This is a genomic window from Micromonospora sp. NPDC047738, assembly GCF_040642675.1.
Taxonomy (GTDB): domain Bacteria; phylum Actinomycetota; class Actinomycetes; order Mycobacteriales; family Micromonosporaceae; genus Micromonospora.
The window spans coordinates 57,672-112,646 of record NZ_JBEYSO010000011.1; the positions used below are offsets into that span (position 1 = coordinate 57,672).

Here is a 54,975-nt window from a genome sequence, read left to right on the forward strand (position 1 = left end):
CCCTGAAGGCGCTGGACGAGGCGATGACGGCGTTCCAGGAGGCGCAGGTGGCGGCCAACCCGTCGCCCGCCCCGTCGGCCAGCGGCAGCCCGTCCGCGTCGCCGCCGGCCGCACCCTCGTCCTCACCGTCAGCGAACGGCTGACGCCGGCCCGACCAGCGAGCCCGTGGTCTGGAGATCCCTAGTGGTCTCCGGCCACGGGCTTTGTCGCATACCGGACGGAACGCTCGCAACCCGGCACCCGCTTCGCCCGTCATCAATGCAGGTGGACCGAGGGGAGGCGGGATCTCCAGATGAGGGACACGAACGGTTTCGACGACTTCTACCGGAGCACGTCGGCACGGGCGCTGCGGTACGGCTACGCCGTGGCGCACGATCCCGGCGAGGCCCAGGACCTCGTGCAGGAGGCGTACGCCCGGGCCTGGCGGCAGTGGACGACGCTGGCCGCCCATCCGGCCCCCGAGGCCTGGCTGCGGTTGGTGATCAGCCGGCTGGCCACCGACCGGTGGCGCCGCCTGCGCGGCTGGCGGCTGGCGGCCAGCCGGACCGGCCCGCCGGACGACGTCGGGCCTCCGGGGGAGGACAGCGTGCTGCTGGTCGGCGCACTCCGGCAGCTGCCGGTCCGGCACCGGCAGGCCCTCGCGCTGCACTACCTGTTCGACATGTCGGTGGCGGAGATCGCCGGGGAGGCGGGGGTCCCCGTCGGCACGGTGAAGTCCTGGCTGTCCCGCGGCCGGGCCCGCCTCGCCGAGCTGCTGCCCGGCCTCACCACCGCGGAGCTGGAGGTCGACGATGTCGCGTGAACTGACCCGCCTCTACCGGGCGCTGGCCGCCGACTCCGACCCGCGGGCGCTGCCGGACCCGGACCAGGTGCGCCGCCGGGCCGATCGCCGGGCGCGCTACCAGGCCACGCTGGGCGCGTTGGCCGTCGCCGTGCTGGTCGCCGGCACGGCCGTCGGCGCGCAGCTCGTGCTCGCCGCCGGGCCGGACACCCCGCCCGGGCCACCCGCCGCCACCCCCACCCCCGGGCCGTCGACGCCGGCCAGCTCCGGCCCGCCGTCGCCGAGTCAGAGCGCGCCCACCCCGTCCGGTACGCCCGCAGCCCCGACGACCAGTGCCCGACCTCCGGCCACCACCCCGACCAGCATCCCGGGCCGGGCCTTCTTCACCCTGCCGGCCGCCAACGACGCCGGCACGGGCAGTCAGTTCGTCCCCGGCCCGGTGCTGCCGGACCTCTGCGGCGCAACGCCCGGCGAGGCGCAGATCGCCACCCGCCGGGCGCGGACGCTGGCGTTCAAGCTCGCGGGGGCGCCGGCCGAAGCGGTGCCGGACGGCAGCTACCGGCAGAGCGTCACGGTCTACCGGGCCGGCCGGGCCGACGACGCGCTGCGCGAGCTGCGGCAGGCGGTCCGGGACTGCCCTGAGCAGCCGCTCCCGGACGCGCCGGGCGGGACCGTCACCCAGCGGCTGCTCGCCGGCACCGGGTACGGCGACGAGTCGGTGCTGTTCGAGACCCGTACGCCGTACCGGGACGTCAACGGCGACCCGACCGGCGGCGACGAGGTGCACCTGGTCCGGGCGGTACGGATCGGCGACGTGGTCACCGTGCTCTGGGAGCAGGGCTGGGAGGGCACGTCGACGGATCGGCCGCAGTTCGAGGCAGACAGCCGCCGGGCGACCGAGGCGGTCCGGAGGTGGCTGGGCTGACCCCGTTTTGCGCCTCCTGGGGTCGGTGCGCTACGGTTTACGGACCGACGCGGGGTGGAGCAGCTCGGTAGCTCGCTGGGCTCATAACCCAGAGGTCGCAGGTTCAAATCCTGTCCCCGCTACCACGCCAGAACGGCCCCGAGGATCCGATCCTCGGGGCCGTTCTCTTTCTGCCGCCCAACGGGCGAAACTTCTGCCGCCGGGCGAAACTTCTGCCGTCAACGGGCGAAACGCCGCGATCGGGGACCGGGCTGATCTCCACGGCGGGGATGCGATAGGCTGTACGAGCCGACGCGGGGTGGAGCAGCTCGGTAGCTCGCTGGGCTCATAACCCAGAGGTCGCAGGTTCAAATCCTGTCCCCGCTACTCGTCACGAAAGGCCCCGGAGTCCGCTCCGGGGCCTTTCGTCGTTCTCGGCCCCGCCGTCCTGCCCGGTTGCGCTGCTGGGCGAGGATGGGGGCATGTCTGCTTGGAACAGGTGGTGGGGCCGGCTGGGCGCGGTCCTCGGTGGGGTCGTGCTCGCGGTGTTCGTACCGGTCGCGGCCTGGGCGTCGACGGGTACCGGCGAGCTCGTGGTGGAGGCCGCCCGGCGGCGGTCCCGGGGCGGCTTCGGCTTTCTCGGGCTGCTCTGCTGCCTCGTGGTGGTCGGCGGGATCGTGCTGCTGGTGCTGTTGCTGACGCGCGGCCGGCGGAACCGCCCGCCGCGCTGACCGCCGGCCGCACGCCCCCGGCCCGCTTGCTCGGCCCGCCGTGCCTTGGGGGCGCGCGTCACGCGGCCCGGGCCGGGCGGTCACCCGGCCAGCGCCGCGTTCGCCTGCGCCATGAACCGGGAGGTCGCGGCCCGGGCCCCGGACCGCTTGCCGCGGATGCTCCCCGCCGCGGCGACGAGCAGGGTACGCACCCGCGCGTGACCCCGGGGTGGCGGCGCCGGCGCCGGTCCGGTGACGCTGTCCAGGTCGACGCCGAGGCTCGCCAACTGCTTCGCGGCCGGGTCGGTCAGTCCGTCCACGACCGACTGCCGGACCGGGACGCTCGGGTTCAGCCCGCGTTCGGTGCCGAGGATGCGGCCCGCCTCCGTGTCGGTGGTCAGGAAGTTGATCACGTCGGCCACCACCGCCGGGTGCCGGGTGCCCCGGAACGCGGCCCAGTACATCGACGCCCGGGGCCACTGCGCGGCCGGGCTGCCGGGGAAACTGGTGAGGCCCAGCTCGTCGCGGGTGCGGCTCTGGAGCTCCGGGAACTCGTGTGCCCAGGCGAAGGAGGCGGCCGCCTGCCCGGTCACCACGAGCTGCCGGTCGAGGTCGCCGGTGTCCGCCAGCTCGGTCAACGCGGTGCCCGCGGTGGCGCGGGAGTTGCGCGCCACCTCCCAGAACTCGAACCAGCGGAGCAGCTCGCCGGAGTCGAAGCCGAGCTGCCGTCCCTGGTAGAGCTCGCCGCCCCGGCCACGCAGCCAGAGCCAGAGGGCCCGGTAGTCGCCGGAGGGATCGGTGGTGCCCGCCACCCGGTTGCCCGAGGCGCGGGTGAGCCGGGCGGCCCACTGCACGTACTCCGGCCACGGCATGCCGAGACGCGGCTCGGGCAACCCCAGGCGGCGCAGCAGGTCGCGGTTGTAGACCAGCGCGGCGTAGGTCTGCGCGGCGGGGACGGCCACGGTGTCGCCGTCCACCTGCCCGTACCGGGCCAGGTTCTCCGGCAGGCCGCGCAGGTCGAGCCGCCGCTCCGCGACGTACCCGCTGAGGTCGAGGACGATCTCCCGCCGGGCGTACTCGGTGAGCACGGTGTCGTCGATCTGGAACAGGTCGGGCACGTTTCCCCCGGTGGCCTGGGTGGCCAGCCGGTCGTAGTAGCCGGTGAGACCCTGCCAGGTGCCCCGGAACTGCACCTTCGGATGCCGGGCCGAGTAGAGCCGTAGCGCCCGCTCGGTGGCCTCGGTCCGCGCGGTCCCACCCCACCAGAAGACCGACAGCTCGACCGGCCCGTCGTCGACCGGGTGCTGCTCCTCCGGGCCGCAGCCGACCAGCCCGCCGGCGAGCAGCGGCACCCCCGCCAGCGCGCCGAGGAGCCGCCGCCGGTCGACGCCGCGGCGGGGTACGGACTGCGGAGCGCGCACGGGTTCTCCCTGGGGGACGGGCGGCTGCTGCGGACGGATCATTTACACAGGCCCCACGCGGGAGTGTCAACGCCGGGGCCGTACGCCGTACCGGCGGGGTGGCCGGTGGCCGCGCCGGGCGGGGAATCCGGCGCGTGGTGTACTAGGCGCCGTGGAACTTCTGCACTCGGGCAAGGTCCGGGATGTCTACGCCGACGGCGACGACCTGATCCTGGTCGCCTCCGACCGCATCTCGATCTACGACGTGCCGCTGCCGACCCCGATCCCGGACAAGGGTCGCCTGCTCACGGCCCTGTCGCTGTGGTGGTTCGAGCAGCTCGCCGATCTGGTGCCGAACCACGTGATCTCCGCCACCGACGTGCCCGAGGAGTTCGCCGGCCGGGCGATCCGCTGCCGCCGGCTGGACATGGTCCCGGTCGAGTGCGTGGCCCGCGGCTACCTCACCGGCGGGGGCTTCGCCGAGTATCAGCGCACCGGTGCGGTCTCCGGGGTGGAGCTGCCCCGGGGACTGGTGGAGGCGTCCATCCTGCCCGAGCCGATCTTCACCCCGTCGACCAAGGCCCCGAAGGGCGAGCACGACGAGCCGATCACGTACGCGCAGGTGGTCGACAAGGTCGGCGCGGAGACCGCCGAGCGGCTGCGGCAGATCACCATCGACGTCTACCGGCGTGGCGCGGAGATCGCCGCCGAGCAGGGCGTGCTGATCGCGGACACCAAGATCGAGCTGGGCTGGACGCCGGACGGCACCCTGCTCCTCGCCGACGAGGTGCTCACCTCCGACTCGTCCCGGTTCTGGCCGGCCGAGTCCTACCAGCCGGGCCGTGCCCAGTTCTCCTACGACAAGCAGTACGTCCGGGACTGGGCCACCGAGAGCGGCTGGGACCGGCAGCCGCCGGCGCCGGAGGTGCCGGCCGAGGTGGTCGAGGCGACCCGGGCCCGCTATGTCGAGGTGTACGAGCGGCTGACCGGCAACACCTGGAGCTGACCCGGAAGGTTGATGCGCTCGTCTGCCGGCTGCACCGCCGGCCCATCGGATCGCCGACCCTGAGCCGGCCAGCCCGTACGATCGGCAGTCGTGCGTGACATTGCCGTGTTCAGTGGGACCGCCCACCCCGAGCTCGCCGCCGAGATCTGCGCCCACCTGGGCGTCCCGCTGCATCCGGTGCGGGTGTCCCGATTCGCCAACGACTGCCTCGAGGTGCAGTTGCAGGCGAACTGCCGGGAACGGGACGTCTTCCTGATCCAGCCGCTGGTGCCGCCGGTGCAGGAGCACCTGGTCGAGTTGTTGCTCATGACCGATGCGGCCCGGGGCGCGTCGGCCGGCCGGATCACCGTGGTGCTGCCGCACTACGCGTACGCCCGGTCGGACAAGAAGGACGCCCCGCGCATCTCCATCGGCGGGCGGCTGGTCGCCGACCTGCTCACCTCGGCCGGCGCGGACCGGGTGCTGGCGATGACCCTGCACTCGCCGCAGGTGCACGGCTTCTTCAGCGTCCCGGTGGATCACCTGCACGCGCTGCGCGAACTGGCCGCCCACTTCCGGGGCCACGACCTGAGCAACGCCGTGGTGGTCTCGCCGGACCTGGCAACGCCAAGGAGGCGGCGGCGTTCGCCCGGATGCTCGGCACCCCGGTCGCGGCCGGCGCGAAGCAGCGGTTCAGCGACGACCGGGTCAAGATCAGTACGGTGATCGGCGACGTGGCGGACCGGGACGTCATCGTGCTGGACGACGAGATCGCCAAGGGCAGCACGGTGATCGAGTTGATGGCCCACCTGCGCGAGCGGAACGTCCGCTCGATCCGGCTGGCCTGCACCCACGGTCTCTTCTCCAGCGGGGCGCTCGACCGGCTGAGCGAGCAGGACGGAGTGCTGGAGATCGTCTGCACCAACACCGTGCCGATCCCGGCGGAGAAGCGGGTGCCGAAGCTGGCGGTGCTCTCGGTGGCGCCGGCCCTGGCCGAGGCGATGCGGCGGATCCACAACGGCGAGTCGGTGAGCGCCCTGTTCGCCTGACCGCTGCGTCCGGGTGCGGGCCGTCGGGGCGGCCGCACGTTCCTCCCCGGTCGAGGCGGGCTCAGCCGACGGCGGCGGTGATCCGGACGACGGTGCCGGCCTCGCCGGTCTCGACCGCCATGGTGTCGCTCAGCTCCCGGGCCAGCCACAGACCCCAGCCGCCGGCGATGTCCGGGGCGGGCCGGTTCCGGTCGCTGAGCCGCTGGGAGCTGATCCCATGGCCGTGGTCGGCCACCTCGCAGACCAGCTCCCCGTCCTGGCACCACAGCCGCAGCCGGCCCTGGCCGCCGCCGTGCCGGACGGCGTTGGTGATCAGCTCGTTGACCGCCAGCACGAAGTCGTCCAGCCGCTGGCCGCTCAGTCCCGAGGCGTGCGCGCAGGAGGTGACCGAGTGCCGTAGCTGGGTCACCCGGGCCTGGTCGAAGACCTCGGCGATGAGGAGGGTGGGTTCGATGGGCACAACCGTACGCGGTGCGGGGGTTTCTGCGTTTGTCATGGCCCCGTCCCGGCGGTCGATCTCGGCGATTTTCGCGGCATTTCCACCGTACGTCAGGGTTTCCGGGACCGCACCCGTCACCCTGCCCGCGCCGGACTGTGGCATGGTGTCGCGCATGCCGTCGTCCCCGGGTGGCCTGGAGGTCCCGCTCTGGCGGTCCATCGCGGTGTTCCGGTTCGCCTCGCTGGCGTACGTCGGGTTGCTGGTGCTCCGCGATGCCCACCGGTATGCCCACCCGATCGCCGCGGGTGGCGTACTCCTCGGGATGCTGGCCTGGACCGGGGTGACCGCGGCTGGCTACGCGCGTCCGGCCGGGCGGCGCTGGCCGCTGCTCCTGGCCGACCTCGGGGTGGTGCTGGCGCTCATGCTGGCCACCCCGTGGGTGGTGGGCCGGGCGGCGCTCGCCGCCGGCGTGCCCACCCTGACCGTCGCCTGGCTGGCCGGGCCGGTCCTGGCCTGGGCGGTCTCCGGCGGCCGGCGACGCGGCGCGATAGCCGCGCTGGCGCTCGGCGGGGTCGACCTGGCCACCCGGACCCGGATCAGCCAGTCCTCGCTGACCGGGGTGATCCTGTTGCTGCTCGCCGGGGTGGTGGTCGGGCACGTGGCCCGCCTGGCCGTCACCGCCGAGGAGCGGCTGCAACGGGCGGTGGAGCTGGAGGCCGCCACCCGGGAGCGGGAGCGGCTGGCCCGGGACATCCACGACTCGGTGCTCCAGGTGCTGGCGCTGGTGCAGCGGCGCGGCGCGCACCTGGACGGCGAGGCGGGCGAACTGGCCCGGCTCGCCGGTGAGCAGGAGGCCGCCCTGCGCGCCCTGATCGGCCGCGCCGGGACCCCGCCGGCCGACGAGGGGGACACCCGCGACCTGCGCGATCTGCTCAACGGGTACGCCTCGGCGACGGTCGAGGTCGCCGCGCCGGCCACCCCGGTGCCGCTGCCCGCCAGGATGGCCGCCGAACTGGCCGCCGCGGTCGGGGCGGCACTGGACAACGTGGCCCGGCACGCCGGCGGGCGGGCCTGGTTGCTGATCGAGGACGAAGGGGAGACGGTGACCGTCTCGGTACGTGACGGGGGGCCGGGGATCCCGGAGGGGCGGCTCGCCGAGGCCGCGGCGCAGGGCCGGCTCGGGGTGGCGCAGTCCATCCGCGGCCGGGTGGCCGACCTGGGCGGCGAGGTACGCATCGTGTCCGCCCCCGGGACCGGCACGGAGATCGAGTTGAGCGTGCCGAGGAGCGGCCGATGAGCACCGGCGTACGGGTCATGGTGGTGGACGACCACCCGATGTGGCGGGAGGGGGTGGCCCGCGACCTCACCGAGGCCGGGCACCTGGTGGTGGCGACCAGCGGGGAGGGGCGGCAGGCGGTCCGGGTGGCTGCGGCGGTCCGCCCCGACGTGGTGGTGCTCGACCTGCAACTGCCGGACGTCTCCGGCGTCGAGGTGATCCGCGGGCTGCGCGCCGTGCTGCCGGAGGTACGGGTGCTGATGCTGTCGGCCAGCGGCGAGCCGCAGAGCGTGCTGGACGCGGTCAAGGCGGGTGCCACCGGTTACCTGGTCAAGTCGGCCGCGCCGGCCGAGTTCCTGGACGCGGTGCGCCGCACGGCGGCCGGCGAGCCGGTCTTCACGCCGGGCCTGGCCGGGCTGGTGCTGGGGGAGTACCGGCGGCTGGCCGCCGCCCCGCACGACCCGGCACCCCGGCTCACCGAGCGGGAGACCGAGGTGTTGCGGCTGGTGGCCAAGGGCCTGTCGTACAAGCAGATCGCCGAGCGGCTCGGGCTGTCCCACCGGACGGTGCAGAACCACGTGCAGAACACGCTCGGCAAGCTCCAGCTGCACAACCGGGTCGAGCTGACCCGCTACGCCATCGAGCGGGGCCTGGACGCCTGAGCGGTCGGCCCGGTCACGGGGTCGCCTCGGGCGGGCGCGTCTCGTGCACGGCCAGCTCCTCGGCGGTCGCCCCGCCACCGGCCGCGCCCGCGTCGTACCCGATGTTGTCGGTCTCCTGGTCGGTGTGCGCGCCCTCGTCCGGTTCGACCAGCCGGCCCACCTGGTGGTCGGCGACCGCGCCGAGCTGGCCGTGGTCGTAGATCGAGACCGCCGAGTGCGGGTCGGAGGTCGGGCCCGGGTCGATCACGTCGGCGTCGAACTGGGCCTGCGCGGCCGCCTCGTCGCTGTCCGCCTCCGCGGCGATGTCCGGGTCGACCGGGCCGGCGAGTGGGTCGTCGGCGGGCCGCTCGTACACCTCCCGCTGGAGCTTGTAATCCAGCGACTCGCCGTCGAGCTGTTCCTCGGCGGTGGTCCCGTACCGGTCCACGGCCACCGGGTCGCGGTCGCCCGGGAGCTGGGCGGGCTCGGGGCCGTCCGCCTCCCGCCCGGTCAGCACGTCGTCCTTGGCCGTCGAGTCGTCGTCGGCGGTGTCGGGCAGACCCTCCGCCTCCGGGTCGGACACGGGGGTGGGGTACTCGTCGTCGCGCATGACCGGTCACTACCCGCCGAGCTGACCGCACTAACCGGGTCCGGCGGCGTGGATCGGGAGGAACGGGGAGAAAAGGGCCGACGGCCGGGGTGTCCGGCCCGATCGCCGGTCAACCGCGGAAGGCGGCCTCGTCCTCGGCGCGCAGGACGCACCAGACGACCTTGCCGTCCGGCAGCGGTGTGCTGCCCCAGCGCCGGGCGACCGTGTCGATGAGCAGCAACCCGCGGCCACCGGTCGAGGTGAGCGGGGCCAGCCCGGCGTACGCGGGCAACCGGGCCGAATGGTCGCGGACCGCCAGGTGCAGGGCGCTGACTTGCGGGGCCAACCGGACGGTCATCGGCGTCCCGGCGTGGGCGACCACGTTGTTCACCAGCTCGGTGACCGCGATGCACCCGGGCTCGGCCAGCTCCGGCACACCCCACCGGGCACAGCCGTCGGTGAGCAGCGCCCGGACCTCGCGGGCCGCCCCCACCGCCGGGGGCAGGTCCGTGGCCAGCACGGCCGCGAGCGGCGCGCCGGCCAGCGCCGCCCGCGCCTCGTCCAGGGACGGATAGACCGGGGCGGCCTCACCGGCGCGGCCCGCCGGGTCGAGCACCAGCACGTCGGCGGCCGGCCAGTCGGCCACCGTGCGGTGCACGTCGTCGATGGCGGCGCGGGCCCCAGGGTGGGCGATCCGGACCTCGGACAGGTCGACGATCACCGGCCCCGGCCGCTGCCAGAGCCGGGCGAGCAGCGCCTCCCGGACGGCGTCGACGCCGGCCAGGTCGAGCACGCCGCTCAGCCTGACGACTGCGGAGGATTCGTCCGTCTCCACCAGGCAGCGCACGTCCATCGGCATGATCGTCCCATTGTGCATGCCCGGCCCGGCCCACGCATCCGACCGGTCGGCGCGGTCCATCAGCGGTCCGCCCGTCCGCGCCGGGTCAGGGCGGCCAGGGTGCCCACGGCGGTGCCCGCCGCGGCCAGCCCGAAAGCCGCGGTGATCCGGACCAGCTGCCGGCGCCGGCCGTGCCAGCCGCCGGTCCGCTCGGCCTCCGCGTGCGGGTTGAACAGGTTGCCGGTGCTGTTCAGGCGGAGGCCGGGGCCGAACTGGGTGCGCGCGGTGTACCAGCCGAGCGCGCGCTCGGCCAGCGCCGGCGCGAGCCGCCACTGCAGCCCGACGAGCCTTGCGGCGCCCCCGGCGTACGCCTCGCGGCGCGGCCGGCGCAGCAGTCGCACGATCGTCTCGGCGACCATCTCCGGCGGGTAGACCGGCGGTGGCGGGGTCAGCTCGTGCCGGCTGTGGTTGGCGGCGTGCCGGAAGATCGGGGTGTCGATGCTGGCGGGCAGCACGGTGCAGATGGAGATGTTGGCCCGGCCGGTGACCCGCAGCTCCTGCCGGACCGTGTCGGCCAGCCCGCGGATGCCGTGCTTCGTCGCGTTGTAGGCCGACTGGTAGGGCATCGCCACCTCGGCCAGCACCGACGCGTTGTTGACCAGGACCCCGCCGCCCGCCGCCTCCAGCCAGGGCAGCGCCGCCTTCGTCCCGTACACCGTGCCGAGGAGGTTCACCGCCACCACCCGGCGGAACTCCTCCACCGGGATCTCGTCGAACAGCCCCGCCACGCCCACCGCCGCGTTGTTGATCCAGGCGTCGATCCGGCCGAACTCCGCCGCCGCCCGCGCGGCGAGCCGCTCCACGGCCACCGGATCGGTGACGTCGGTGGGCACGACCAGCGCCTGTCCGCCCAGTCCGCGGCAACGGTCGGCGACCCGGCGCAACGCCTCCTCGGTCCGGGCCGCCAGCACCACGTCGGCGCCCCGCCGGGCCAGCTCGTACGCGGTGGCCGCGCCGATGCCGCTGGACGCGCCGGTGATCACCACCGTGGCGTCGCCGAGGTCGCGGGTGAGCGGCATTCCTCGCCGGTACCCCCGGTCGGGGGCGATCATGCCGCCGGGATCGCCCGGATCACGGGCCGGCCCACCTCGCGCCGGTCCGTCGGTCCGCTCCCGATCTGCCAGGTTTCGGCGCACCAGGGCCGGGTTAATGGGACCCTCTGACCGGAGGACCCACCGTAGAACGCATGGAGGTGCACCATGCGCGTCGGCCTTGTGTGTGCGCACGCCGGCCCGTCCGTCGACGGTCCCACCGTCGGCACCCACCAGCACATCGCGCGGGTGGCGGCCGAGCTCGCCGCACGGGGTCACGACGTCCGGGTCTACGAGCGCCGCGACGAGTCCGGGCAGCCCGAGTGCGTCGAGGTGGACGGCTACCGGCTGGAGCGGGTGCCGGTCGGTCCGCCCAGCCCGCTGCCCACCGTCGAGCTGGTGCCGCACGTGTCCGACTTCGGTCGCTGGCTGGCGCAGCGGTGGCACGGTGACTGGACGCCCGAGGTGGTGCACGGTCACTACTGGGTCGGTGGCCTGGCCGCCGCGCACGCCGTACGGGAGACCGACATACCGGTCGTGCAGACCTTCCATTCGCTCGGCGTCGAGCAGCTGCGCCATCTCGGCCGGCGGTACGACGGGCCGGGGGAGCGGATCCCGCTGGAACGGGCGCTGACCCGGGCGGTGGACATCGCGGTCGCGCAGTGCAACGACGAGGTCGACGAGTTGACCCGGATGGGGCTGCAGCGCACCTCCGTGGCGATGGTGCCGACCGGGGTGGACACCGAGCAGTTCCACCCGGACGGCGAGGCGGCGCCCCGGGACCAGCGCTCCCGCATCCTCTCCGTCGGTGGGCTCTCGCCGGCGCACGGCCACGAGGACCTGATCCGGGCGATGCGGCTGGTCGGCGACGCCGAGCTGGTGATCGCCGGCGGCCCGCCCGCCGAGCGGCTCACCGACCACGCGGAGGCGCGCCGGCTGCGCGAGCTGGCCGAGCAGACCGGGGTGGCCGAGCAGGTGAAGCTGGTGGGCGCGGTACCGCACGACCAGATGGCCACCTGGTACCGCTCCGCCGACGTGGTCGCCTGCACCCCGCACTACTCGTCCGCCGGGCGGGTGTCGCTGGAGGCGATGGCCTGCGGGGTGCCGGTGGTCGGTTACGCGATGGGCGGCATCGCCGACGCGGTGGTCGACGAGGTGACCGGACGGCTCGTCCCGCCCGGCGACGTCCGCGTCCTCGGGGTCACCCTGCGCCGGCTGCTCGCCGACAACGCCGGGCGGTTCGCGTACGGGCACGCCGCCGTGGACCGGGTCCGGTGCAGCTACACCTGGGAGCGGACGGCCGGCGCGCTGGAGCGGCTCTACGAACGGGTGGTGGGCCGGCGCAAGCCGGTGGAGGCGGCCTAGCGGCCTGACTCGGCGGCGGCGCCGGCGCCGATCATCGGGCGCTCCCGGTCGCGGGCGACCGCGTGGTGGTGCTGCGGCTCGGCGTACCGGGTCAGGCCGACCACCGACACCAGCGTGGCCAGGAAGCCGATCCCGGCCAGCCACTCCCGCCCGGGCCAGATCCGGTCGTTGAGCAGCAGCAGGCCGATGATCGCCGCGGGCACCGCCCCGGCGGCGTCCATCGCGGCCACCGCGGCGGTGGTGGAGCCGCGCTGCATCGCCAGGCCGAGCAGCAGCTGCCCGACCACCGAGTGGGCGACCAGCAGATACAGCAGCGGGTCGCGGACGAACGCCTCCGCGGTGTCGGCCGAGGCGAGCGGCCGGGCGGCCACCGCTGCGGCGGAGAACGCCATCCCGGCCAGCGAGCCGAGCGCCACCGAGCCGGGTGCGCCGTGCAGCCGGGCGGCGAAGAAGCCGAGCACGCCGATCAGCCCGAGCGCCCCGGCCAGGCCGATCAGCCCGGCGGTGCCGAGCTGCCGCGACGGCGCCGGCTGGGCGGCCAGCACCAGCGCGGTGATCCCGCCGAAGAGCAGCCCGAGCAGCGCGATCTCGGCGGCCGGCAGGCGCCACTTGAGCACCAGCACGCCGAGCAGGGCGGTCACCCCGAGCCCGGCCGCCACGCTGGCCTGGACCAGGAACAGCGGCAGGTCGCGGCGGGCCAGGAAGGCGAACACGAAGCCGGTGACCTGGCACAGCAGGCCGACCAGGTAGGTGCGGTGGCTGGCCAGCCGGAGCAGCAGCCCGGGGTCGAAGGTGTGGTGCACGGTGGTCCGCGCCGCGGCCACCGACTGGAGCAGGTTGGCGAAGCCGTACGCGACGATCATGGCCGCGAGGAAGCACCAACCGGAGGACACCACCTGGCGAGGATAGAGGCTACCGGCGGGTCAGCGCGCGGCCGGCCGTCCGAGCCGGGCCAGGATGTCGTCGTGCAGCGCGCCGTTCGTCGCGATCGCGCTGTTCTCGCCGCCCGCCGGCGCCGGCCGCCCGGACAGGTCGGTGAACGTCCCGCCCGCCTCGGTGACGATCGGGACCAGCGCCGCGATGTCCCAGAGCGACAGCTCCGGCTCCACCATCACGTCCAGCGCCCCCTCGGCCAGCAGCATGTAGCCGTAGAAGTCGCCGTACGCCCGGCTGCGCCAGACGTCCCGCATGAGCTGGAGCATGGCGTTCAGCCGGTCCGCCTCCTCCCAGCCGGTCAGCGACGAGTAGCAGAAGCTGGCGTCGGCGAGCTCACCGACGGCGGAGACCCGGATCGGCGTGCCGGCGGCCAGGTCGGGGCCGGCGTACGCGCCCGCCCCGAGCGCGGCCCACCAGCGCCGGCCCAGCGCCGGGGCAGAGACCAGGCCGAGGACCGGGCGGTCCCCCTCCAGCAGGGCGATTAGGGTGCCCCAGACCGGTACGCCCCGGACGAAGTTCTTGGTGCCATCGATCGGGTCGATCACCCAGCGTCGCCCGTCCGGGCCGGTGGCGGGCTGCTCGCCGTACTCCTCGCCGAGCAGGCCGTCGCCCGGCCGGTGCTCGGCCAGCAGGGCCCGGATGCTCCGCTCCACGGCGGTGTCCGCGTCGGAGACCGGGGTGAGGTCGGGCTTCGCCTCGACCCGCAGGTCGAGGGCGCGGAACCGGGCCGTGGAGACCGCGTCGGCGGCGTCCGCGAGCAGGTGGGCGAGGGTGAGGTCGTCGGCGTACCCGGTCATGCCGGACACGCTATCGGTCGCCGGACCGGCAGCCATAATTTGCCCGGCTCACTCCTCGGCGGGGCCCCGCCGGTTCGGCTCCCGGGGGTCGACCTCGCCGCTGCGGGAGGCCAGCAGGCGGCGGTACGAGGCCAGCCGGCGCGGGTCGGCCTTGCCGGCGGCCACCCAGGCGTCCAGCGCGCAGTCCGCCTCGTCGGCGGTGTGTGGGCAGTTCGCCGGGCAGTCGACAGTCGCCTCCACCAGGTCGGGGAAGCCGTGCAGCAGGCTCTCCGCGGAGACGTGCGCCAGCCCGAAGCTGCGTACCCCGGGGGTGTCGATGATCCAGCCCTCGGCGGCATCCGGCAGCCGCAACGCCACGGCGCTGGTCGAGGTGTGCCGGCCCCGGCCGATCGCGCTGACCGTGCCGACCGCCCGGTCGGCCTCCGGCACCAGGCGGTTGACCAGCGTCGACTTGCCCACCCCGGAGTGCCCGACCAGCACCGAGACCCGCCCGGCGAGCAGCGCGCGCAGCGCGTCCAGCGGGGAGTCCGGCCGGATCAGTACGTACGGCAGTTCCAGCTCGGTGTAGTAGTCGAGGACCGCCTCGGGTCCGGCCAGGTCGGCCTTGGTGAGGCAGAGCAGCGGCTCGATGTCGGCGTCGTACGCGGCCACCAGGCAGCGGTCGATGAACCCGGTACGCGGTGGCGGGTCGGCCAGCGCGCTGACGATCACGAGCTGGTCGGCGTTGGCCACCACGACCCGCTCCAGCCGCCCCTCGGCGGTGGTCGCGTCGTCCTCGGCGGTACGCCGCAGCACGGAGGTGCGCTCGGCGATCCGGACGATCCGGGCCAGCGCGCCGGGCGCGCCCGAGGTGTCGCCGACCAGCCCGACCCGGTCACCCACCACCACCGACTTGCGGCCCAGCTCGCGGGCGCGCATCGCGGTGACGGTCGGGGCGTCCGGCTCGGCGTCGGGGAGCACGCAGGTGTACCGCCCCCGGTCGACGGCGATCACGAACCCGTCGACCGCGTTCTCGTGCCGGGGCCGGGTCCGGGTACGCGGGCGCGAGGACTTCCCGGGCCGGACCCGGACGTCGTCCTCGTCGTACTCCCGTCGCCTGCTCGCCAGGACATCCCCCCGTCGGGTCAGCTCTTGCCGGTCACCATCCCTGACCATAGTGCCGGGAACTCGGGCATGGTCTTCGAGGTGCACGTCACGTCGTCCACCTCGATGCCGGGGACGGCCAGCCCGGCGACCGCCGCGGCGTGCGCCATCCGGTGGTCGGCGTACGTCCGGAAGGTCCCGCCACGCAGCGGGCGGGGCCGGATCTCCAGCCCGTCTACGGACTCGGTGATGTCCGCGCCCAGCGAGGCGAACTCCTTGGCCAAGGCGGCGATCCGGTCGGTCTCGTGCCCCCGGATGTGCCCGATCCCGGTCAGCCGGGACGGCGAGTCGGCGAGCATCGCCAGCGCGGTCAGCGCCGGGGTCAGCTCGCTGACGTCGGAGAGGTCGGCGTCCAGGCCGTGCACGCTGCCGGTGCCCCGGACGGTCAGCCCGGCGGTGGTCAACGTCACCTCGCCGCCCATCCGGGTCAGCAGCGTGCGGAGCTGCTCGACCGGCTGCATGCTGCTGCGCGGCCAGCCCTGGAGGGTCACCTCGCCACCGGTGACCAGCGCGGCGGCGAAGAACGGCACGGCACCGGACAGGTCCGGCTCGATCTCCCAGCCGCGCCCGGTCAGCGGGCCGGGCTCGACCACCCAGACGTCCGGGACGGCGTCGTCGACCGCGGCCCCGGCGGCCCGGAGCATCTGCACGGTCATCCGCAGGTGTGGCGCGGAGGGGACCGGCGGCCCCTCGTGCCGGACCACCACGCCCCGGTCGAAGCGGGGCGCGGCCAGCAGCAGCCCGGAGACGAGCTGGCTGGAGGCGGAGGCGTCGATGACCACCTCGCCACCGGCGACCCGGCCGGCGCCGAGGACCGCCAGCGGCAGGCTGCCCGCCGCCGGCGCGTCGATGCGTACGCCGAGCGTGCGCAGCGCCCCGATCAGCGGGCCGAGCGGGCGGACCCGGGCCTGCGGGTCGCCGTCGAAGGTGACCCGGCCCTCGGCGAGCCCGGCCACCGGGGGCAGGAAGCGCATCACCGTGCCGGCCAGGCCGACGTCGACGTGGGCCGGGCCGACCAGCCGGTGCGGCCGGACCAGCCAGCTCTCGTCGTCGGAGGTCGACACGTGCGCGCCCAGCTCGCGCAGCGCGCCGGCCATCAGCTCGGTGTCCCGGGCGCGTAGCGGCCGGTCGAGCGTCGACGGGCCGCTGGCCAGCGCGCTGAGCACCAGCGCCCGAGCGGTCATGGACTTGGAGCCCGGCAGGCGCAGCGTGGCGCCGACCGGGTCGGTGGCGGTCGGTGCGGTCCACGGCTGCGGCGGCCGGGTCGCGGTCAGGTTCCCCACGCTCACATTCTGCCAAGTCCCGGGACCGGTGGAGCCGCCCGTTCTGCCTGCTCCCGGTTGGCGGGACAGCCGGAACCCGGGCGGCGGGTTAGCGTGTGCGCCATGTGCGGGAGGTACGCGACGAGCCGGAGCGCGGGCGACCTGAGCGCGCTGTTCGAGTCGTCCGACGAGACCGGTGCCGGGGTCGGCCCGGACTTCAACGTCGCCCCCACCGACCCGGTGCCGCTGGTCCGGCTGACGCCGGAGGGGCACCGGGTGCTCTCCGTCGGCCGCTGGGGGCTGATCCCGCACTGGTCCCGCACCGCCGCCGGCGCCGCCCGCATGATCAACGCACGGGCGGAGACCGTCGCCACCAGCCGGGCGTACGCTCCGTCCTTCGCCCGCCGGCGCTGCCTGGTCCCGGCCGACGGCTGGTACGAGTGGGTGCGCGAGCCGGGTGGCCGCCGGCAGCCGTACTACATGACCCCGACCGACGGCTCGGTACTGGCCTTCGCCGGCATCTGGTCGGTCTGGGAGTCGGCGGGGCACGACCTGCTCACCTTCAGCGTGCTGACCACCGCGGCGGTCGGCGAGCTGGCCGAGGTGCACGACCGGATGCCGTTGCTGCTGGCCCGGGAGCGCTGGGCGTCCTGGCTCGCTCCGGGCGGCGAGACCGGGGCGCTGCTCGCCCCGCCCGCCCCGGAGTGGCTCGCCGGGCTGGAGGTCCGCCCGGTCTCGCCGGCGGTCGGCGACGTGCGCAACGACGGTCCCGAACTCACTGCCCGGGTGCCGCTGCGCCGAGAGGAGATCGGCTCGGAAATGACCTTGTTCTGATGATCGTCAGCACATTGTCGTGTGCTGATTTGCCGGGGTTGCGCCTGAAACGTCGCCCGGTTGTTTAGCCGTGTTTACGGCAGAGTCTTGTCCCCGTGTCCGAAAGTGCGATAAAACACAGCGCCGGTGTTGGGCGTCTGTTCGCACGGGGCGGATGACACCCATCGATCCACCATGATCATTTGCCGGTCCCACGGGGGAGGTGGGTGTATTGACACGGGCGCGTATGCCCCGCCCGCACGAAGTCGCCGCCGCACGACGAGATCCGCGACTGCTGCGGGCTCTGCACGAGCGGCGACAGGACGACGCGTGGCGGACCAGAGGAACCTGCCAGAGTGTGGACCCGGAAACCTTCTTTCCGGCACCCAACGAACCGGCCGACGCGGCCGTTGCGCTCTGCCGCAGTTGTGACGTCCAGGGGTCCTGCCTGGCCTGGGCGCTGGAGGTGGGCGACTGCCACGGCGTCTGGGGTGGCACGACCCCGCGCGAGCGGCGGGCGATGCTCGTCGCCTGGCGCAGCGAGGTGCAGCCGGATCCGGACGCGGCCGACGAGGCCGGCCCGCCGGTCCGGGATCAACTGCTCACCCTGGTGCCGTCCCGCTGACGCCGTGCACCGCCGCCCGCGCTCCCCGCATCGGGGCGCGGGCGGCGGCGTGAGCCGTGGCCCACGGCCACGGACCCGCCGGGCAGGGTGCTGCCGACCCGCTACACCCTCGACGGTGGTGACTGCCGGCGCGCGCGGGTAGAACGTGCCCGCGGTGCGGCGAAACCCGCTGCGGCGAACCGCCGCGGGTCGGACCGGACCGGCGAAGAACGCGCCGGGTGGGGCGGGCGGCGTCGGCCGCGCGGAGAATGGGCGGGTGCGGCACAGCGACGAGATCGAGACGCCCCGTGGGCCGGCCCGCGCCGACACCGACGTGCCGGCCGGCCCGGTGGACACCCTGCTGGTGCTCGGGCACGGCGCGGGCGGTGACGTCGACGCCCCCGACCTGGTGGCGGTCCGCGACGCGGTGACCGAGGCCGGGGTGGGCGTCATCCGGGTGACCCAGCCGTACCGGGTCGCCGGGCGGCGTGCTCCGGCCCCGGCCGGCCACCTCGACGAGGCGTGGACGGTCGTGCTGGCCGCCCTCCGGGCCCGGCATCCCGATGTGGCCCGCTGGGTGGTGGGTGGCCGTTCCAGCGGCGCCCGGGTCGCTTGCCGGACGGCCGGTGCCGTCGGGGCGGCCGGGATCGTCGCGCTGGCGTTTCCGCTGCACCCGCCGGGGCGCCCGGAGCGCTCGCGCGCCGACGAGCTGCGTACCGGTCTGCCCACCCTGGTGGTCAACGGCGACCGGGACCCGTTCGGCGTGCCCACCCCGGCGCGCGGCGTCGACGTGGTGGTCCGCCCAGGGGAGCGGCACGACCTGCGGGTCGATCCGGCGGGCACCGCCGCGGTGGTCCGCGACTGGCTGCGCGCCCGAGGCTGGACGCCCGCCTGACGTCGCCCGCCACCCGGATCCGGCCCGAGCATGGCCTCCCCGTCCGATTGGGGGACTACTTCCCGGATTGGCGGGGTCTGCGGGGGCGTGACCGTCGGTGGCAGCGGGTCGTTGCATCGGATGGTGTCGGACGCCCGCGGTTCGGGCGTCGGAGGCCATCCTCCCAGGCCCTTCCTGGTCCCAGCGTCGGTCGCGGTCGACGCCGGGGCCAGGAACGGCGGGTGGCGGAATGTGGCGACCCACGGCGCGCGTTACTACCCCCGGACGCCATTTCCAGCCGAGGGGGGTGACCGGTGCCGACCGAGACGCGGAGCCGGGAGCGGGACGAACGGGACGCGCGGCAGCTCAGGCAGCTGCTCGACGCGCCGGAGTGGCCCGCGGAAGTGCCGGCGGTGGTGAGTGCCAGCACACCGGCCGGAAGTGAATCTGTGGGCAGGCGGGTACGCGTATCCTCGGCGGGGAAGCATCCGACGCGAGGGGACGTGCGGTTGACCACCGAGAAGACGGACGAGCGCAGGGCCCGCTTCGAGCGGGACGCGATGCCCTTCGTCGATCAGCTCTACGCTGCCGGGCTGCGGATGACGCGGAACCCGGCGGATGCCGAAGATCTGGTTCAGGAGACGTACCTGAAGGCGTACGCCGCCTTCCACCAGTTCGAGCAGGGCACCAACCTGAAGGCCTGGCTCTACCGGATCCTGACCAACACCTACATCAACTCCTATCGGAAGCGGCAGCGCCAGCCCGTCCAGGCGCCCACCGACGAGATCACCGACTGGCAGCTCGCCGAGGCCGAGTCGCACACCTCCAGCGGGCTGCGCTCGGCGGAGACCGAGGCGCTCGACCGGCTGCCGGACAGCGACGTCAAGGAGGCCCTCCAGCAGCTGCCGGAGGAGTTCCGCCTGGCGGTCTACCTGACCGACGTCGAGGGCTTCTCCTACAAGGAGGTCGCCGACATCATGGGCACCCCGATCGGCACCGTGATGTCGCGGCTGCACCGCGGCCGTCGTAATCTGCGCAAGCTGCTCGAGCAGTACGCGGCGGAGCGTGGGTTCAGCGCAGCGCCGAAGGGTTCGACCGCCGCCGCCAGCCGGGAGGTGTGACCGTGAGCTGTGGAAATCCGCACGAGACGGACTGCCGGGAAGTGCTTGCGGAGGTCTACCTCTACCTGGACCTGGAGTGCGCCGAGGAGCGGCGCCTGCTGATCCGGCACCACCTGGACGAGTGCGGGCCGTGCCTGCGCGAGTACGGCATCGAGCAGGAGGTGAAGGCGCTGGTCGCCCGCTGCTGCGGCAACGAGACCGCGCCTGAGCAGTTGCGCGAGCGACTGCGGGTCCGCCTGACCGAGCTGGTGGTCTTCGAGACCACCGAGTCCCGCGAACTCGCCGACTGAGCGATCGCGACCAGCTGAAGACACCGGTGGCCCGGGTCCGATCGGACCCGGGCCTTCGGTCTGTCCGGCCACCGGCCGGCACGGTCGCTGATCCGGCGTACGCCGACGATCAGGAGTTGGGGCGCTTGCCGTGGTTCGCGCCGCTCTTCTTGCGGGCCTTCTTCTTGCGGGCCTTCTTCGCCATGCTCTGCCTCCTTGTGCTGGTCACGGTCCGGCCGCGGGGAGCGCGGCGGAGGTCGCGTACCGGTGCTCCGGGCGCCGGAGACCGACCCGCTGATGCTAGTGCCGGTGGCGGTCGCCAGGGTCCGGTGGGGGCGGAATCGACGGGTCGCCCCGCTCTCGGGCCCGGTCATGATTGGATACCGTTCGCAGAAGCCGGTGGAGAGGGAGGGCCTGGAGATGGCCGAGGAGATCCGCGCCGAGATGGTGGCGAACGTCTGGAAGGTCGTCGCGTCGGCCGGGGACACCGTGTCCGAAGGGGACACGCTGGTGATCCTGGAGTCGATGAAGATGGAGATCCCGGTGGTCGCCGAGTCCGACGGCGTCGTGCAGCAGATCGCGGTCAACGAGGGTGACGTGGTGCAGGACGGCGACCTGATCGCGGTGATCGGTTGAGCGGCCTCTTGGTCCGCCGGGCGGAGCCGGCCGACCATCCGGCGGTGGCGCGCCTGACGGTCGCCGCCTACGAGGCGGACGGCCAGCTCAAGGGCGAGAACGGCTACGGCGTGGTGCTCGCCGACGTGGCCACCCGGGCGGAGACCGGCGAGGTGCTGGTCGCCGTCGACGAGGCCACTGGTGAGGTGCTCGGCTCGGTGACGTTCGTGCTGCCCGGCTCCCCGTACGCGGAGCTCTCCGGGCCCGGTGAGGCCGAGTTCCGGATGCTCGCGGTCGATCCGGCCGCGCAGGGGCGCGGGGCCGGGGCGGCCCTGGTCCGGGCCTGCGTGGCGCGGGCCACCGAGCTTGGCTGCACGGCCGTGGTGATCTGCGTACGCAGCGGCATGGCCGCCACCGCACACCGGCTCTACGAGCGGCTGGGCTTCGTCCGGGTGCCGGAGAAGGACTGGTCGCCGCTGCCCGGCGTGCAGCTGCTGGGCCTGCGGCTGGACCTCACCGCACGCGACTGACCGGGGTCGCAGCCGGTCAGTCGCCGTCGGCGATCCGCGCCAGCAGTTCGTCGGCCACCTCGAGGGAGATCTTCCGGCGTTCGGCGTCGGTGATGCACGGCGTGCGTACCGCGAACCAGCTGCTGTGCACCGCGAACAGGGTCAGCGCGGCCCGGAGCTGGGCGGCCGGCGATTCGTCGCCCCGGCACAGCTCGTTGGCCAGCCGCATCATCCGCTCCCGCATCTGTTGGCCGGCGGCGAGGCTCTTCAGCACGGTCTGGTTCTGCTCGAAGAAGCGCATGACCGCCGGTAGTTCGCCGGCGAACATGGTGTCCGCGTAGCGGGCGATCAGGACGCGGCGGGTGGCCAGGGTGGCGGGCTGGCTCTGCGCCCACTCGATCAGCTCGTCCATCCGGCGTAGCCGGTCCTCGACGAAGCTGTTGACGATCTCGTCCTTGCTCTTGAAGTGGTAGTAGAGGGCAGCCTTCGTCACCCCGAGCCGCTCGGCGATCTCCCGCAGCGAGGTCTTCTCGTACCCTTGCTCGGTGAAGAGCTCCAGCGCGACGGCCTGGATGCGTTCCCGCGTGCCGCCTGTGCTCTCCCTCACCCTGACCACCTATCTCGCTTGACGACTTTCCGACACCAACTTACCGTGCGGCTAGTAAGGTAACTAGCCGGGCGGCAAGTAAGTCGGTCACAAATCTTCGGGGGAGCTTACCCATGAGTCAATCAGCCGAGGCGATAGCGCGACCCAATGTGCGGGTCGTGCTGTTCGGCCTGATGATCGCGATGATGCTCGCGATGCTCGACAACATGATCGTCAGCACCGCGCTGCCGCGGATCGTCTTCGAGTTCGGCGGGGCCGACCACTTCACCTGGGTGGTCACCGCGTACGTGCTCGGCACCACGGTCTCCACCCCGATCTGGGGCAAGCTCGGCGACCTCTACGGCCGCAAGGCCGTCTTCCTGACCTCCGTGGTCATCTTCCTGATCGGCTCGGCGCTGTGCGGCATGTCCGGCTCGAGCATCCTCGGCGGCGTCGACGACGGCATGATCGAGCTGATCGCGTTCCGGGCCGTCCAGGGTCTCGGCGCCGGTGGCCTGATGGTCGGCGTGATGGCGATCATCGGTGACCTGGTGCCGCCCCGGGAGCGGGGCCGCTACCAGGGCATGATCGCCGGCATCATGGCCATCGCCATGGTGGCCGGCCCGCTGGTCGGCGGCTTCATCACCGACCACCTCTCCTGGCGCTGGGCGTTCTACGTCAACCTGCCGCTCGGCGGCGTGGCGTTGCTGCTGCTGGCCACCACGATGCACCTGCCGAAGTACCGCACCGAGCACAAGATCGACTGGCTGGGCGCGGCGCTGCTCTCCGTCGGCATCACCGCGATCGTCCTCGTCACCACCTGGGGCGGCAACGAGTACGACTGGACCTCCCCGCAGATCCTCGGCCTCGCCGCGCTGGCCGCGGTGACCCTGGCGATCTTCGGCCTCGTCGAGCGGCGGGCGCCCGAGCCGATCCTGCCGCTGGGGCTCTTCGCCAACCGGAACTTCGCCGTCATCTCGGTGATCGGCTTCCTGCTCGGCTTCGCGATGTTCGGCTCGATGAACTTCCTGCCGCTCTACCAGCAGACCGTGCAGGGCGCCTCGGCCACCAACAGCGGCCTGCTGCTGCTCCCGCTGATGTTCGGCATGCTCGTGGTCTCGCTGGTGGTCGGCCGGGTCATCACCAAGACCGGTCGCTACCGCGCCTTCCCGATCATCGGTGGCGTGGTGATGGCCGCCGGCATGGGCCTGCTGACCCTGCTGGACGTCGGCACCAGCAAGGTCGAGTCCTCGCTCTACATGATCGTGCTCGGCGTCGGCATGGGCTTCCTCATGCAGACGACGATGCTGATCGCGCAGAACAGCGTGGAGCAGAAGGACCTGGGTGCGGCGAGCGGCGCGGCGACCTTCTTCCGCTCGATCGGCGGCTCGTTCGGCGTCGCGCTGTTCGGCGCGATCTTCGCGAACCGGCTCGCCGACTCGGCCGCCGGTCCCGCGTTCGCCGGCGGACAGGGTGGCGAGGGCGGCGCCATGGACCTGGAGAAGCTCAAGCAGCTCACCGGGCCGATGCGGGAGCTCGTCCTCGGCGGGCTCTCCGACGCCATCTCGCACGTCTTCGTCTGGGCGGTGTTCCTCACCGTCGCGGTGCCGGTGCTCGCCTGGTTCATCAAGGAGGTCCCGCTCCGCTCGACGAACGACGTCCGGCCGGCGGACGGCACCCCCGAGGACCAGGCCGAGGCCGCCCTCGGCAAGGCCCCCGTCGCCTGACGCACGCGCCGCGGCCACGCCGGCCCCTTCCCGGGGTACGGCGTGGCCGCGCCGCGTACCGGCCCCTTGATCGACTCCGGGTCGCCGAGGTGGGGGTGTCGTGGGCGAGTTGATCGTGCCGGGCCGGCGAGGTGGTGGATCTTGCCGGCGGACGGGCGGGCGAGTCGAGCGGGCGAGCCAGGTGGCGGGTCAGGCGCGGCCGAAGAGGGTGGCGAGGAGGCGGCGGAGACGCGCAAAAACACCTGGCCGGGATGGGGCGTCGGCGGGGCCGCGGATCAGCTCGCGGGCCAGGTCGCGGGTCGCCGGGTCGAGGTCCGGGGTGGCCAGCGCCAGGTGGGCCAGCGAGGTGGCGATCGGCACCCGGCGTTCGCGGGCCACGGCCGCCACGTCGGCGATCCGCTCGGCCACCACCGCGGCCACGTCGGAGCGTACGGCGGGGTCGACCCAGGCGGCGGTGACCAGGGCGAACAGTGCCGCCTCGGTGATCCAGTCCTCCACCCCCCAGACCAGCTCCACCAGCACCCGGCGGCGGGTCGACTCCGCCCACGGTTCGTCGGTGCGGTGGTGCAGCAGCCCGAGGCAGGTCCAGACCTGCACACAGCGCACCCAGAGCGACGGGTCCTGACCGGCGAGCACCCGGCCCAGCGCGGTGACCGGCGGCTCGGGTGGATGCACCAGCAGGCCGAGCAGGTCGGCCAGCTCCAGGGTGGCCAGCCCGACCGCGCCGTCGTACGCGGCCGGCGGGTGGGGCCAGGCCGGGTGGGCGAGTTGCCGGATCCGTTCCGCCGCCTCCGGCGACGGGCTGGGCAGGGTGGGCGCGGCGATCGTGCCCTCGTACCGCCACAGCTGGCAGGTGGTGGCCCGGCGGGGTTCCCGCGGGTCCGGGTCGGCGACGGCGAGCACCTCCACGTCCAGCCCCGGCACGGCCGCCGTTGCGGTACGCATGGCGCTCGGCGGTTCCAGCGCGTCGAGGCGTACGGCGACCCGGGCGGCGCCCTCGGCGGCGAGGGCCTGCCGCAGCGCGTCCAGCACCGGCCCGCCGGCCGGGGTCACCTGCCCGAGCCAGGGGCGGCTGCGGCAGCACTCGGCCAGGTCGCCGTGCTCGTGGGTGTCGTCGGGGTGGTCGCGGACGAAGTCGGCGAGGGCGACCAGGTGGGCGACGTCCCCGTCGCGCTGGAAGCGCAGCCGGTGCGCGGTGTGCACCGCGCAGTCGAACGTGGGGTCCTTGGCGAGTGCCCGGTCGATCCAGTCCAGCGCCTCGTCGAGCCGGCCGTGGTCCGCCAGGGTGCCGGCGATGTCGGCGTACACCGCGAGGTCGTCGGGGTCGAGTGCGACCGCCCGGCCGAGCGCGGCGAGCGCGTCCCGGGTCCGGCCGGCGCTGCGGTACGCGTACCCGAGCCACACCTCGCCGAGTTTGGTCGGCTGCGCGCGTACCCCGCGGGCCGCCCAGGTGACGGCGAGGGCGACCTCGCCGAGGCGCCGGGCCAGCGCGGACGCCGCGCCCAGCAGCAGCGCGTGCCCGGGGTGCGCGGTGACCGCGTTGCGGGCCAGCACGAGGTACGGCCGCAGCGGGTCGCGGAGGCGGCGGGGGACCGGGTCGGGCACCGCCGCGCAGATCTGCATGAGGATCCGGGCGGTGCGTTCGGGGTCGAGCCGTTCGGGCAGGTCAGGTGCGGTCACCCAGGGCACCCCGGCCCAGTCGGCACCGGGCGCGTAGCCGGTCGCGGCGGCCAGCAGGTCGAGCCCCTCGGCGGGGTGCCCGGCGGCGGCGAGCAGGTGGGCGCGGGCCACCACCGCGCCGACGAAGGCGTGGTGCCCGAGCGGGAAGAGCTCCAGGTCACCGCCGCTGGCCGCGGCCACCCGGGCGAGTGTCTCGTGCACCTCGGGCAGCGTCGGGGCCCGGACGAGAGCGGCGGCGACGTGGTCCGCGGCGTGCGGGAGGTTTCCGTCGGCCAGCGCCAGCCGGGCCAGCGTCAGCTCCTCCTGCGCGGCGAGCGCGGGGTCGTCCTCGGGCACGTCGTCCTCTCGGTGGTCGGTCCGCCAGCCGGGCAAGCCTAGGCGATCACTGGTCCGAGTGGTGATCTACTGCGCACTACTGCGCGTTCCATTGCTCGTCACGGCCGAAAGGTGCAAGACTGAGCACGGATCGCGCGGCAATCGCGCAGAAGGGGGCCTTCCGTGACGCGTCCAGGGGCCGGTATGGCCGCCGACATCGAGGAGCAGCCGGCCGGCTACGACCGCCTGCTCTCCGCCGAGCACGCCGCGGCGATCGCCCGGGTCGCGGCGGTGATCGCCGAGCGCCGGCCCCGTCACGTGGTCTTCACCGCCCGGGGCACCTCCGACCACGCGGCGCTGTACGCCGCGTACCTGAGCGAGATCCGGCTCGGTCTGCCCGCCGGTCTCGCCTCACCGAGCGCGATCACCGTCTTCGGCGCCCGGCCGGACCTGTCCGACGCCCTCGTGGTCGGCGTGAGCCAGAGCGGCGGCTCGCCGGACCTGGCCGAGGTGCTGCGGGTGGCCCGCGCCTCGGGCGCGCTCACCCTCGCCGTCACCAACAACCCCGACTCGCCGCTGGCCGGCACGGCCGAGCTGAGCGTGGACATCGCCGCCGGGCACGAGCGGGCGGTCGCGGCGACCAAGACGTACACGGCCGAGCTGCTCGCGCTGCTCATGCTGATCGAGGGGGTACGCGCCGGCGACGGGGTGCTCCCCGCCGAGGAGCGGGCCGCCCTCGCCCGCCTGCCCGAGCTGGCCGAACGCACCCTGTCCGACGCCACCCCGGTGCAGCTCGCCCCGCGCTACCGGTTCGCCGCCCAGCTCGTCACCACCGGCCGGGGGTACGCGTACCCGACGGCCCGGGAGGCGGCGCTCAAGCTGATGGAGACGTCGTACCTGCCGGCGCTCGCCTTCTCCGGCGCGGACCTGCTGCACGGACCGCTCGCCATGACCGACCCGGACGTGCCGGTGCTCGCCGTGGTCGGTTCCGGCCCCGGCGGCGAGTCGATGCGCGAGGTGCTGCCCCGGCTCGGGGAGCGCCGCGCCGACGTGGTGGTGGTCGGCTCCGCCGATGTCGAGGTGACCGCCCGGATGGCCGTGCCCGAGGTCGACGAGCGGTACGCCCCGCTGCTGGACATCCTGCCGCTGCAGCGGCTGGCGCTGGCGCTGGCCCTGGCCCGGGGCGAGGACCCGGACGCTCCGCGCGGGTTGAAAAAGGTCACCGCGACGATGTGACGCCCGGCGTGGCACGCTGGTCAGCGTGTCCACCCTGCGCGACCTTGCCGAGGAGCACACCCAGCTCCGGCCGAGCGACATCGACCACCTGCACCGGATCGCCGGCGACTGGCAGCTGCTGTCCGACCTGTCCTTCGCCGACCTGCTGCTCTGGGTGCCGGTGGACGGCGACGGCACGTTTCTCTGCGTGGCCCAGGTCCGGCCCACGACCGCGCCGACCGCGTACCTCGACGACCAGGTCGGGCGGATCGTCGGCGGGCCGGAGGTGGCGCACCTGGACGTGGCCCACGGGCAGGGCCGGATCTGGCGGGAGGGCGACCCGGTCTGGTACGGCGACGTGCCCGCCCGGCACGAGGCGATCCCGGTGCGGCTGCGGACCGCCGACGGGGAGGCCGGCGAGGTCATCGCCGTGGTCGGCCGGGACACCAACCTGTCCACCGCGCGTACGCCCAGCCAGCTCGAACTGAACTACCTGACTACGGCCGACGACCTGGCCCAGATGATCGCCGACGGCACCTTCCCGCCGCCCCGGCACCCGGGCGAGACCACCTCGGCGCCCCGGGTCGGCGACGGGCTGGTCCGGCTCGACGCCAACGGCAAGGTCACCTACGCCAGCCCGAACGCGCAGTCCGCGTACCGCCGGCTGGGCTACGCCTCCCATCTGGTGGGGGAGGACCTGGCCAAGCTGCACCGCCGGCTGGCCGGCGACCCCCTCGAAGGCACCGACGCGGGCAACGCGGTGCTGGCCGCGCTGCGCGGTGAGGCCCCGCCCCGGCGGGAGATCGACGCCCGCGGCGCCACCATGCTCACCCGCGCCCTGCCCCTGATGCCGGCCGGCGTGCCGATCGGCGCGCTGGTGCTGGTCCGCGACATCACCGAGGTACGCCGCCGGGACCGCGCCCTGATCACCAAGGACGCCACCATCCGGGAGATCCACCACCGGGTGAAGAACAATCTGCAGACCGTCGCCGCGCTGCTCCGCCTCCAGGCCCGCCGGGTCGCCATGCCCGAGGCCCGGGTCGCCCTGGAGGAGTCGGTACGCCGGGTCGCCTCGATCGCCCTGGTCCACGAGACCCTCTCCATGTCCAGCGACGAGGCGGTCGAGTTCGACGGGATCGTGGACCGGGTGGCCAGCGCGGCCACCGAGGTCGCCGCCACCGAGTTGACCGTCGGCATGCGCCGGCAGGGCAGCTTCGGCGTGCTGCCGGCCGAGATCGCCACCTCGCTGGTGATGATCCTCAACGAGCTGCTGCTCAACGCCGTCGAGCACGGCTTCCCGGCCGGCGAGGAGGGGGCCGCCGGCCCGCGGGACGGGGCGGAGCCCGCGGTGGTGGTCTCCGCGCACCGGTTCCGCAAGCAGCTGCACGTCTCCGTCACCGACAACGGGCGCGGCCTGCCCGAGCAGTTCGACGCCGAGCGCGGCGGCAACCTCGGCCTGCAGATCGTCCGGGCCCTGGTCACCGGCGAGTTGCGCGGCACCATCGAACTGCGCAACGGCGCCACCGGCGGCACCGAGGCCGTGCTGGTCGTCCCGCTCGCCCGCGGCACCACCGACCGCCTCACCACCTGACGTCCCGCCGCTTCTCGCCCCCGCGCGTCTCGCCCCCGCCTCGTCTCGCCCCTGCTCGCTTCGCGCAAGGTCCGCACTAGTTCTCGGAAAGAGTGCCTCCTGGCGCGTCGAGGGCACCCTTTCGGGGAAGTTGTGAGGATCTTCGCGAGGACGAGGGCTTCAGCGGGTGAGGAGGGCGACGGTGATGCCGGGGCGGGGCCAGACCTGTTGCACGGTGAAACCGTCGCGCAGCGCCCCTCCCTTGGGGCCCGGCACTGCGGCCACCGGATCGGTCCGCCGCCCGGACACCACCAGCCAGAGCCGCTCCACCCCGGCCAGGCATTCCGCCGGCCGGTCGCACTCGCTGGCCCAGAGGTCCGCGCGCTGCCGCTGGTCGCTGACCACCAGCACGTCGCGGGGCCGCCGTGCCCCCAGGTGGTACGCCATGCCCAGGTCGAGGAAGAGCCAACTCTCCCGGGGCGAGTAGGCGATCGCGTCGCCCGGCTGCTGGTGCTCGGCGATGATCCGGGCCGCGCCCCGGTAGTCGACGGGTGCGGTGCGCGGCCATTCGTGCGTACGGCGCAGCGCCGCCTGGTCGGGCAGGCCGAGCACCCCGGCCAGGGCCACCACGGCGAGCGCCGGCGGCAGCCGTATTCCGGCCAACGCCGCACCGGCCAGCAGACAGGCGAACGGCACGGTGAAGACGAGGTACCGGGTCACCCAGAGCGGCACGAGCGTCCCGGCGGCGAAGAGCAGCAGTACGGGCAGTAGGACGGCGGCGCCGGGGAGCAGCGCCCGGCGGCCGAGCCGCCCCGCGCCGAGCGCGGCGAGGCCGACCAGCAGCCCGCCCACCACCCCGGTCTGCGCCAACCCGCCGGGCAGCGCTGTCAGGTCGGCGGGGCGGGCCAGGTGCACCCAGTCGAGCTGTCGGGACCGCTGCCCGCCGGCGATCAGCACCAGCGGGGTGACCAGCAGTGCCGTCGGCAGCAACGCGACCACCCACCACCCCAGCGGCTCACGCCACCTGCCCGCCGGTGCGTCGCTGACCGGCTGTTCGCCCGCCGCCCGCTCCCCGTTCGTCCGGCCGCCCTCACCGCAGCGCTGGTCTCGACTGGGATCGCCGCCACCGGCGCCGCCACCGGCGCCGCCGCCGGCGCGGTTGCCGGTTGTGCCCCGGGCGGCGCCGCGATCGCCCGCCAGGTCGCGGGTCGCGCGGTTGCTCCCCCGGTCGCCGGCCCCGCGGTTGGTCGCCCGGTTGCTGGCTCCGCGGTTGCTTGCCAGGTCGCGGGTCGCGCGGTCGCTCCCCCGGTCGCCGGCCCCGCGGTTGGTCGCCCGGTTGCTGGCTCTGCGGTTGCCTGCCCGGTCGCGGGTCGCGCCGCTGCCGGCCGCATCGGAGGTCGGCGCGCCGGGGCCGGCTGCCGCCGGGCCGCGCCAGGCGGCGAGCAGCACCACGAGCCCGTGCGCGGCGAGCAGGGTGAGGGCGATCAGATGGGTCAGGCCGAGGGCGGCGACGGCCAGGGCGTACCCGGTCCAGCGTCGCCCCGCCGGCCGGCGCAGCGCGCCGACCAGCAGCAGCGTGGCGAGCACGGCGAGGAAGGTGGCGAGGGCGTACGGGCGGGCCTCCTGGCCGTACCGGGCGGTGCTCGGAAGGGCGGCGAAGAGCAGCCCGGCGATCAACCCGACCCGGGCGGTGACCAGCCGTTCGCCGAGCCGGGCGGTGAGCGCGGCGGCCCCGGCCATGGCGAGCGCGGACGGCAGCCGCAGCGCGGTCGGCGAGGTCCCGGCCAGCGTCGTCCAGCCATGCATGGCCAGGTAGTACGGCCCGGTCGCGGCGTCGATGGTGCCGGCCAGCCGGATCAGATCGCCCACCGGGCGGGTGGCGGCGCTCCAGGTGGCCAGTTCGTCCCGCCACGGCTGCGCGTGCCCGATCCCGGCGAGGGTGACCACCAGCGTGAGCAGCGCCGGCGCCGCCGCGACCCACCACCTCGGGCGGTCGTCCATCGCCCCGGCCGGTGTGGGCGACGCAGGAGTGCTCACCTGTCGCAGCGTCACACAGGTCCGGCGCGCGGGTCGGCCGATTCGCGGCGCCGGCCACAACGTGAGCGGCGCGGTGCTCGGCCGTAGTGGATCATCGTCAATGCCCGTGATGTGGGATCACACACTCGGCCGTTGGCCGGCCACCGTGGGTTGTGGGAGCATATGGCGCATGACCGCCGCTGTCGTCCGCCGCTTCGTGGCCCGCCGCCACGTCGACTACGGCCGCGTGCGCAGCGCGATCTGTCCGGCCCACTGACGACGCCCGACCCATCCGTCTCGGGCGCGCTACCGCGCCGGCCGTCATCGACATCGCCGTCCACGGCCCTTGGCAGGGCCGGCCGCCGCGTTTGCGTACCCAGGCACAGCAGACAACGGAGGACGCCGCGATGGCGGTCAGCAGCACCCCCACCCGCGCCGACAACCAGCCCGCCGCGCGGGCGCCCCGCCGCGCCCGTGGCGAGGGGCAGTGGGCCGTCGGGCACCGCGAGCCGCTCAACGCGAACGAGCGGATCAAGAAGGACGACGACCCGCTGAACGTGCGGGCCCGGATCGAGAACATCTACGCCCACCGGGGCTTCGCCGCCATCGACCCGCAGGACCTGCGCGGCCGGTTCCGCTGGTGGGGGCTCTACACCCAGCGCAAGGCGGGCATCGACGGCGGGCGTACGGCCGTGCTGGAGCCGCACGAGCTGGAGGACGAGTTCTTCATGCTCCGGGTCCGGGTGGACGGCGGCGAGCTCAACCTGGCGCAGCTGCGGGTCATCGCCGACATCTCCCGGGAGTTCGCCCGGGACACGGCCGACATCACCGACCGGCAGAACATCCAGTTCCACTGGATCCGGGTGGAGGACGTGCCGGAGATCTGGCGCCGCCTGGAGGAGGTGGGCCTGCAGACCACCGAGGCGTGCGGCGACTGCCCCCGTGTCGTGCTGGGCAGCCCGGTCGCCGGGGTGGCTCGGGACGAGGTGGTCGACCCGACGCCGGCGCTCGACGAGATCGTCCGCCGGTACGTCGGCGACAAGCAGTTCTCCAACCTGCCCCGCAAGTTCAAGACCTCGATCTCCTGGTTGGTCGACACGCCGTACGAGGCGAACGACATCGCCTTCCTCGGCGTGCAGCACCCGGAGCATGGTCCCGGCTTCGACCTCTGGGTCGGCGGTGGCCTCTCCACCAACCCGATGCTGGCCAAGCGCCTGGGCGTCTGGGTGCCGCTGGCCGAGGTGCCGGACGTCTGGGCCGGCGTGGTCGGCATCTTCCGCGACTACGGCTACCGCCGGCTGCGTAGCCGGGCCCGGCTGAAGTTCCTGGTCGCCGACTGGGGTGTGGAGAAGTTCCGCGAGGTGCTGGAGAAGGAGTACCTGGGCCGGACGCTGCTCGACGGCCCGGCCGCGGAGCTGCCGGACAAGCCGATCGACCACATCGGCGTGCACCCGCAGCGCGACGGCCGCCACTACGTCGGCGCGGCCCCGATGGTGGGTCGCGTCTCCGGGCCGCAGCTGGCCCGGCTCGCCGACGTGGTCGAGGCGCACGGCAGCGACCGGGTGCGGCTCACCCCGTACCAGAAGCTGCTGGTGCTGGACGTGGCGCCGGAGCGGACCGACTCGCTGGTGGCGGAGCTGCGCCGGATCGGCCTGGAGCCCCGGCCGTCCGCCTGGCGGCGCGGCACCATGGCCTGCACCGGCATCGAGTTCTGCAAGCTCGCCATCGTCGAGACCAAGCGGCGCGGCGAGGAGCTGGTGGCCCGGCTGGAGGAGCGGCTGCGCGACTTCGACGCCGACATCTCGATCCACCTCAACGGCTGCCCGAACGCCTGCGCCCGCACGCAGGTCGCCGACATCGGGCTCAAGGGCCAGTTGGTGGTCGGCCCGGACGGCCGGCAGGTGGAGGGCTTCCAGGTGCACCTCGGCGGCGGCCTCGGCATGGCGCAGGGGCAGACCGCCGGCTTCGGCCGCAAGCTGCGCGGCCTGAAGACCACCGCCGAGGAACTTCCGGAGTACGTGGAACGGCTGGCCCGCCGCTACCTGGCTGGCCGGGCGGCGGGCGAGACCTTCGCCAACTGGGTGATCAGGGTCGACGAGGAGGAACTCCGATGAGCGAGCGTAGCGAGCGAATCAAGCACCTCGGTGCAACTCATCGTGGCGCCGGGCGAAGCGAGGTGGCGCGATGAGCGATGCTCGATCTGCGCCTCTCTACTGCCCCTACTGCGGGGAGGAGGACCTGCGGCCGAGCGAGGCCGGGCACGGCGCCTGGGAGTGCCACGCGTGTGCGCGGGTCTTCACCGTGAAGTTCACCGGCCTGCTCACTCGGGCGGTGACCCGGTGAGCGGGCTGCGCTCTGCCGCCGGCATGGGCCTGGTCGGGATCGGCGGGCCGGTCCCGGCCGATCCGCTCCGGCGCGACCCCGAGGAGCTGCGCGCGCTGGCCGAGGCGGCCGGCCGGGAGCTGGCGGATGCCCCCGCGCTGGAGATCGCCCGCTGGGCCGCCGAGACGTTCGGCGACCGGTTCTGCGTGACCAGCTCGATGGCCGACGGGGTGCTGGCCCACCTGGTCTCCCGGGTCGCCCCCGGCGTCGACGTGGTCTTCCTGGACACCGGTCTGCACTTCCCGGAGACGCTCCGGGTCCGCGACGAGGTGGCCCGGCGGCTGCCGGTGAACGTCCGGTCGATCCGGCCGCGGATGACCGTCGGGCAGCAGGACGGCCAGTACGGGCCACGGTTGTTCAATCGGTCCCCGGACGACTGCTGCCAGCTGCGCAAGGTCGAGCCCCTGGAGCGGGCGCTGACCGGGTATGACGCCTGGGCCGCCGGGCTGCGCCGGGACGAGTCGCCGACCCGGGCCAACACCCCGGTGGTGGCCTTCGACGCCCGGCGCGGCAAGGTCAAGGTGAACCCGATCGCCGCCTGGACGCAGCGCGACGTGGACGCCTACATCGCCCGGTACGACATCCCGGTCAACGAGCTGTTCGGTCGCGGCTACGGCTCGATCGGCTGCTGGCCCTGCACCCGCCGGACGACGGCGGGGGAGGATCCGCGGGCGGGTCGGTGGGCCATGTTCGAGAAGACCGAGTGCGGCCTGCACACCTGACGCCCGACCCGCCGGTGGTGCTGGTCGCGCACGGCAGTCGTGACCCGCGGGCGGCCGAGGCGACCCGGGCACTGGCCCGGGCCGTGGCGGCCGCCCGCCCCGGCGTCACGGTGCTGCCGAGCTGGCTGGACCACACCGAGCCCGGGCCGGCCGCCGTGCTGCGGGAGCTCGCCGCCGCCGGTCACTCCCGCGCGGTGCTGGTGCCGTTGCTGCTGACCGCCGCGTACCACCAGAAGGTCGACATCCCGGCGGCCGTCGCCGCCGCGCGCGCGGACGGGCCACCGATCGAGGTACGGGTCGCCGACGTGCTGGGGCCGGCCGACGGGCGGGTGGACGCCGGGCTGCTGGCCGGGCTGTGCCGCCGGCTGGCCGAGGCGGAGCCGGGCGGGTACGACGCCCTGGTGCTGGCCGCGGCTGGCACCCGGGATCCCCGCGCGCGCGGCTCGGTGGGCCGGGTCGCCGCGGCGCTCGGTGCCGAGCTGGGTGTCCCGTGTCGCGTGTCGTACGCCTCGGCGGCGCCTCCGGCGGCCGGCGCCGCGGTGGCGAAGCTGCGGGCGGGCGGGGCCCGCCGGGTCGCGGTGGCGGCCTACTTCCTGGCACCGGGCCTGTTCCACGACGCCGTGCGCGGTGCCGCCCGGGACGCCGGCGCGGCAGCGGTCGCCGCGCCGCTCACCGATGTCCCCGACCTGGCCGACCTGGTCCTCCGCCGCGCCGCCGCCCAGCTCGGCTGACGCCGCCCCGGCTTGCCGGACGCCGCCCAGCTCAGGTGATCATGAGGTTGCCGGCGCTCGGCGCGGTCCGGGCCGCGGTCAACCTCATGATCGCCGGGGACGGAGCCGGGGGCTGGACAGCAAGACGCCCCGGCGGGTGGACCCGGCCGGGGCGTGCTGTGCGGTGCGATCAGGCGGAGTGAGCGCGCAGCACCCGGAGACCGCCGCGGCGCTTCACCGCGCGGCGCTCCTCCTCGCTCATCCCGCCCCAGACGCCGGCGTCCTGACCGGACTCCAGCGCCCACTGCAGGCACTGGTCGGTCACCGGGCAGCGCCGGCAGACGGCCTTGGCCTGCTCCACCTGCAGGAGGGCCGGACCGGACGTCCCGATCGGGAAGAACAGCTCCGGGTCCTCGTCGCGGCAGACGGCATCGTGGCGCCAGTCCATGGCGGCAACACTCCTCATTCTTAAGTGGGGGCCAGATAACGCTTCGTTGCTTTTCCTATATGCATCCGCATTGCCGATTGGTGACGGTCAGCATCCATCAATTCGGCGCTGCGTGAGCAGGCTGCGGGCCCGGAGACCTGCTGGAACGGCTCAACCTGCCGAGCATATCCAGGCAATGTCCCGGTAACACGACTTCGCTTGTGAATACTTTCACGAACTGCTGCGATGTCAAGGGTGCCGCTCGGAAAAACTCCGAACAGTGAGCGGGCTCACCACCCTTTTGTCCGGGTTTCAGAGCGCTCTGGTCACCCGGTGTGCCACAGTCGAGGATCAATATAGTACAGTCTGCGTGACATTGCTGACATTTCCGGCACCCTTTCGTCGGCGTGGCTCCGACAAACTCCAGTTCGGCTTCGGCGCGTCTGACCGCCGCGCCGCGACCTGAAGCCGTCGCCCACCGCGGGGGGAGCGGTGGGTCACCGTGTCAACGGACGGGAGTACCCGAGGCCTAGCAGATTACTCTCAGTGCGGCCGGAATGGATGCGAATCTAACTTTCTCCCGCTCGCCCAGGTAGTCCCCGTCGAGCTGGAAGGCCAGCGGACGGGCCGAGAGCAGGGTGAACTCCGACACGTCGTGCAGCCGGAGCGCCTGCCGGCCGTGCGGGTCGGGCTGCTGGGTGAAGAACTGCGTCACGGTACGTGCCGTGCTGGCGACTCGCAGCTGCCGCATCGCCAGCACGTCCAGCCCGAGGTCGAAGGACGCCCCCGGGTTCGGGTTGATCTCCCGCTCGCCCAGATACGTCCAGGGCGCGGTGTTCTGCACGATGACGGTGGCCAGCTCGGCCTCCGCGGTCTCGCCCGGCCGCTCCAGGGTGATGCTGGGGTGGCGCCGGTCGGACGCCAGGAAGTACTGGCTGACCGTCGACCGGAGGTAGAGCGCCGGCGTGGAGACCCGGCCCTGCCGGCGGGCCCGCTCCACCCGGTGGATCACCGCCGCGTCGATGCCGAAGCCGGCGCAGAAGGTGAAGTAGCGGTCGTCCGCCCGGCCCAGGCCGATCGTCCGGGACCGGCCCAGGCGCAGCCCCTCCAGGATCATGCTGGTCCCGTCGGGCCACTCCCGGGGCAGGCCGAGCGCGCGGGCGAAGACGTTGGTCGAACCGCCGGGCACGGTGGCCAGCGCCGGCAGCCGCTCCGCCGACGTGTCCCCGGTACGGAAGGTCGGCGGCTCGGCGCTCATCAGGCCGTTCACCACCTCGTTGACCGTGCCGTCGCCACCCAGCGTGACCACCAGGTCGACGCCCTCCTCGGCGGCCTCCCGGGCCAGGTCCACGGCGTGCCCCCGCCGGCGGGTGTACCGCACCGACAGGTCGACTTCGCTGCGCAGCGCCCGGACCAGGACGTCACGGCTGCGTTCGCTGGTGGTGGTGGCCTTCGGATTGACCACCAGGACGGCCCGCATGGGCGGCACTGTACCGCGCCTACCCACGGGTATCGTGGCGCCGTGACGATCGACTCCGACCCGGTCCCCGCCCCGCTCCGCTGGGCGGTGCACCTGCTACGGGCCGAGGCGGTGGCGCTCGGCCTGGTCGCCGCCTGGCTGGTCTGGTCCGACCTGACCGCGCCCACCACCGACCTGACCTCGGCGCTGCTGGTGACGGTGTTCGCGATCGGTGGAGCCGCGGCGCTCTGGGCCCTCGGCGGCGCCCTGGTACGTCGGAAGGCCGGTGCCCGGGCACCCGCCATCGTGCTCCAGCTCATGCTGCTACCGGTCGGCTGGTACATGATCCAGGGCGGGCTGGGCTGGCTGGGGCTGCCGCTGATGGCGCTGGGTGTCGGGGTCACCGGGCTGCTGGTCAGCTCGCCGACCAACCGGGCCCTCGGCGTCGGCTGACGCCGGAGTCCGCCCCCTGAACGCAGTCCCGCGCGAGCGGCGCGGTCAGTAGCCGGAGGCGCGGCGGGTGAGCAGGGAGATGGTGGCCCGGCCGTCGCCGGCCTGGGCGGACGCCGCGGTGGTCAGCGCGGTGAGCACCTTCCAGGCGAAGGACGACTCGGCGGGCAGCGTCGCGCCCCGGACCGTCGGCACGGTCACCTCGACGGTGAGCGCGTCCTCGGTCACCGCGAACCGGCACTCCAGCTCGGCGTTGCGGGTGGCGATGGCGAGCAGCATGGCGCAGGCCTCGTCGACCGCGATGCGCAGGTCCTCGATCTCGTCGAGGGCGAACTGGAGCCGGGCCGCGAGCCCGGCCGTGGCCGTGCGGAGCACGCCGAGATACCCGCCGTCGGCGGGCACGGTGAGGTGCACGACGTCGTCGCTCGTCGGCTGGCCGGTCAGTTGAGTCACCCTCATCCCCCTGGTGCGGGACTCTACCCGGTCAGGCGTCGGGGGATGTGACGGCCGTCGCCTGCGCGGCGAGTTGGTGCAACGCCGTGCCGGCGAGGCGGTAGGGGACCCACTCGTCCATCGGGCTCGCCCCGATGGACGCGTAGAACCGGGCCGCCGGGTTCCAGTTGATCATCCACCACTCCAGCCGCCGGTAGCCGCGCTCGACACAGATCGCGGCCAGGGTGGCGAGCAGTTGGCGACCCGCGCCGGTGCCCCGGGCGGCCGGCCGGACGTACAGGTCCTCCAGGTAGATGCCGTGCACGCCCGCCCAGGTGGAGAAGTTGAGGAACCAGAGGGCGAAGCCGATGGGCTGGTCGGCCCGATCCACCGCGACGTGGCCGAAGAGCGCGGGCGCGGGGGCGAAAAGAGCGGCGGTGAGCTGCTTTTCGGTGAGGTGGCACTGCTCGGGCGCCCGCTCGTAGTCGGCGAGTTCGTGCACCATCGCGACGACGGCCGGCACGTCCTCGGGACGCGCCGGCCGGATCGTCGGTGCCGGAGGCGGCGGGGTCACGCCTGCTTGGTCTCCCAGAAGATCTTCGAGATCTCGTCGATCTTCGACAGCAGCTCGTCGGCCTTGGCCGGGTCGGTGGCGCCCTTGGCGCCGGCGGCGCCCGCCATCTTGGTGGCCTCGTTGAAGAGCTGGTGCAGGTGCGGGTACTTCTCGAAGTGCGCCGGCTTGAAGTAGTCGGTCCAGAGCACCCACAGGTGGTGCTTGACCAGCTCGGCCCGCTGCTCCTTGATGATGATCGCCCGAGTGCGGAACTCCGGGTCGGTGTTGGCCTGGTACTTCTCGCAGATCATTTTGACCGACTCGGCCTCGATCCGGGCCTGCGCCGGGTCGTAAACGCCGCAGGGCAGGTCGCAGTGGGCGCTGGCGGTCACCCGGGGCGTGAGGATGCGGGGAAGGCGCATCAGGGTCCTCCATGGGATGTTTGCGATGATCCGAGACGACATTACTCCTGGACATGCTCCCCGGCGGGCGGGAGGTGAAACCCGATGCGAGCGGTGAACAGATCCCACCCGACCGTGCTGCGCGGCCCACTGGCGGCGGTGCTGGTCACCGGCCCGTCCATGGCCCCGACCCTGCGGCACGGCGACGCGGTGCTGGTGCGTACCGGCGGCCGGCCGGTCCGCCCCGGCGATGTGGTGGTCGCGGTCTTCCGGAGCCGCCCCGACCTGCTCGTGGTCAAGCGCGCGGTCCGCCCGCAGGACGGCGGATGGTGGCTACGCGGCGACAACGACCTGGTCACCGACGACTCCCGGGCGTACGGGGTGGCGGACGTCCGGGGTCGGGTGGTGGTCCGTTACTGGCCGCATCCCGGGCTGGTCAAAGGTCGGCAGGAATGGATATGACCCCGCTCACACCCCGGTGACGGGTGCGCCACTATGCTCGGAAAGTGCCCGGGTGACCCCCGCACCGCCGCCCCGCTGGCCGCTGACCACCGCGCGCCGAGCCGGCCGGTCCGTCTGCTCGACAGATCCAGGAGTCACCATGTCTTCCGCCCCTCCGGACCCCGCCGATCCCGTCTTCCGGCTGCACGCCGGCGGCAAGATGGCCGTCACCTCGACCGTCCCGCTCACCAGCCGGGAGGATCTCTCCCTGGCGTACACCCCGGGGGTGGCCCGGGTGTGCGAGGCGATCGCCGCCGACCCCGAACTGGTCGACGACTACACCTGGGTGTCGCACACCGTCGCCGTGGTCACCGACGGCTCCGCCGTACTGGGTCTGGGCAACATCGGCCCGCGCGCGGCGCTGCCGGTGATGGAGGGCAAGGCGGTGCTGTTCAAGCAGTTCGGGGGCGTGGACGCGGTGCCGATCTGCCTGGACACCCAGGACGTCGACGAGATCGTGGCGACGGTCCGGGCGCTCGCCCCGTCGTTCGGCGGGATCAACCTGGAGGACATCAGCGCCCCACGCTGCTTCGAGGTGGAACGCCGGCTGGACGAGGCGCTACCGATCCCGGTCTTCCACGACGACCAGCACGGCACCGCGATCGTGGTGCTGGCCGCGCTGCGCAACGCGGCCACCCTGCTCAACCGCAAGCTCGGCGACCTGCGGGTGGCGGTCAGCGGGGCCGGTGCGGCCGGCGTCGCGGTGACCAGGATGCTGATCGCCGGCGGAGTGAACCCGGACCAGGTGGTGGTCTGCGACTCCAAGGGCATCCTCGGCCGGCACCGCGAGCTGACCGGGACCAAGGCCGAGCTGGCCGAGACCACCAACGCGGACGGCCGGCAGGGCGACATTACCGAGGCGCTGCGCGACGCGGACGTGCTGATCGGCGTCTCGGGCGGGCAGATCCCCGAGGCGGCGGTGGCCGGGATGGCCCCGGGCGGCATCGTCTTCGCGCTGGCCAACCCCACGCCCGAGGTGCACCCCGAGGTGGCGGCCCGGCACGTCGCGGTGGTCGCCACGGGGCGCAGCGACTACCCCAACCAGATCAACAACGTGCTCGCCTTCCCGGGGGTGTTCCGGGGCGCGTTGGACGCCGGGGCCACCCGGATCACCGACGGGATGAAGGTGGCCGCCGCCGACGCCATCGCCGGGGTGGTCGCCGAGTCGCTGACTCCGGAGGCGATCGTGCCGTCTCCGCTGGACCCGCGGGTCGCCCCGGCGGTCGCCGAGGCCGTCGCCGAGGCGGCCCGCCGGGACGGGGTGGCCCGCCGCTGAGTCCACGGAAGGGCCCTTCTTATTGCATTTCGCACAGGAAGGGCCCCTTCTTAACGGGCGCTCAGCTTGTTACCGTGCCGATCATGCGTGCCGCCTATGCCTCGGCCTTCGACGCCGACAGCCCGCTCGCCGCGCTCACCGTCGGCGACCGTCCCGAGCCGACCCGACCCGAGCCGGACTGGGTCACCGTGCAGGTACGGGCCAGCTCGCTCAACCATCACGACCTCTGGTCCCTGCGCGGGGTGGGCCTCAGCGGTGACCAGCTCCCGATGATCCTGGGCTGCGACGCGGTCGGCACCGACCCGGACGGCAACGAGGTGGTCATCTACCCGGTGGTGCCCACCCCGGGTGACCCGCGCGGGGTCTCCATCCTCTCCGAGCACTTCCCCGGCACGTTCGCCGAGCGGGTGGCCGTACCCCGGATGAACCTGCTGGCGCTGCCGGTGGGCCTGTCGGCGACCGACGCGGCCTGCCTGCCCACGGCCTGGCTCACCGCGTGGCGGATGCTCACCACCAAGGGGCGGGTCGACGAGGGCGAGTCGGTGCTGGTCCAGGGGGCCGGCGGCGGGGTGGCCAGCGCGGCCGTCGCACTCGGCGTCGCGCTCGGCAAGCGGGTGTACGCGACCAGCCGCGACGCCGCCAAGCGGGAACGGATCACCGAGCTGGGGGCGACCGCGCTGGAGCCCGGCGCCCGGCTGCCCGAGCGGGTCGACGTGGTGATCGAGACGGTCGGCGCGGCCACCTTCGACCACTCGCTGAAGTCCGCCGCGCCGATGGCCCGGATCGTGGTCTCCGGCGCCACCGCCGGGCACGAGCCCAAGGTCAACCTGCGCCGGGTCTTCGCCATGCAGTTGGAGATCCTCGGCACCTCGATGGGCACCCCGGACGAGCTCACCGAACTGCTGTCGTTCTGCGCCGAGCACGAGGTGCGACCGGTGGTCGACTGCGTGGTGCCGTTCAGCCGGATCGAGGACGGCTTCGCCCGTCTCGCCTCCGGCGACGTCTTCGGCAAGGTGGTCATCGACCACACCGCCTGACGGGGCGCGGCGCGGATGCGTCAGAGGTGGTCGTCGAGGGTGGCGAGGCCGCCGCGGGTGGCGTCGGCGGGGAGGCGCTGCTTCGCCGCCGCGTCGCCGTAGAGCGTCCAGCGCAGGAACTCGACGGTGGTGTCGGCGACCACCCGCAGCGCCGCGCCGTCGGTGAGCAGAGCTCGGCCATGGTCGCCTTTCGGCAGGCTGAGCAGCGCCTTCGGCCAGGGCACCGCGTCGTAGGCGGCCTTGCCGGAGGCGTAGCTCACCACCTCGTCGGCCTCGCCGTGCACGAACAGCTGCGGGGCGGCCGCACCGGCGAAGGCGGTGCCGACGCCGAGCGCCGTACCGGCGAAGACGATGCCCGCGTCGAGCCGGTCGTCCCGGCCCGCCGTGAACAGCCCGATCGTGGTCACCCCGCCCGCGCTGTGCCCCGCCGCGGCCACCCGTTCGGTGTCCAGCCGGCCGTGCAGCGGGTCGTCCGCCTTCGCGTCGAGGGCGAGCACCTGGGTCAGCGCGTACGACACGTCGGCCGGCTGGTTGAGCACGTCGAGCACGTTGCCGTCGCCGCCCGCCCCGGTGTGCGGGAACCGCGGCGCGGCCACCACGAACCCGGCCGCCGCCCAGCGGCCAAGCAGCAGCTGGTAGTCCTCCGGCCGGGCACCCAGCCCGTGGCTGAACATCACCACCGGAAACCGCCCGGCCGCCGCCGCGGCCGAGCGCTCGGGCGCGCCGCCGGCCGCGCCCCGGGCCGGGTACCAGACGGTCACCGGCAGGGCGCGGTCGCCGTCGCGGTTCAGCTTGAGCTGGCGTACGCCGACGGCGAAGCTCTCGGTGGGGGCGTGCCCGGTGGGTGCCCGCGGCGCCGGCGTGGTCGCCGTGGGCGACGGGGCCGGTGCGGCTCGCTCGGGCAGTACGGTCCCGCCGGAGCAGCCGGCCAGACCCGCGCTGAGCACGGCGGCGGCGACCAGGGCGGCACGGCGACGGAGCATGAAGACGATTCTGCCTCGCGATCCGGCCCGATCGGCCGGCATCTGGTCGAGCTGGCCGTCACCCGCCGCCGTCGGATCGGCTGCTCCGGAGGCGGGCCAGGTCGGCGGCGTCCTTGGCGCGGCGGGGCCGGGCGGGCATCCAGACCGGGAACATCTCCTTGAACTCGATCTGCGCGGCGGCACTGATGATCGGCGCGGCCAGCGGGCCGATGCGGCCCGGCCGGGCGTCCAGCATCCCTTCGGGCAGCGGGGTGCCGGCCCACGGCCCGGCGCCGACCACCACCTGGCCCTCGGCGTCCCGGTCCAGGTACGCGAAGCTCAGCTCGACGTCGTCCCGGCCCACGTCGAGCTGGGTGGTGGCCGGCATCCGCGGGTCGGGTCGCCAGCCCGCCCCGGCGAGCAGGGCCGACAGTGCGTCGGCGTCGTGCCGCCAGCAGTACCAGTCGACGTCCACGTGCGGCCGGGTCACCACGCCGAGGTGGAAGTCCATCGCCCAGCCGCCGCGTAGCCACACCGCGATGCCGGCCCGTCCGGCCAGCGCCGTCACCTCGCGGATCGCGTCGAGTTGCCGTCCCGCCAGCCCGTCCCCGTCCACGCGGTGACGCTACCGCCCAGCGGCGGACCGCGCCCGCTCAGCCCGCGCCCGCTCGGCCTGGTCATGCTCGACGTCAGGTCGGCGATGTGGCGGGGGCCGGGGCCGGTCGACACCACGATGTCGCCGAGCCGGCGTGGGCCGAGGGCCTTACCCACCCGGCGAGCGGCCCAGTCAGCCGGGGAGGCGGCTGGTCAGGGTGGTGACGCCAGGGAGGCGGGCATCGGTGGGGAGGCGGCGTAGGGCGGCCCGGTCGTCGTAGAGGGTCCACCGGAGGAAGTCGATGGTGGTGGCGAGGACCTGCGGGAAGCCGGGGTTTCCCGGGATCAGGTACTCGCCGTGGCCCTGACCGCGAAGGCTCAGGAAGGCGGCCGGCCCGACCGCGCGGGCATACGCGGCCCGGCCGACCGACTCGGGCACGATCGGGTCGGCGGCCCCGTGCACGAACAGCAGCGGCGCCACCGGACCGGCGAAGCTGCCGGCCAGCCCGCCGCCGGCGAGCACGATCCCGGAGCGCAGCCGGGCCGGATGCCCCGAGGTGAACATGCCGGCCGTGGTGAAGCCGCCCGCCGAGTGTCCGGCCGCGGCGATCCGGTTGACGGCGAGGTGCCCGGCGAGCGGGTCGCCGCGGCGGGCGTCGAGGCGTACCAGGTGGCGGATCAGCCGCCAGCCGTCGGCGGGCTGGTTGCGGACGTCCGCCCGGGTGAAGTCCCGCGCCCGCAGGTTGGTACGCGGGAAGGTCGGCGCCGCGACCACGAAGCCGGCGGCGGCCCAGCGGGTGGTCAGCGGGGCGTGCAGCTCGGGAAGGCTGCGCAGCCCGTGGCTGTAGATCACCACCGGGAACCGTCCGGCGGCCACCGGCGCCCCGGCCCGTACGCTCGGCCCGGTCTCCGCCCCCGGGGCGCTAGGCGCGGCGGTGCGGGTCGACGGGGGGATGGTCGAGGTCGGCGGCAGGGCGGTGGGGGTCGACAGCGGGCCGGTCGATGCCGGGTACCAGACGGTGACCGGCAGCGGCCGGGGACCGCCCGCGTCGACGACGAACTGCCGCACGCCGACCGGGTAGGTCGGCTCGGGGGCGGCTGGGATGGCGGGTGCGGCCGCACCGCGGGTCGTCGCGGTGGCCGGACCACATCCCGCGAGCAGCGCCGTCACCAGCGCGGCGACCAGCCGCTGCACCCTCACCACTTCACGGTAGGCGGCCGGGTGGCCGGTGCGGCCCGGACGTCCGGACCGAGCACAGTCACCACCTGGCCGACGCGCCTCCACCGGCCGGACCGTGTTGTGGTCGCCAGCCCGGCGGAACAGCCTCCGGCTGGACGAGCTTCGCTAGGGTCACGCGCATGGCTGAGAACTACACCGACCCGAGCGGCAACACCGCGCAGTTCCGTGCCTTCGTCGAGTCGCCCGACACGGCAGCGGCGGCGGAGGCGCCGTCCCGGCTGCCGCTGATCGCTGGCATCGGCGTCGCCGTGGTGGTGGTCGCCGTGGTGGCCTGGCTCGCGCTCAGCTGAGCCCTCGCCGGCGATCGTGGCAGCAGCCGTCCGACATTCCGCGCCCGACGAGACGGCCGGGATCCCCGCATCGATCGCGCCCTGGCCAGCGAAAAGACGGGCAGCCAGCCGGCCGCCTCAGCCGCGCGAGCCGAGCACGTCCCGGGTCTCCCGGGCGATCTCCCGCTCCTCGTCCGTCCGGATCACGCAGACGGTGACCTCGGCCCCGTCGGGGGAGATCACCCGGTCGCCGGTGCCGTCGTTGCGGGCCGGCTCGACGGCGATCCCCAGCCGGTCCAGCCCGGCCAGCGCGGCGGCGCGGACCGGCGAGGCGTGCTCGCCGACCCCCGCGGTGAAGGTGACCGCGTCCACCCGTCCGAGCAGCGCGTAGTACGCGCCGACGTACCCGGTGATCCGGCGGCAGTAGACGTCGAAGGCGAGGGCGGCGGCGGGATCCCCGGCGTCTCGGCGGGCCAGCACCTCGCGCATGTCGTTGGCCCCGGCCAGGCCGAGCAGGCCGCTGCGGTGGTTGAGCAGGTCGTCGATCTCGTCCACACCCATCCCCGCTTCGCGGCGCAGGTGGAAGATGACCGTCGGGTCGAGGTCCCCGCTGCGGGTACCCATGACCAGGCCCTCCAGCGGTGACAGGCCCATCGAGGTGGCCACGCTCCGCCCGCCCCGGACGGCGCAGGCGCTCGCCCCGTTGCCCAGGTGCAGGGTGATCGTGTTCAGCTCCGCGTAGGGCCGGTCCAGCAGTTCGGCGGTGCGCCGGGAGACGTACGAGTGCGAGGTGCCGTGGAAGCCGTACCGGCGGACGCCGTACCGCTCGGCGGTGTCCCGGTCGATCGCGTAGGTGGCGGCGGCGTCCGGCAGCGTGTGGTGGAACGCGGTGTCGAAGACGGCGACCTGCGGGGTGTCCGGCAGCACCTCCCGGGCCACCCGGATGCCGGCCAGGTTGACCGGGTTGTGCAGCGGGGCGAGCGGCACCAGGTCCTCGATGGCGGCGAGGACCGGGTCGTCGATCAGCGTCGGCTCGCTGAACCGCCGGCCGCCGTGCACCACCCGGTGCCCGACCGCGGCCAGCCCGTCGAGGTCGAGCCGGTCGATGATCTCCCGTACCGCGCTCGCGTGGTCGGGCGGCCCGCCGCCCGGCTCACCCACCCGCTCGATCTTGCCCTTGTCCCGGACCTCCTCGCCGTCGTACAGCCGGTACTTGACCGACGAGGACCCACAGTTGAGCACCAGCACCCGATCGGTCACGCGACCCCCTCCGACGACGCGGCGGCCTGGATGGCGGTGATGGCCACGGTGTTGACGATGTCCGGCACGGTGGCACCCCGGGACAGGTCGTTCACCGGCCGCCGCAGGCCCTGCATGACCGGGCCGACCGCCACCGCTCCGGCCGAGCGCTGCACCGCCTTGTACGTGTTGTTGCCGGTGTTCAGGTCCGGGAAGACGAACACGGTCGCCCGGCCCGCCACCGGGCTGTCCGGCAGCTTGGTGGCCGCGACCTGCGGGTCGATGGCCGCGTCGTACTGGATCGGGCCCGCGACCAGCAGCTCCGGCCGGCGCTCCCGGACCAGCTTGGTGGCCGCCGCGACCTTCTCCACGTCCGCCCCGAAGCCGGAGTCGCCGGTCGAGTACGACAGCATCGCCACCCGGGGCTCGATGCCGAACCGGGCCGCCGTGTCGGCCGAGGAGATGGCGATGTCGGCGAGCTGGATGGCGTCCGGATCCGGGTTGACCGCGCAGTCGCCGTACACCAGCACCCGGTCGGCCAGCAGCATGAAGAAGACGCTGGAGGCGACGGAGACGCCCGGCACGGTCCGGATGATCTCGAAGACCGGCCGGATGGTCGCCGCGGTGGTGTGGGTGGCGCCGGAGACCATGCCGTCGGCACGCCCGGAGTGCACCATCATCGTGCCGAAGTAGTTGGGCTGCGCCACGATGTCCTGGGCCAGCTCGGGCGTGACGCCCCGGTGCGTGCGGAGCCGCGCGTACTCGGCGGCGAACTCGTCCCGCCACTCGCTGGCGACCGGGTCGACCACCTGCGCGCCGCCGATGTCGACGCCCAGCTCGCGGGTGCGCCGGGCGACCTCCGCCGGCCGGCCGAGCAGGGTCAGGTCGGCGACGCCCCGGTGCAGCAGGATCTCCGCCGCGCGCAGGATGCGCTCCTCGGTGCCCTCCGGCAGCACCAGCCGCCGGCGTTGCCCCCGGGCCCGGTCGATCAGGTCGTTCTCGAACATCAGCGGGGTGACCCGCGTGGAGCGGCTGACCCGGAGCCGTCGGGCCAGGTCGACCGTGTCCACGCAGCGTTCGAAGGCGCCGAGCGCCGCCTCCACCTTGCGGGGGTTGGCCACGCTGGGCCGGCCCTCGATCCGGCTGGACGCCTCGACCGTGGCGTAGCTGTCGCTGGGCACCGACAGCACGGCCAGCCCGGTGTTCAGCCGCTCGACCAGCCGCATCGCCCGCGGGTCGGGCTGCTCGCCGAGGGTGAGCACCAGCCCGGCCAGCGAGACCTGCCCGGCCACGTGCGCGGCGCCCGCCGCCACCAGCAGGTCGGCCCGGTCGCCGGGGGTGATCACCAGCGCGCCGTCGGTCAGGTGGTCCAGCAGGATGGGCACGTGCGCCGCGCCCACCACGTAGTCGAGCACGTCGCGGTCCAGCGCGGCGTCGTCCCCGGCGAGCAGGGTGGCGCCGAGCGCCGCCGCCACCTCGGCCACCGTCGGCGCCGACACGGCCGGCACCTCCGGGATCGCGTACGCGGGGACGGGCAGGTCGGGCAGGGTCATCGGCCCGGGCACCCGGTTGGCGACCACCGCCAGCACGGTCGCCCCCAGGTCCACCAGGTCGTGGTACGCCCCGCGTACCGCCGCCGCGACCGCCTCGGGCGGCTGGCCGAACCCGTCGACCACGGGCACCACGACGCTGCCGAACTCGGTGGCCAGCCGGGCGTTGAACGCCAGCTCGCGCGGGCCGGCGCCGTCCCCGTCGGCGAAGTCGCTGCCCACCACGACGACTGCGGGGCAGCGCCGCTCCACCGCACGGTAGCGGGCGACGATCCGGGAGATCAGCTCCTCCCGCCGGCCGTCCGCGACCAGCGCGGTGGCCTCGGCGTACGTCGAGCCGTGCAGCGCGTCGATCGGCAGCTCCACCCGGTAGCGCTCGGTGAGCAGGGCCAGGATCTGGTCGGGGCTCTGGCCCGCGACCAGCGGCCGGAACGCGCCGATCCGCTCGACCTGCCGGGACAGCAGCTCCGCCAGCCCGAGCGCGACGGTCGACTTGCCCCCGCCCGAGCCCACGCTGGTCAGGTACACGCTGCGTGCCACGACCTCACGCTACAAGATCGTGGTGGCCCCCGCCCGGGTCCTTGTGCCCGGGGCCGACGGCCCCTTCCCGCTCAGGACGAGGTTGGCGCGGCCGGCTGGGGGTCCTGGCGGACGTCGCTCTCGTCGATGGACTCCGCGGCCCGGAACAGCGCGTCGCTCTTCGCCACCCAGGCGGCCCCGAAGGCGAACACGGCGACCGTCTCGCACCACAGCACCGGCTTGAGCGTGTGCCGCAGGTCCGCGGGCAGTCGGGTGCTCGCCAGCGCGAACGTGATCGCCAGCAGGATGAGCCCGCCGCAGAGGCGGTGGAACCGGACGGCCGACCGGGACGGCGGGACCCCGACCCGGTCCGGGCGGGTGAACAGGAAGAGACAGAAGACCGCGAGGAGCAGAAAGAGCCCGGCGGCGGCGATCTGGTGCACCACGCCGACCGTTCGATCGCTGTGGCTGGTGGTGCCGGCCGGCGCACCCACGGTGGTGGGAAAGAGCGCCACCGCGATCGCCAGGACCCCGGCGACGCTGCCCAGCGCGTCGTCCGGCCGGCGGTACCGGTAGGCGATCAGGAACACCCCGACGGCGCACAACGAGCCGACGAAGACGTCGCGCATCTCGGTGTGGTAGTAGGCGCTGAGCGAGTCGAGCAGGGTGAGCCGGCGGGCCACGACCAGGTGACCGACCACCAGCACGACTGGCAGTGCGATGCCGACGGATCCGATGCCGAGACGCAGGTGGCGTACGGTCACCGCGTCCTGCGGCGGTTTGCGGAGTTCGGGATCCATCTCCGCCTCCCTGGCGTCGGGCGGGGCGTGGGTCCTCGGCGGACCCTGCGCGCTGCTCTCCAGTGGACGCCAGGGAACGGCCCACCGTCAATGCGTCACGGTCAGTCCTCGTCCTCGTCGTCCAGCCGGGCCAGCCAGGTGGCGAAGCGCTCGATCGGGGTCTCGAACTCCGGGTTCAGGTCGACGAAGTCGCGCAGCCGTTCGCCCAGCCACTCCATGCTGACCTGCTCGTCGCCCCGGCGCTCGACCAGTTCCTCGATGCCGCGGTCGGTGAAGTACATGATCCGTCCTCTCACAAGAAAAGGGTCGCCACGCGACCGGGGCAGCGGCCGTCGTACGGTCGCTGCCCCGGTGCTGGCGGTGCGGTCAGGTCACGGGCGGGGGAGGGCCGCCTCGATCAGCGCGCCCTGCTCCACCTCGTGCATCTTCGCCGAGCCGACCGCCGGGGCGGCGGCGGCCGGGCGGGAGATGCGGCGCAGCCGGACGCCGTCCAGGTGCTCCAGCAGGTTGAGCGCGACGAACGACCAGGCACCCTGGTTGGCCGGCTCCTCCTGGACCCAGGCGAAGTCCTCGGCGTTCGGGTACTGCGCCAGCGCGGCCCGGATCTCCTCGACCGGCAGCGGGTAGAGCTGCTCCATCCGGATGATCGCGGTGTCCGTGACGCCCCGCTCCTGCCGGGCCTGGAACAGGTCGTAGTAGACCTTGCCCGAGCAGAGCAGCACCCGCTTCACCTGCTCGGGCGCCGGGGCGGCGGTGTCCCGCAGGACCGGCTGGAAGGTGCCCGTGGTGAAGTCCTCCACCGGCGACACGCAGAGCTTGTGCCGCAGCAGCGACTTCGGCGTGAACACCACGAGCGGCTTCCGCTTCGGCGAGAGGGCCTGGCGGCGCAGCAGGTGGAAGTAGCTCGCCGGGGTGCTCGGGATGGCCACCCGCATGTTGTCCTCGGCGCACAGCTGGAGGAACCGCTCCGGGCGGCCGGAGGTGTGGTCCGGGCCCTGGCCCTCGTGGCCGTGCGGCAGCAGCAGGGTCACTGCGGAGCGCTGGCCCCACTTCACCTCGCCGGAGGAGACGAACTCGTCGATCACCGACTGGGCGCCGTTGACGAAGTCACCGAACTGGGCCTCCCAGCAGACCAGCGCGTTGACGTTCTCCACCGAGTAGCCGTACTCGAAGCCCATCGCGGCGTACTCGGACAGCAGCGAGTCGTGCACGAAGAAGCGGGACCGCTCGCCGTCGCCGGTGAGCGACTTCAGCGGCAGGTAGTCGTCGCCGGTCTTCGAGTCGACGATCGAGGCGTGCCGCTGGACGAAGGTGCCGCGGCGCGAGTCCTGCCCGGCGAGCCGGACGGTGACCCCGTCGTGCAGCAGCGAGCCGAACGCGATGATCTCGCCGAAGCCCCAGTCGATGCCACCCTCGACCGCCATCCGGGCCCGCCGGTCCAGCAGCTGCTGGATCCGCTTGTGCGGGGTGAAGCCCTCCGGCAGGTTGACGTGCGCCTCGCCGATCGCCTTGACGACGGCCGCGCCGGTCGCGGTCTCGACCTGCGGCTCCGGCTCCACCAGCCGGGGCGGCCGACTGAGCTGCCGCGGCGTGGTGGCGGCGTCGCGGGTGGCCTTGAAGACCCGCTCCAGCTGCGCCTGGTAGTCGCGCAGCAGTTCCTCCGCGTCCTCCACGGTGATGTCACCCCGCCCGATGAGCTCCTCGGTGTAGAGCTTCCGGACCGACCGCTTCGAGTCGATGATCTGGTACATCTGCGGGTTGGACATCGACGGGTCGTCGCCCTCGTTGTGCCCGCGCCGGCGGTAGCAGACCATGTCGATCACGACGTCCTTGTTGAACGCCTGGCGGTATTCGAAGGCGAGCCGGGCCACCCGGACGACGGCCTCGGGGTCGTCGCCGTTGACGTGGAAGATCGGCGCCTGGATCATCCGGGCCACGTCGGTGCTGTAGAGGCTGGACCGGCTGTATTCCGGGGCGGTGGTGAAGCCGACCTGGTTGTTCACCACCACGTGCACGGTGCCGCCGGTGCGGTAGCCGCGCAGCTGGGACAGGTTCAGCGTCTCGGCGACGACGCCCTGACCGGCGAACGCGGCGTCACCGTGCACCGCCAGCGGCAGCACGGTGTAGCCCTCCAGCTTGAGGTCTATCCGGTCCTGCTTGGCCCGGACGATGCCCTCCAGCACCGGGTCCACGGCCTCCAGGTGCGACGGGTTCGCCACCACCGAGACCTTGACCGCGTGCCCGCCGTCCGGGGTGGTGAACTTGCCGTTCTGGCCGAGGTGGTACTTCACGTCGCCCGAGCCCTGCGTGGAGCGCGGGTCGAGGTGCCCCTCGAACTCGGAGAAGATCTTCTCGTACGGCTTGCCGACGATGTTGGCCAGCACGTTGAGCCGGCCGCGGTGGGCCATGCCGATGACGACCTCGTCCAGCCCGGCCTCGGCGGAGCACTCCAGCACCTCGCCGAGGAGCGGGATCAGCGACTCGCCGCCCTCCAGCGAGAAGCGCTTCTGGCCGACGTACTTGGTCTGCAGGAAGGTCTCGAACGCCTCGGCCGCGTTGAGCCGGTTGAGCACGTGCTTCTGCTCGTCCGGGGTCGGCTTCTCGTACTTGCGCTCGACCCGCTCCTGGAGCCAGCGCCGCTCCTCCGGGTCCTGGATGTGCATGTACTCGATGCCGAGCCGGCGGCAGTACGAGTCGCGCAGCACGCCGAGGATCGAGCGCAGCTTCATCCGCTGCTTGCCGGCGAACCCGTTGACCGGGAACACCCGGTCGAGGTCCCACAGGGTCAGCCCGTGCTGGAGGACGTCCAGGTCCGGGTGCTTGCGGATCTTGAACTCCAGCGGGTCGGTGTCGGCCATCAGGTGGCCGCGCACCCGGTACGCGTGGATCAGCTCGTGCACCCGCGCGGTCTTGTTGATCTGGCCCTCGCTGTCGACGGCCACGTCCCGCACCCAGCGCACCGGCTCGTACGGGATGCGCAGCGAGGTGAAGATCTCGTCGTAGAAGCCGAGCTCGCCGAGCAGCAGCTCGTGCATCACCTTGAGGAACTCGCCGGACTGGGCGCCCTGGATGATCCGGTGGTCATAGGTGCTGGTCAGCGTGATGATCTTGCTGACCGCCAGCTCGGCCAGGGTCGCCTCGCTCATGCCCTGGTAGGGCGCCGGGTATTCCATGGCGCCGACGCCGATGATGGCGCTCTGCCCCTGCATCAGGCGCGGGATCGAGTGGACCGTGCCGATGCCGCCCGGGTTGGTCAGCGAGATGGTCGTGCCGGCGTAGTCCTCCATGGTCAGCTCGTTGCGGCGGGCGCGCCGGACCACGTCCTCGTACGCCTGCCAGAACTGACGGAAGTCCATCTGCTCGCAGGCCTTGATGGAGGGCACCACCAGGTTGCGGGAGCCGTCCGGCTTGGCCAGGTCGATGGCGATGCCGAGGTTGACGTGCTCCGGTCGGACCATCGCCGGCTTGCCGTCGACCTCGGCGTAGGAGTTGTTCATCTCCGGGTGCTCGATCAGCGCCCGGACCAGCGCGTACCCGATCAGGTGGGTGAAGCTCACCTTGCCGCCGCGGCCGCGGGCCAGGTGGTTGTTGATCACGATGCGGTTGTCGACCAGCAGCTTCGCCGGGACCGCGCGCACGCTGGTGGCGGTCGGCACGGCCAGCGAGGCGTCCATGTTCTGCACGATCTTGGCGGCCACCCCGCGCAGCGGGGTGGTGCCGGCGGCGCTCACGGTCGGGGCCTTGGCGGCCGGCTTGGCCGGGGCGGCCTTGGCGGCCGGCGCGGGCTTGGCGGCGGCAGGCTTGGCGGGGGCCGGGGCGGCCTTGGCCGCGGCGGCCGGCTTCGCGGCGGGCCGCTCGGCGGCCGGCCGCTGGGTCACCGTGGCCACCGCCTCCTGCTGCTCGGCGGGTTCCGGCGTCGCGGCCGGCTTGGCCTGGCCGTCGGGGCGCGCAGTGGCGGCGCCGGGGGCCGGCTTGTAGTCGGCGAAGAAGTCGTGCCAGGCCGAGTCCACGCTCGAGGGGTCGGAGAGGTAGCGCTGGTACATCTCCTCGACGATCCACTCATTCGGGCCGAAACCCGCCAGTGGGTTCTCCTGCGAAGTCTGCTGGGTCGACACGGCCGCTGATCGCCTCTTTCACGCGGGTTCGTAAGGTCACGCGGTGTCATCCCGGGCCCGAATCCGGGCACGGAAGACGGCTCCCAGGCTACGCCGTACGAATGGCGTAGGCATTCTCGCCTCCGGCTGGTGTTCCGTTTCACAGAAGATGCCAGAAGTTTGGCAAACGCTGCGTATCCCACCGACTCCTGATATGCGACGAACGGCCCCGGTCGGTGACGCCTGGTCACCCACCGGGGCCGTTCCCCGGATCCGGCTCAGGCGATGTCCCGCCGCCGGGTGATCAGGACGCCGCTGACCCCGCTGACCAGGGCGTAGCCGACCAGCACCAGGGCACCCACCCACCATGCGGGAGTGAACTGGCTGGGTTGCCCGCTGATCATCACCTGGGAGGCGACGGCCGGCCAGACGACCTGCCACTTGATCACGGCCTCGTTGTCGAGCCAGTTGGAGACCAGGAAGAAGAGCAGCTGCACGATCTGGGTGCCGACCAGGTAGAGCACCGCTGCGGTGATCACCGCGCCGAGCTGGTTGGGGATCAGCGTCCCGATGCCCACCCCGAGGCTGGTCCAGATCGCGTACGCCAGCAGGTTGAGCAGCAGAGCGCGCTGCACCTCCCACTCGCCGAGCTGGGTGCCGTGGCCGTCCAGGGACAGGAAGGTCGCCCCGGCGAGCAGGTCGAGCACCGTGGTGGCCAGCCAGAAGCCGAAGCCGAGCAGCGACGCCGCGCCGAGCTTGGCGAGGATCACCGAGGTGCGGCGTGGCGTGGTGAGGAACGTGGTGGTCGCCGTCTGGTGGAAGAACTCGTTGGTGACCATCAGGATGCCGATGAGCATCACGAAGAGCAGTCCGAGGTACTGGCCGGAGGTGTAGACGTTTGCCGCCTGCGCCGCTGCGGTCGCCTGTTCGCCGGTGACCCCGATCTCCTCGCCCCGGCCGCTCAGCGTGGTGTGCGCGAGCCAGGCGTTCACCGCGAAGGCCACCGCGGTGGCGAGAAACGCCCCGATCCCCAGCAACCACCAGGTGCTGGTCGTACGGATCTTGAGCAGCTCGGATCGGACCAGGTTCATCGGATCTCCGCCTTTCCGGCCGTCAGTTCGAGGAAGACCCCCTCCAGGTCGGGGCGCTCGGTGGTCAGCTCGTGCAGCTCCACCTTGGCGGCCAGGGCCACCCGGCCCACGGTCGGCGCGTCCACCCCGGTGACCAGCAGTCCGCCCTGGCCGTCGGCGTCCACCGTGGCCGACTGCTCGCGCAGCGCCGCGGTCAGCTCCTCGGCCTGCGGGGTGCGTACCCGCACCCGCGCGCCGTGGGTCATCGAGCCGATCACCTGATCCACCGGCCCCTGTCGGATGAGCCGGCCGGCCGCGATGATCACCACGTCGTCGGCGAGCAGCTGCATCTCGGAGAGCAGGTGGCTGGAGACCAGCACGGTCCGGCCCTCGGCGGCCAGCCCCTTAAGGAAGCCGCGCATCCAGCGGATCCCCTCCGGGTCGAGGCCGTTGGCTGGCTCGTCGAGGATCAGCACCTGTGGGTTGCCGAGCATCGCGGCGGCGATCCCGAGTCGCTGCTTCATGCCCAGCGAGTAGCCCTTGAACTTGCGTTTCGCCGCCGGGGTGAGTCCGACCAGCGCGAGCGCCTCGTCGGCCCGGTGCCGGGGCAGGCCGGCCGCGGCGCAGATCACCCGCAGGTGGTTGATCCCGGTGCGGCCCTTGTGCGCGCTGGACGCTTCCAGCACCGCGCCCACCGAGCGCAGCGGGTCGGCCAGGTTGGCGTACCGCTGGCCGCCGATGGTGGCCTCGCCGGCGGTCGGCGTGACCAGGTTGAGCAGCATGCGCAGGGTGGTCGTCTTGCCGGCGCCGTTCGGGCCGAGGAAGCCGGTCACCCGCCCCGGCTCGACGGTGAAGGACAGATTGTCGACCGCCCGGACGTTCTTGTACTGCTTCGTCAGTCCGGACACCACGATCTGGCCGGTCCCGGTGCTGGGGCTCCACTGCCCGTCGGACATCGTTCTCCTCTCCTGGCACGGCGCGCGGGCGCGCCGGTGGGGACGCCGTTGCGGGGGCGCCGTGGCACAGCCTGGCAACCCCGTGCAAGCCGGTCAATCAGGCGCGATGCGTACGGCCTCCTCCCTCGGGGGCAGGAGGCGATCATCCCCAGGGATGAGTCAGGCCGGTGGCAGGGCGATCCAGGTGGCGCGGGCGTACCCGAGCAGGGCGCCGTCCGGGCCGTAGAGGCTGGAGTGGACTTCGGCCTTGCGGCCCTCCCCGCCGACCATCGCCCCGGTCACCACGCATTCGTCGCCGGGACGCGGCAGCGCCGCGACCACCGCCGCGATCCGCCCCAGGACGTACGGGCGGCCCGGCGCGATCACCGCCCAGCCGCCGGGGCAGTCCAGCGCTGCCCAGACCGTCGCGGGCACCACCTCGGCCGGGGCCCGGAACGGCGCCGCGGTCCGGCCGTCCGGCAACCGGCCGGGGAAGATCCGGAGCCCGTCCTGGTTCTCCGGGCCGCAGACGTAGCAGCCGGGGAAGGGGTGCTCCACCAACCCCGGGTACGCCTTCGCGGCGGCCGCCGCGGTGGGCCGGTCCACCGGCGGGACCACGGCGGTGAACTCCTCGACCCGGCGTACCTGCGCGATCACCTGGCCGTCCGGGGCGCGTACCTCGCCGTCCACCGCGGCCAGCGGGGTCTCCAGCGGAGGTGGCTTGCGCAGGGTGACCTCCACCGGCCCCCGGTCGTCGACCGCCGCCGCGAAGACCCCGGCACTCCAGCCGCCGTTGCCCGAACCGGCCGGCCCGTGGAAGCGGGACTCAATGATCATCCAATTCCTCCAACCCTGCCCCAGCCCCCGCCCGCAGGCCCCTGGCCCACCCCGCCCCGGCCAGCCTCCCACGCCGCCCCACCCGCCCCACCGCCACATCCCGTCGATCATGAGGTTGGCGGTCACGAACCGGACGAAACGTGCGGCCAACGCCATGATCGGTGCGGCTGGTGGCAGGCGGTGGGCTGGCGTTCACCGGATCGACACCCTTCGTCCCCGGGGGTGGCAACCCGGGCCCCTTACACAGGTAGCCATGGCTGTTCTGCACGCCGCTGGCGCACCCCTCACGACCAGCGGATACACCCTGCTGATCGCCGACGACCCGGCGCTGGTCGCGGCCGCCCAACGCCTCCGTCACGAGGTGTTCGCCACCGAACTCGGCGCGACCCTGCAGCC

At 73.7% G+C, this 54,975-nt stretch carries 56 protein-coding genes, 2 tRNA genes and 1 pseudogene (2 of these 59 running past the window's edge); 31 read left to right on the forward strand and 28 right to left on the reverse strand.

What is annotated here, in order from left to right:
* From ABZ783_RS19205 to ABZ783_RS19230, 6 genes are all read left to right on the forward strand, one after another.
* Positions 1-143 carry the final stretch of a UPF0182 family protein gene (locus ABZ783_RS19205; protein WP_357439849.1) on the forward strand. Its footprint begins 2,842 nt before the window's first position, so 143 of the gene's 2,985 nt are visible here — the last part of the coding sequence; its start codon lies off the left edge, out of view; it ends in the stop codon at positions 141-143.
* Positions 144-292: 149 nt separating this feature from the next.
* On the forward strand, positions 293-802 hold the full coding sequence (locus ABZ783_RS19210) for a SigE family RNA polymerase sigma factor (RefSeq protein WP_357439852.1): 510 nt from the start codon (positions 293-295) through the stop codon (positions 800-802).
* Positions 792-1,706: a hypothetical protein gene (locus ABZ783_RS19215; RefSeq protein ID WP_357439854.1), complete on the forward strand. Its 915-nt coding sequence runs from the start codon at positions 792-794 to the stop codon at positions 1,704-1,706. Before ABZ783_RS19210 ends, ABZ783_RS19215 begins: the two co-directional genes overlap by 11 nt.
* 48 nt (positions 1,707-1,754) lie before the next feature.
* Positions 1,755-1,831 (forward strand) — tRNA-Met (locus ABZ783_RS19220).
* Positions 1,832-1,998: 167 nt separating this feature from the next.
* A tRNA-Met gene (locus ABZ783_RS19225) sits at positions 1,999-2,072 on the forward strand.
* Between the two features lie 95 nt (positions 2,073-2,167).
* Complete coding sequence (locus ABZ783_RS19230) at positions 2,168-2,416, forward strand: hypothetical protein (RefSeq protein ID WP_357439856.1); 249 nt, start codon at positions 2,168-2,170, stop codon at positions 2,414-2,416.
* Positions 2,417-2,496: 80 nt separating this feature from the next.
* Here ABZ783_RS19230 and ABZ783_RS19235 read toward each other — a convergent pair whose 3' ends face one another.
* Positions 2,497-3,816, reverse strand: a complete 1,320-nt coding sequence (locus ABZ783_RS19235) for an ABC transporter substrate-binding protein (protein ID WP_357439859.1) — start codon at positions 3,814-3,816, stop codon at positions 2,497-2,499.
* A gap of 151 nt (positions 3,817-3,967) precedes the next feature.
* On the opposite strand from ABZ783_RS19235, the gene ABZ783_RS19240 reads away from it, so the two are divergent.
* The gene (locus tag ABZ783_RS19240; protein ID WP_357439861.1) at positions 3,968-4,801 is read left to right on the forward strand and encodes a phosphoribosylaminoimidazolesuccinocarboxamide synthase; all 834 of its coding nucleotides are present in this window, start codon (positions 3,968-3,970) and stop codon (positions 4,799-4,801) included.
* A 90-nt stretch (positions 4,802-4,891) separates the two neighbouring features.
* A pseudogene (locus ABZ783_RS19245) lies at positions 4,892-5,829 on the forward strand (ribose-phosphate pyrophosphokinase).
* Between the two features lie 61 nt (positions 5,830-5,890).
* Here the strand turns inward: ABZ783_RS19245 and ABZ783_RS19250 are convergent.
* A complete protein-coding gene (locus ABZ783_RS19250; protein WP_357439863.1) occupies positions 5,891-6,325 on the reverse strand; it encodes an ATP-binding protein in 435 nt (144 codons plus the stop codon).
* Positions 6,326-6,440: 115 nt separating this feature from the next.
* Between ABZ783_RS19250 and ABZ783_RS19255 the strand changes: the two genes are divergently transcribed.
* Positions 6,441-7,565: a DUF5931 domain-containing protein gene (locus tag ABZ783_RS19255; RefSeq protein ID WP_357439866.1), complete on the forward strand. Its 1,125-nt coding sequence runs from the start codon at positions 6,441-6,443 to the stop codon at positions 7,563-7,565.
* On the forward strand, positions 7,562-8,206 hold the full coding sequence (locus tag ABZ783_RS19260) for a response regulator transcription factor (RefSeq protein WP_073834739.1): 645 nt from the start codon (positions 7,562-7,564) through the stop codon (positions 8,204-8,206). Before ABZ783_RS19255 ends, ABZ783_RS19260 begins: the two co-directional genes overlap by 4 nt.
* A gap of 13 nt (positions 8,207-8,219) precedes the next feature.
* On the opposite strand, the gene ABZ783_RS19265 is transcribed toward ABZ783_RS19260, so the two are convergent.
* From ABZ783_RS19265 to ABZ783_RS19275, 3 genes are all read right to left on the reverse strand, one after another.
* On the reverse strand, positions 8,220-8,795 hold the full coding sequence (locus ABZ783_RS19265) for a DUF5709 domain-containing protein (protein WP_357439870.1): 576 nt from the start codon (positions 8,793-8,795) through the stop codon (positions 8,220-8,222).
* Between the two features lie 109 nt (positions 8,796-8,904).
* On the reverse strand, positions 8,905-9,693 hold the full coding sequence (locus ABZ783_RS19270) for an ATP-binding protein (RefSeq protein ID WP_357439873.1): 789 nt from the start codon (positions 9,691-9,693) through the stop codon (positions 8,905-8,907).
* On the reverse strand, positions 9,693-10,691 hold the full coding sequence (locus ABZ783_RS19275; RefSeq protein ID WP_357439876.1) for an SDR family oxidoreductase: 999 nt from the start codon (positions 10,689-10,691) through the stop codon (positions 9,693-9,695). The genes ABZ783_RS19270 and ABZ783_RS19275 overlap by 1 nt, the downstream gene beginning before the upstream one ends.
* Before the next feature lie 180 nt (positions 10,692-10,871).
* Between ABZ783_RS19275 and ABZ783_RS19280 the strand changes: the two genes are divergently transcribed.
* Complete coding sequence (locus ABZ783_RS19280; RefSeq protein WP_357439879.1) at positions 10,872-12,068, forward strand: glycosyltransferase; 1,197 nt, start codon at positions 10,872-10,874, stop codon at positions 12,066-12,068.
* Here the strand turns inward: ABZ783_RS19280 and ABZ783_RS19285 are convergent.
* Genes ABZ783_RS19285 through aroA form a run of 4 tightly spaced genes read right to left on the reverse strand, consistent with a single transcriptional unit; the run spans position 12,065 to position 16,227 of the window.
* Positions 12,065-12,931 (reverse strand): hypothetical protein, encoded by an 867-nt coding sequence (locus ABZ783_RS19285; protein ID WP_357440176.1) that lies wholly within the window; start codon positions 12,929-12,931, stop codon positions 12,065-12,067. The two genes, ABZ783_RS19280 and ABZ783_RS19285, sit on opposite strands and share 4 nt — an antisense overlap.
* 60 nt (positions 12,932-12,991) lie before the next feature.
* Complete coding sequence (gene hisN, locus ABZ783_RS19290; protein WP_357439882.1) at positions 12,992-13,801, reverse strand: histidinol-phosphatase; 810 nt, start codon at positions 13,799-13,801, stop codon at positions 12,992-12,994.
* A 48-nt stretch (positions 13,802-13,849) separates the two neighbouring features.
* Positions 13,850-14,956 (reverse strand): ribosome small subunit-dependent GTPase A, encoded by a 1,107-nt coding sequence (rsgA, locus tag ABZ783_RS19295; RefSeq protein ID WP_357439884.1) that lies wholly within the window; start codon positions 14,954-14,956, stop codon positions 13,850-13,852.
* Positions 14,926-16,227, reverse strand: a complete 1,302-nt coding sequence (gene aroA, locus ABZ783_RS19300) for a 3-phosphoshikimate 1-carboxyvinyltransferase (protein WP_357439887.1) — start codon at positions 16,225-16,227, stop codon at positions 14,926-14,928. The genes rsgA and aroA overlap by 31 nt, the downstream gene beginning before the upstream one ends.
* Before the next feature lie 102 nt (positions 16,228-16,329).
* Between aroA and ABZ783_RS19305 the strand changes: the two genes are divergently transcribed.
* The 7 genes from ABZ783_RS19305 to ABZ783_RS19335 all read left to right on the forward strand — a co-directional run bounded on the left by ABZ783_RS19305 (position 16,330) and on the right by ABZ783_RS19335 (position 21,032).
* Complete coding sequence (locus tag ABZ783_RS19305) at positions 16,330-17,040, forward strand: SOS response-associated peptidase (protein ID WP_357439890.1); 711 nt, start codon at positions 16,330-16,332, stop codon at positions 17,038-17,040.
* Positions 17,041-17,251: 211 nt separating this feature from the next.
* Positions 17,252-17,644: a WhiB family transcriptional regulator gene (locus tag ABZ783_RS19310; protein WP_073834731.1), complete on the forward strand. Its 393-nt coding sequence runs from the start codon at positions 17,252-17,254 to the stop codon at positions 17,642-17,644.
* Between the two features lie 256 nt (positions 17,645-17,900).
* Positions 17,901-18,518 carry an alpha/beta family hydrolase gene (locus tag ABZ783_RS19315; protein WP_357439893.1) on the forward strand — a complete coding sequence of 206 codons (618 nt, stop codon included), beginning with the start codon at positions 17,901-17,903 and terminating at the stop codon, positions 18,516-18,518.
* Positions 18,519-18,811: 293 nt separating this feature from the next.
* On the forward strand, positions 18,812-19,618 hold the full coding sequence (locus ABZ783_RS19320) for a sigma-70 family RNA polymerase sigma factor (protein WP_073834729.1): 807 nt from the start codon (positions 18,812-18,814) through the stop codon (positions 19,616-19,618).
* 2 nt (positions 19,619-19,620) lie between these two features.
* Positions 19,621-19,908, forward strand: coding sequence for a mycothiol system anti-sigma-R factor (gene rsrA / locus ABZ783_RS19325; protein WP_357439896.1), 288 nt, complete (start codon positions 19,621-19,623; stop codon positions 19,906-19,908).
* 393 nt (positions 19,909-20,301) lie between these two features.
* Positions 20,302-20,523, forward strand: coding sequence for a biotin/lipoyl-binding carrier protein (locus tag ABZ783_RS19330; protein WP_198940289.1), 222 nt, complete (start codon positions 20,302-20,304; stop codon positions 20,521-20,523).
* Complete coding sequence (locus tag ABZ783_RS19335) at positions 20,520-21,032, forward strand: GNAT family N-acetyltransferase (RefSeq protein WP_357439899.1); 513 nt, start codon at positions 20,520-20,522, stop codon at positions 21,030-21,032. The genes ABZ783_RS19330 and ABZ783_RS19335 overlap by 4 nt, the downstream gene beginning before the upstream one ends.
* 16 nt (positions 21,033-21,048) lie before the next feature.
* On the opposite strand, the gene ABZ783_RS19340 is transcribed toward ABZ783_RS19335, so the two are convergent.
* Positions 21,049-21,618: a helix-turn-helix domain-containing protein gene (locus ABZ783_RS19340; protein WP_357439901.1), complete on the reverse strand. Its 570-nt coding sequence runs from the start codon at positions 21,616-21,618 to the stop codon at positions 21,049-21,051.
* Between the two features lie 113 nt (positions 21,619-21,731).
* Here ABZ783_RS19340 and ABZ783_RS19345 point away from each other — a divergent pair, with 113 nt between their 5' ends.
* Positions 21,732-23,324 carry an MDR family MFS transporter gene (locus tag ABZ783_RS19345; RefSeq protein WP_357439904.1) on the forward strand — a complete coding sequence of 531 codons (1,593 nt, stop codon included), beginning with the start codon at positions 21,732-21,734 and terminating at the stop codon, positions 23,322-23,324.
* 189 nt (positions 23,325-23,513) lie between these two features.
* Here the strand turns inward: ABZ783_RS19345 and ABZ783_RS19350 are convergent, their stop codons facing one another.
* Positions 23,514-25,340 (reverse strand): tetratricopeptide repeat protein, encoded by a 1,827-nt coding sequence (locus tag ABZ783_RS19350; protein ID WP_357439907.1) that lies wholly within the window; start codon positions 25,338-25,340, stop codon positions 23,514-23,516.
* Between the two features lie 183 nt (positions 25,341-25,523).
* Between ABZ783_RS19350 and ABZ783_RS19355 the strand changes: the two genes are divergently transcribed.
* Complete coding sequence (locus tag ABZ783_RS19355; protein ID WP_357440179.1) at positions 25,524-26,555, forward strand: SIS domain-containing protein; 1,032 nt, start codon at positions 25,524-25,526, stop codon at positions 26,553-26,555.
* Positions 26,556-26,580: 25 nt separating this feature from the next.
* A complete protein-coding gene (locus ABZ783_RS19360; protein WP_357439910.1) occupies positions 26,581-28,125 on the forward strand; it encodes a histidine kinase N-terminal domain-containing protein in 1,545 nt (514 codons plus the stop codon).
* A gap of 159 nt (positions 28,126-28,284) precedes the next feature.
* Here ABZ783_RS19360 and ABZ783_RS19365 read toward each other — a convergent pair whose 3' ends face one another.
* Positions 28,285-30,105: a glycosyltransferase family 39 protein gene (locus ABZ783_RS19365; protein ID WP_357440181.1), complete on the reverse strand. Its 1,821-nt coding sequence runs from the start codon at positions 30,103-30,105 to the stop codon at positions 28,285-28,287.
* A gap of 422 nt (positions 30,106-30,527) precedes the next feature.
* On the opposite strand from ABZ783_RS19365, the gene ABZ783_RS19370 reads away from it, so the two are divergent.
* The 4 genes from ABZ783_RS19370 to ABZ783_RS19385 all read left to right on the forward strand — a co-directional run bounded on the left by ABZ783_RS19370 (position 30,528) and on the right by ABZ783_RS19385 (position 33,955).
* Positions 30,528-32,234, forward strand: a complete 1,707-nt coding sequence (locus ABZ783_RS19370) for a nitrite/sulfite reductase (RefSeq protein WP_357439912.1) — start codon at positions 30,528-30,530, stop codon at positions 32,232-32,234.
* A 70-nt stretch (positions 32,235-32,304) separates the two neighbouring features.
* Positions 32,305-32,463: a hypothetical protein gene (locus ABZ783_RS19375; RefSeq protein ID WP_357439915.1), complete on the forward strand. Its 159-nt coding sequence runs from the start codon at positions 32,305-32,307 to the stop codon at positions 32,461-32,463.
* The gene (locus ABZ783_RS19380; protein ID WP_357439918.1) at positions 32,460-33,224 is read left to right on the forward strand and encodes a phosphoadenylyl-sulfate reductase; all 765 of its coding nucleotides are present in this window, start codon (positions 32,460-32,462) and stop codon (positions 33,222-33,224) included. Before ABZ783_RS19375 ends, ABZ783_RS19380 begins: the two co-directional genes overlap by 4 nt.
* The gene (locus ABZ783_RS19385) at positions 33,206-33,955 is read left to right on the forward strand and encodes a CbiX/SirB N-terminal domain-containing protein (protein WP_357439921.1); all 750 of its coding nucleotides are present in this window, start codon (positions 33,206-33,208) and stop codon (positions 33,953-33,955) included. The genes ABZ783_RS19380 and ABZ783_RS19385 overlap by 19 nt, the downstream gene beginning before the upstream one ends.
* A gap of 169 nt (positions 33,956-34,124) precedes the next feature.
* Here the strand turns inward: ABZ783_RS19385 and ABZ783_RS19390 are convergent, their stop codons facing one another.
* Entirely contained in the window at positions 34,125-34,382 is a 258-nt protein-coding gene (locus tag ABZ783_RS19390; protein ID WP_073834718.1) for a WhiB family transcriptional regulator, read from the reverse strand.
* 508 nt (positions 34,383-34,890) lie between these two features.
* Complete coding sequence (locus tag ABZ783_RS19395; RefSeq protein WP_357439923.1) at positions 34,891-35,841, reverse strand: diacylglycerol kinase family protein; 951 nt, start codon at positions 35,839-35,841, stop codon at positions 34,891-34,893.
* Between the two features lie 42 nt (positions 35,842-35,883).
* Between ABZ783_RS19395 and ABZ783_RS19400 the strand changes: the two genes are divergently transcribed.
* Positions 35,884-36,273, forward strand: a complete 390-nt coding sequence (locus ABZ783_RS19400) for a hypothetical protein (RefSeq protein WP_357439926.1) — start codon at positions 35,884-35,886, stop codon at positions 36,271-36,273.
* A gap of 45 nt (positions 36,274-36,318) precedes the next feature.
* Here ABZ783_RS19400 and ABZ783_RS19405 read toward each other — a convergent pair whose 3' ends face one another.
* The 3 genes from ABZ783_RS19405 to sodN all read right to left on the reverse strand — a co-directional run bounded on the left by ABZ783_RS19405 (position 36,319) and on the right by sodN (position 37,677).
* The gene (locus ABZ783_RS19405) at positions 36,319-36,723 is read right to left on the reverse strand and encodes an ATP-binding protein (RefSeq protein ID WP_357439927.1); all 405 of its coding nucleotides are present in this window, start codon (positions 36,721-36,723) and stop codon (positions 36,319-36,321) included.
* Between the two features lie 31 nt (positions 36,724-36,754).
* The gene (locus ABZ783_RS19410; protein WP_357440184.1) at positions 36,755-37,207 is read right to left on the reverse strand and encodes a GNAT family N-acetyltransferase; all 453 of its coding nucleotides are present in this window, start codon (positions 37,205-37,207) and stop codon (positions 36,755-36,757) included.
* A 65-nt stretch (positions 37,208-37,272) separates the two neighbouring features.
* Positions 37,273-37,677 carry a superoxide dismutase, Ni gene (gene sodN, locus ABZ783_RS19415; protein WP_073834713.1) on the reverse strand — a complete coding sequence of 135 codons (405 nt, stop codon included), beginning with the start codon at positions 37,675-37,677 and terminating at the stop codon, positions 37,273-37,275.
* Between the two features lie 84 nt (positions 37,678-37,761).
* Between sodN and ABZ783_RS19420 the strand changes: the two genes are divergently transcribed.
* From ABZ783_RS19420 to ABZ783_RS19430, 3 genes are all read left to right on the forward strand, one after another.
* A complete protein-coding gene (locus ABZ783_RS19420; protein ID WP_357439931.1) occupies positions 37,762-38,118 on the forward strand; it encodes a S24/S26 family peptidase in 357 nt (118 codons plus the stop codon).
* A gap of 139 nt (positions 38,119-38,257) precedes the next feature.
* The gene (locus ABZ783_RS19425; RefSeq protein WP_357439933.1) at positions 38,258-39,433 is read left to right on the forward strand and encodes an NADP-dependent malic enzyme; all 1,176 of its coding nucleotides are present in this window, start codon (positions 38,258-38,260) and stop codon (positions 39,431-39,433) included.
* A 74-nt stretch (positions 39,434-39,507) separates the two neighbouring features.
* Positions 39,508-40,470, forward strand: coding sequence for a zinc-binding dehydrogenase (locus ABZ783_RS19430; protein WP_357439936.1), 963 nt, complete (start codon positions 39,508-39,510; stop codon positions 40,468-40,470).
* A gap of 20 nt (positions 40,471-40,490) precedes the next feature.
* On the opposite strand, the gene ABZ783_RS19435 is transcribed toward ABZ783_RS19430, so the two are convergent.
* The 3 genes from ABZ783_RS19435 to ABZ783_RS19445 all read right to left on the reverse strand — a co-directional run bounded on the left by ABZ783_RS19435 (position 40,491) and on the right by ABZ783_RS19445 (position 43,227).
* Positions 40,491-41,453, reverse strand: a complete 963-nt coding sequence (locus tag ABZ783_RS19435; protein ID WP_357439938.1) for a chlorophyllase — start codon at positions 41,451-41,453, stop codon at positions 40,491-40,493.
* Between the two features lie 58 nt (positions 41,454-41,511).
* Entirely contained in the window at positions 41,512-42,048 is a 537-nt protein-coding gene (locus tag ABZ783_RS19440) for an aminoglycoside adenylyltransferase (protein ID WP_357439941.1), read from the reverse strand.
* Between the two features lie 171 nt (positions 42,049-42,219).
* Positions 42,220-43,227 carry an alpha/beta hydrolase gene (locus ABZ783_RS19445; protein WP_357439943.1) on the reverse strand — a complete coding sequence of 336 codons (1,008 nt, stop codon included), beginning with the start codon at positions 43,225-43,227 and terminating at the stop codon, positions 42,220-42,222.
* 158 nt (positions 43,228-43,385) lie between these two features.
* Between ABZ783_RS19445 and ABZ783_RS19450 the strand changes: the two genes are divergently transcribed.
* A complete protein-coding gene (locus ABZ783_RS19450; RefSeq protein ID WP_357439946.1) occupies positions 43,386-43,556 on the forward strand; it encodes a hypothetical protein in 171 nt (56 codons plus the stop codon).
* Positions 43,557-43,673: 117 nt separating this feature from the next.
* On the opposite strand, the gene ABZ783_RS19455 is transcribed toward ABZ783_RS19450, so the two are convergent.
* From ABZ783_RS19455 to ABZ783_RS19490, 8 genes are all read right to left on the reverse strand, one after another.
* Positions 43,674-44,795 carry an acetate kinase gene (locus ABZ783_RS19455; protein ID WP_357439948.1) on the reverse strand — a complete coding sequence of 374 codons (1,122 nt, stop codon included), beginning with the start codon at positions 44,793-44,795 and terminating at the stop codon, positions 43,674-43,676.
* On the reverse strand, positions 44,792-46,864 hold the full coding sequence (pta, locus tag ABZ783_RS19460; protein ID WP_357439951.1) for a phosphate acetyltransferase: 2,073 nt from the start codon (positions 46,862-46,864) through the stop codon (positions 44,792-44,794). Before pta ends, ABZ783_RS19455 begins: the two co-directional genes overlap by 4 nt.
* Before the next feature lie 71 nt (positions 46,865-46,935).
* Entirely contained in the window at positions 46,936-47,643 is a 708-nt protein-coding gene (locus ABZ783_RS19465) for a DUF998 domain-containing protein (protein ID WP_357439954.1), read from the reverse strand.
* Between the two features lie 101 nt (positions 47,644-47,744).
* Positions 47,745-47,924, reverse strand: a complete 180-nt coding sequence (locus ABZ783_RS19470) for a DUF6104 family protein (RefSeq protein ID WP_357440187.1) — start codon at positions 47,922-47,924, stop codon at positions 47,745-47,747.
* 90 nt (positions 47,925-48,014) lie between these two features.
* Positions 48,015-51,758: a multifunctional oxoglutarate decarboxylase/oxoglutarate dehydrogenase thiamine pyrophosphate-binding subunit/dihydrolipoyllysine-residue succinyltransferase subunit gene (locus ABZ783_RS19475; RefSeq protein ID WP_357439956.1), complete on the reverse strand. Its 3,744-nt coding sequence runs from the start codon at positions 51,756-51,758 to the stop codon at positions 48,015-48,017.
* A 257-nt stretch (positions 51,759-52,015) separates the two neighbouring features.
* A complete protein-coding gene (locus ABZ783_RS19480) occupies positions 52,016-52,828 on the reverse strand; it encodes an ABC transporter permease (RefSeq protein ID WP_357439958.1) in 813 nt (270 codons plus the stop codon).
* Entirely contained in the window at positions 52,825-53,763 is a 939-nt protein-coding gene (locus ABZ783_RS19485; protein WP_357439961.1) for an ABC transporter ATP-binding protein, read from the reverse strand. Before ABZ783_RS19485 ends, ABZ783_RS19480 begins: the two co-directional genes overlap by 4 nt.
* 159 nt (positions 53,764-53,922) lie before the next feature.
* Positions 53,923-54,579, reverse strand: a complete 657-nt coding sequence (locus ABZ783_RS19490; protein WP_357439962.1) for a hypothetical protein — start codon at positions 54,577-54,579, stop codon at positions 53,923-53,925.
* Between the two features lie 253 nt (positions 54,580-54,832).
* Here ABZ783_RS19490 and ABZ783_RS19495 point away from each other — a divergent pair, with 253 nt between their 5' ends.
* Positions 54,833-54,975: the beginning of a GNAT family N-acyltransferase gene (locus ABZ783_RS19495; protein ID WP_357439965.1), read on the forward strand. 691 nt of this gene lie beyond the right edge of the window; only the first 143 of its 834 coding nucleotides appear in the window; its start codon is at positions 54,833-54,835; its stop codon lies off the right edge, out of view.

Excerpts from the sequence above, each read along its gene's own strand:
- ABZ783_RS19210 (WP_357439852.1), top strand. The coding sequence starts at position 293 with ATGAGGGACACGAACGGTTTCGACGACTTCTACCGGAGCACGTCGGCA.
- ABZ783_RS19215 (WP_357439854.1), top strand. The coding sequence starts at position 792 with ATGTCGCGTGAACTGACCCGCCTCTACCGGGCGCTGGCCGCCGACTCC.
- ABZ783_RS19230 (WP_357439856.1), top strand. The coding sequence starts at position 2,168 with ATGTCTGCTTGGAACAGGTGGTGGGGCCGGCTGGGCGCGGTCCTCGGT.
- ABZ783_RS19250 (WP_357439863.1), bottom strand. The coding sequence starts at position 6,325 with ATGACAAACGCAGAAACCCCCGCACCGCGTACGGTTGTGCCCATCGAA.
- ABZ783_RS19255 (WP_357439866.1), top strand. The coding sequence starts at position 6,441 with ATGCCGTCGTCCCCGGGTGGCCTGGAGGTCCCGCTCTGGCGGTCCATC.
- ABZ783_RS19260 (WP_073834739.1), top strand. The coding sequence starts at position 7,562 with ATGAGCACCGGCGTACGGGTCATGGTGGTGGACGACCACCCGATGTGG.
- ABZ783_RS19265 (WP_357439870.1), bottom strand. The coding sequence starts at position 8,795 with ATGCGCGACGACGAGTACCCCACCCCCGTGTCCGACCCGGAGGCGGAG.
- ABZ783_RS19270 (WP_357439873.1), bottom strand. The coding sequence starts at position 9,693 with ATGGACCGCGCCGACCGGTCGGATGCGTGGGCCGGGCCGGGCATGCAC.
- ABZ783_RS19275 (WP_357439876.1), bottom strand. The coding sequence starts at position 10,691 with ATGCCGCTCACCCGCGACCTCGGCGACGCCACGGTGGTGATCACCGGC.
- ABZ783_RS19280 (WP_357439879.1), top strand. The coding sequence starts at position 10,872 with ATGCGCGTCGGCCTTGTGTGTGCGCACGCCGGCCCGTCCGTCGACGGT.
- ABZ783_RS19285 (WP_357440176.1), bottom strand. The coding sequence starts at position 12,931 with ATGATCGTCGCGTACGGCTTCGCCAACCTGCTCCAGTCGGTGGCCGCG.
- hisN (WP_357439882.1), bottom strand. The coding sequence starts at position 13,801 with ATGACCGGGTACGCCGACGACCTCACCCTCGCCCACCTGCTCGCGGAC.
- rsgA (WP_357439884.1), bottom strand. The coding sequence starts at position 14,956 with ATGGTCAGGGATGGTGACCGGCAAGAGCTGACCCGACGGGGGGATGTC.
- ABZ783_RS19305 (WP_357439890.1), top strand. The coding sequence starts at position 16,330 with ATGTGCGGGAGGTACGCGACGAGCCGGAGCGCGGGCGACCTGAGCGCG.
- ABZ783_RS19345 (WP_357439904.1), top strand. The coding sequence starts at position 21,732 with ATGAGTCAATCAGCCGAGGCGATAGCGCGACCCAATGTGCGGGTCGTG.
- ABZ783_RS19355 (WP_357440179.1), top strand. The coding sequence starts at position 25,524 with ATGGCCGCCGACATCGAGGAGCAGCCGGCCGGCTACGACCGCCTGCTC.
- ABZ783_RS19365 (WP_357440181.1), bottom strand. The coding sequence starts at position 30,105 with ATGGACGACCGCCCGAGGTGGTGGGTCGCGGCGGCGCCGGCGCTGCTC.
- ABZ783_RS19370 (WP_357439912.1), top strand. The coding sequence starts at position 30,528 with ATGGCGGTCAGCAGCACCCCCACCCGCGCCGACAACCAGCCCGCCGCG.
- ABZ783_RS19375 (WP_357439915.1), top strand. The coding sequence starts at position 32,305 with ATGAGCGATGCTCGATCTGCGCCTCTCTACTGCCCCTACTGCGGGGAG.
- ABZ783_RS19390 (WP_073834718.1), bottom strand. The coding sequence starts at position 34,382 with ATGGACTGGCGCCACGATGCCGTCTGCCGCGACGAGGACCCGGAGCTG.
- ABZ783_RS19395 (WP_357439923.1), bottom strand. The coding sequence starts at position 35,841 with ATGCGGGCCGTCCTGGTGGTCAATCCGAAGGCCACCACCACCAGCGAA.
- ABZ783_RS19410 (WP_357440184.1), bottom strand. The coding sequence starts at position 37,207 with ATGGTGCACGAACTCGCCGACTACGAGCGGGCGCCCGAGCAGTGCCAC.
- sodN (WP_073834713.1), bottom strand. The coding sequence starts at position 37,677 with ATGCGCCTTCCCCGCATCCTCACGCCCCGGGTGACCGCCAGCGCCCAC.
- ABZ783_RS19420 (WP_357439931.1), top strand. The coding sequence starts at position 37,762 with ATGCGAGCGGTGAACAGATCCCACCCGACCGTGCTGCGCGGCCCACTG.
- ABZ783_RS19425 (WP_357439933.1), top strand. The coding sequence starts at position 38,258 with ATGTCTTCCGCCCCTCCGGACCCCGCCGATCCCGTCTTCCGGCTGCAC.
- ABZ783_RS19435 (WP_357439938.1), bottom strand. The coding sequence starts at position 41,453 with ATGCTCCGTCGCCGTGCCGCCCTGGTCGCCGCCGCCGTGCTCAGCGCG.
- ABZ783_RS19450 (WP_357439946.1), top strand. The coding sequence starts at position 43,386 with ATGGCTGAGAACTACACCGACCCGAGCGGCAACACCGCGCAGTTCCGT.
- ABZ783_RS19465 (WP_357439954.1), bottom strand. The coding sequence starts at position 47,643 with ATGGATCCCGAACTCCGCAAACCGCCGCAGGACGCGGTGACCGTACGC.
- ABZ783_RS19470 (WP_357440187.1), bottom strand. The coding sequence starts at position 47,924 with ATGTACTTCACCGACCGCGGCATCGAGGAACTGGTCGAGCGCCGGGGC.
- ABZ783_RS19480 (WP_357439958.1), bottom strand. The coding sequence starts at position 52,828 with ATGAACCTGGTCCGATCCGAGCTGCTCAAGATCCGTACGACCAGCACC.
- ABZ783_RS19485 (WP_357439961.1), bottom strand. The coding sequence starts at position 53,763 with ATGTCCGACGGGCAGTGGAGCCCCAGCACCGGGACCGGCCAGATCGTG.
- ABZ783_RS19490 (WP_357439962.1), bottom strand. The coding sequence starts at position 54,579 with ATGATCATTGAGTCCCGCTTCCACGGGCCGGCCGGTTCGGGCAACGGC.